Annotated in this window: 48 protein-coding genes (2 of these 48 cut by a window edge); 16 read left to right on the top strand and 32 right to left on the bottom strand. The window is 54.0% G+C overall.

Going from position 1 to position 57671, the window contains the following annotated elements; genetic code table 11:
* A protein-coding gene (locus Q1L85_RS05065) for an ABC transporter ATP-binding protein/permease (protein WP_300428614.1) crosses the window boundary here: on the bottom strand, positions 1–1335 show its 5' portion. 480 nt of this gene lie to the left of the window's left edge; 1335 of the gene's 1815 nt are visible here — the first part of the coding sequence; it begins with the start codon at positions 1333–1335; its stop codon lies beyond the left edge, outside the window.
* A 66-nt stretch (positions 1336–1401) separates the two neighbouring features.
* Here Q1L85_RS05065 and Q1L85_RS05060 point away from each other — a divergent pair, with 66 nt between their 5' ends.
* Genes Q1L85_RS05060 through Q1L85_RS05050 form a run of 3 tightly spaced genes read left to right on the top strand, consistent with a single transcriptional unit; the run spans position 1402 to position 3991 of the window.
* Positions 1402–2472, top strand: coding sequence for a DUF2817 domain-containing protein (locus Q1L85_RS05060; protein WP_300432504.1), 1071 nt, complete (start codon positions 1402–1404; stop codon positions 2470–2472).
* A 59-nt stretch (positions 2473–2531) separates the two neighbouring features.
* Complete coding sequence (locus Q1L85_RS05055) at positions 2532–3239, top strand: TorF family putative porin (RefSeq protein WP_300428664.1); 708 nt, start codon at positions 2532–2534, stop codon at positions 3237–3239.
* Between the two features lie 11 nt (positions 3240–3250).
* The gene (locus Q1L85_RS05050) at positions 3251–3991 is read left to right on the top strand and encodes an alpha/beta fold hydrolase (RefSeq protein ID WP_300428663.1); all 741 of its coding nucleotides are present in this window, start codon (positions 3251–3253) and stop codon (positions 3989–3991) included.
* Here Q1L85_RS05050 and Q1L85_RS05045 read toward each other — a convergent pair.
* Genes Q1L85_RS05045 through Q1L85_RS05035 form a run of 3 tightly spaced genes read right to left on the bottom strand, consistent with a single transcriptional unit; the run spans position 3976 to position 6419 of the window.
* Positions 3976–4446, bottom strand: coding sequence for a hypothetical protein (locus Q1L85_RS05045; RefSeq protein ID WP_300428662.1), 471 nt, complete (start codon positions 4444–4446; stop codon positions 3976–3978). The two genes, Q1L85_RS05050 and Q1L85_RS05045, sit on opposite strands and share 16 nt — an antisense overlap.
* A gap of 7 nt (positions 4447–4453) precedes the next feature.
* Positions 4454–5821, bottom strand: coding sequence for an ATP-dependent RNA helicase RhlB (gene rhlB / locus Q1L85_RS05040; RefSeq protein ID WP_307726797.1), 1368 nt, complete (start codon positions 5819–5821; stop codon positions 4454–4456).
* 13 nt (positions 5822–5834) lie between these two features.
* Positions 5835–6419, bottom strand: a complete 585-nt coding sequence (locus tag Q1L85_RS05035; protein WP_300427668.1) for an elongation factor P hydroxylase — start codon at positions 6417–6419, stop codon at positions 5835–5837.
* An 80-nt stretch (positions 6420–6499) separates the two neighbouring features.
* Between Q1L85_RS05035 and Q1L85_RS05030 the strand changes: the two genes are divergently transcribed.
* Together Q1L85_RS05030 and Q1L85_RS05025 are read left to right on the top strand one after the other, a co-directional pair.
* Positions 6500–7870, top strand: coding sequence for an MATE family efflux transporter (locus tag Q1L85_RS05030; RefSeq protein ID WP_300427667.1), 1371 nt, complete (start codon positions 6500–6502; stop codon positions 7868–7870).
* Positions 7855–9078, top strand: a complete 1224-nt coding sequence (locus tag Q1L85_RS05025) for a TIGR03862 family flavoprotein (RefSeq protein WP_300427666.1) — start codon at positions 7855–7857, stop codon at positions 9076–9078. The genes Q1L85_RS05030 and Q1L85_RS05025 overlap by 16 nt, the downstream gene beginning before the upstream one ends.
* On the opposite strand, the gene Q1L85_RS05020 is transcribed toward Q1L85_RS05025, so the two are convergent.
* Both Q1L85_RS05020 and Q1L85_RS05015 read right to left on the bottom strand, forming a co-directional pair.
* The gene (locus Q1L85_RS05020) at positions 9070–10056 is read right to left on the bottom strand and encodes an HD-GYP domain-containing protein (protein WP_300427665.1); all 987 of its coding nucleotides are present in this window, start codon (positions 10054–10056) and stop codon (positions 9070–9072) included. The two genes, Q1L85_RS05025 and Q1L85_RS05020, sit on opposite strands and share 9 nt — an antisense overlap.
* A gap of 1 nt (position 10057) precedes the next feature.
* Positions 10058–12982 (bottom strand): MHYT domain-containing protein, encoded by a 2925-nt coding sequence (locus tag Q1L85_RS05015; RefSeq protein WP_300427664.1) that lies wholly within the window; start codon positions 12980–12982, stop codon positions 10058–10060.
* A 185-nt stretch (positions 12983–13167) separates the two neighbouring features.
* Between Q1L85_RS05015 and Q1L85_RS05010 the strand changes: the two genes are divergently transcribed.
* Complete coding sequence (locus tag Q1L85_RS05010) at positions 13168–13758, top strand: DUF6436 domain-containing protein (RefSeq protein ID WP_300427663.1); 591 nt, start codon at positions 13168–13170, stop codon at positions 13756–13758.
* 109 nt (positions 13759–13867) lie between these two features.
* Positions 13868–15463 (top strand): aldehyde dehydrogenase family protein, encoded by a 1596-nt coding sequence (locus tag Q1L85_RS05005; protein WP_300427662.1) that lies wholly within the window; start codon positions 13868–13870, stop codon positions 15461–15463.
* A 68-nt stretch (positions 15464–15531) separates the two neighbouring features.
* Here the strand turns inward: Q1L85_RS05005 and Q1L85_RS05000 are convergent, their stop codons facing one another.
* The 3 genes from Q1L85_RS05000 to Q1L85_RS04990 all read right to left on the bottom strand — a co-directional run bounded on the left by Q1L85_RS05000 (position 15532) and on the right by Q1L85_RS04990 (position 19143).
* Positions 15532–16566 (bottom strand): NADP(H)-dependent aldo-keto reductase, encoded by a 1035-nt coding sequence (locus Q1L85_RS05000; protein WP_300427661.1) that lies wholly within the window; start codon positions 16564–16566, stop codon positions 15532–15534.
* 61 nt (positions 16567–16627) lie between these two features.
* Positions 16628–18235: a methyl-accepting chemotaxis protein gene (locus Q1L85_RS04995; protein ID WP_300427659.1), complete on the bottom strand. Its 1608-nt coding sequence runs from the start codon at positions 18233–18235 to the stop codon at positions 16628–16630.
* Between the two features lie 224 nt (positions 18236–18459).
* Positions 18460–19143: a thioredoxin family protein gene (locus Q1L85_RS04990; protein WP_300427658.1), complete on the bottom strand. Its 684-nt coding sequence runs from the start codon at positions 19141–19143 to the stop codon at positions 18460–18462.
* 66 nt (positions 19144–19209) lie between these two features.
* Here Q1L85_RS04990 and Q1L85_RS04985 point away from each other — a divergent pair, with 66 nt between their 5' ends.
* Positions 19210–19881 carry a DUF6436 domain-containing protein gene (locus tag Q1L85_RS04985; RefSeq protein ID WP_300427657.1) on the top strand — a complete coding sequence of 224 codons (672 nt, stop codon included), beginning with the start codon at positions 19210–19212 and terminating at the stop codon, positions 19879–19881.
* On the opposite strand, the gene Q1L85_RS04980 is transcribed toward Q1L85_RS04985, so the two are convergent.
* From Q1L85_RS04980 to Q1L85_RS04970, 3 genes are read right to left on the bottom strand one after another with little or no spacing between them, the layout of a single operon-like run.
* Complete coding sequence (locus tag Q1L85_RS04980) at positions 19789–21801, bottom strand: DUF3488 and transglutaminase-like domain-containing protein (RefSeq protein ID WP_300432498.1); 2013 nt, start codon at positions 21799–21801, stop codon at positions 19789–19791. The genes Q1L85_RS04985 and Q1L85_RS04980 overlap by 93 nt on opposite strands.
* The gene (locus Q1L85_RS04975) at positions 21801–22754 is read right to left on the bottom strand and encodes a DUF58 domain-containing protein (protein WP_300432496.1); all 954 of its coding nucleotides are present in this window, start codon (positions 22752–22754) and stop codon (positions 21801–21803) included. Before Q1L85_RS04975 ends, Q1L85_RS04980 begins: the two co-directional genes overlap by 1 nt.
* Complete coding sequence (locus tag Q1L85_RS04970; RefSeq protein WP_300427177.1) at positions 22751–23656, bottom strand: MoxR family ATPase; 906 nt, start codon at positions 23654–23656, stop codon at positions 22751–22753. The genes Q1L85_RS04975 and Q1L85_RS04970 overlap by 4 nt, the downstream gene beginning before the upstream one ends.
* A gap of 272 nt (positions 23657–23928) precedes the next feature.
* Here Q1L85_RS04970 and Q1L85_RS04965 point away from each other — a divergent pair, with 272 nt between their 5' ends.
* Positions 23929–25065: a putative solute-binding protein gene (locus Q1L85_RS04965; protein WP_300427175.1), complete on the top strand. Its 1137-nt coding sequence runs from the start codon at positions 23929–23931 to the stop codon at positions 25063–25065.
* Positions 25066–25083: 18 nt separating this feature from the next.
* Here the strand turns inward: Q1L85_RS04965 and Q1L85_RS04960 are convergent, their stop codons facing one another.
* The 9 genes from Q1L85_RS04960 to Q1L85_RS04920 all read right to left on the bottom strand — a co-directional run bounded on the left by Q1L85_RS04960 (position 25084) and on the right by Q1L85_RS04920 (position 33703).
* Positions 25084–26298 (bottom strand): O-succinylhomoserine sulfhydrylase, encoded by a 1215-nt coding sequence (locus tag Q1L85_RS04960; protein WP_300427174.1) that lies wholly within the window; start codon positions 26296–26298, stop codon positions 25084–25086.
* Positions 26299–26304: 6 nt separating this feature from the next.
* Positions 26305–27822: an amidophosphoribosyltransferase gene (purF, locus tag Q1L85_RS04955; RefSeq protein ID WP_300427173.1), complete on the bottom strand. Its 1518-nt coding sequence runs from the start codon at positions 27820–27822 to the stop codon at positions 26305–26307.
* A 27-nt stretch (positions 27823–27849) separates the two neighbouring features.
* Positions 27850–28344, bottom strand: a complete 495-nt coding sequence (locus Q1L85_RS04950) for a CvpA family protein (protein WP_300427172.1) — start codon at positions 28342–28344, stop codon at positions 27850–27852.
* 81 nt (positions 28345–28425) lie between these two features.
* On the bottom strand, positions 28426–28980 hold the full coding sequence (locus Q1L85_RS04945) for an SPOR domain-containing protein (RefSeq protein WP_300427171.1): 555 nt from the start codon (positions 28978–28980) through the stop codon (positions 28426–28428).
* The gene (locus Q1L85_RS04940; RefSeq protein ID WP_300427170.1) at positions 28965–30227 is read right to left on the bottom strand and encodes a folylpolyglutamate synthase/dihydrofolate synthase family protein; all 1263 of its coding nucleotides are present in this window, start codon (positions 30225–30227) and stop codon (positions 28965–28967) included. Before Q1L85_RS04940 ends, Q1L85_RS04945 begins: the two co-directional genes overlap by 16 nt.
* 3 nt (positions 30228–30230) lie before the next feature.
* Positions 30231–31034: a tryptophan synthase subunit alpha gene (gene trpA / locus Q1L85_RS04935; protein ID WP_300427168.1), complete on the bottom strand. Its 804-nt coding sequence runs from the start codon at positions 31032–31034 to the stop codon at positions 30231–30233.
* A gap of 413 nt (positions 31035–31447) precedes the next feature.
* Positions 31448–32665: a tryptophan synthase subunit beta gene (trpB, locus tag Q1L85_RS04930; RefSeq protein ID WP_300427167.1), complete on the bottom strand. Its 1218-nt coding sequence runs from the start codon at positions 32663–32665 to the stop codon at positions 31448–31450.
* Positions 32640–33278, bottom strand: a complete 639-nt coding sequence (locus tag Q1L85_RS04925; RefSeq protein ID WP_300427165.1) for a phosphoribosylanthranilate isomerase — start codon at positions 33276–33278, stop codon at positions 32640–32642. The genes trpB and Q1L85_RS04925 overlap by 26 nt, the downstream gene beginning before the upstream one ends.
* Before the next feature lie 77 nt (positions 33279–33355).
* The gene (locus Q1L85_RS04920) at positions 33356–33703 is read right to left on the bottom strand and encodes a helix-turn-helix domain-containing protein (RefSeq protein WP_300427163.1); all 348 of its coding nucleotides are present in this window, start codon (positions 33701–33703) and stop codon (positions 33356–33358) included.
* Between the two features lie 85 nt (positions 33704–33788).
* On the opposite strand from Q1L85_RS04920, the gene Q1L85_RS04915 reads away from it, so the two are divergent.
* Positions 33789–34517 (top strand): MBL fold metallo-hydrolase, encoded by a 729-nt coding sequence (locus Q1L85_RS04915; RefSeq protein WP_300427162.1) that lies wholly within the window; start codon positions 33789–33791, stop codon positions 34515–34517.
* Position 34518: 1 nt separating this feature from the next.
* Here Q1L85_RS04915 and truA read toward each other — a convergent pair whose 3' ends face one another.
* The 6 genes from truA to leuC all read right to left on the bottom strand — a co-directional run bounded on the left by truA (position 34519) and on the right by leuC (position 43547).
* Positions 34519–35334 carry a tRNA pseudouridine(38-40) synthase TruA gene (truA, locus tag Q1L85_RS04910; protein WP_300427161.1) on the bottom strand — a complete coding sequence of 272 codons (816 nt, stop codon included), beginning with the start codon at positions 35332–35334 and terminating at the stop codon, positions 34519–34521.
* Between the two features lie 3 nt (positions 35335–35337).
* Positions 35338–38673 carry a FimV/HubP family polar landmark protein gene (locus Q1L85_RS04905; protein WP_300427159.1) on the bottom strand — a complete coding sequence of 1112 codons (3336 nt, stop codon included), beginning with the start codon at positions 38671–38673 and terminating at the stop codon, positions 35338–35340.
* A gap of 240 nt (positions 38674–38913) precedes the next feature.
* Positions 38914–40035, bottom strand: coding sequence for an aspartate-semialdehyde dehydrogenase (asd, locus tag Q1L85_RS04900; protein WP_373914541.1), 1122 nt, complete (start codon positions 40033–40035; stop codon positions 38914–38916).
* A gap of 4 nt (positions 40036–40039) precedes the next feature.
* The gene (gene leuB, locus Q1L85_RS04895) at positions 40040–41125 is read right to left on the bottom strand and encodes a 3-isopropylmalate dehydrogenase (protein WP_300432471.1); all 1086 of its coding nucleotides are present in this window, start codon (positions 41123–41125) and stop codon (positions 40040–40042) included.
* Between the two features lie 350 nt (positions 41126–41475).
* Positions 41476–42114, bottom strand: coding sequence for a 3-isopropylmalate dehydratase small subunit (leuD, locus tag Q1L85_RS04890; RefSeq protein ID WP_300432469.1), 639 nt, complete (start codon positions 42112–42114; stop codon positions 41476–41478).
* Between the two features lie 14 nt (positions 42115–42128).
* A complete protein-coding gene (gene leuC / locus Q1L85_RS04885; RefSeq protein ID WP_300432467.1) occupies positions 42129–43547 on the bottom strand; it encodes a 3-isopropylmalate dehydratase large subunit in 1419 nt (472 codons plus the stop codon).
* A 108-nt stretch (positions 43548–43655) separates the two neighbouring features.
* Between leuC and Q1L85_RS04880 the strand changes: the two genes are divergently transcribed.
* From Q1L85_RS04880 to Q1L85_RS04855, 6 genes are all read left to right on the top strand, one after another.
* A complete protein-coding gene (locus Q1L85_RS04880) occupies positions 43656–44525 on the top strand; it encodes a LysR family transcriptional regulator (RefSeq protein WP_300432465.1) in 870 nt (289 codons plus the stop codon).
* 139 nt (positions 44526–44664) lie between these two features.
* Positions 44665–47685 (top strand): methyl-accepting chemotaxis protein, encoded by a 3021-nt coding sequence (locus Q1L85_RS04875; RefSeq protein ID WP_300432463.1) that lies wholly within the window; start codon positions 44665–44667, stop codon positions 47683–47685.
* Positions 47686–47805: 120 nt separating this feature from the next.
* The gene (gene uspE, locus Q1L85_RS04870; protein ID WP_300432461.1) at positions 47806–48732 is read left to right on the top strand and encodes a universal stress protein UspE; all 927 of its coding nucleotides are present in this window, start codon (positions 47806–47808) and stop codon (positions 48730–48732) included.
* A 5-nt stretch (positions 48733–48737) separates the two neighbouring features.
* Positions 48738–49694 carry a bifunctional enoyl-CoA hydratase/phosphate acetyltransferase gene (locus Q1L85_RS04865; RefSeq protein ID WP_300428265.1) on the top strand — a complete coding sequence of 319 codons (957 nt, stop codon included), beginning with the start codon at positions 48738–48740 and terminating at the stop codon, positions 49692–49694.
* A 6-nt stretch (positions 49695–49700) separates the two neighbouring features.
* Complete coding sequence (locus Q1L85_RS04860; protein WP_300432459.1) at positions 49701–50165, top strand: flavodoxin family protein; 465 nt, start codon at positions 49701–49703, stop codon at positions 50163–50165.
* A 96-nt stretch (positions 50166–50261) separates the two neighbouring features.
* Positions 50262–51035 (top strand): SDR family oxidoreductase, encoded by a 774-nt coding sequence (locus Q1L85_RS04855; protein ID WP_300428263.1) that lies wholly within the window; start codon positions 50262–50264, stop codon positions 51033–51035.
* A gap of 105 nt (positions 51036–51140) precedes the next feature.
* Here Q1L85_RS04855 and Q1L85_RS04850 read toward each other — a convergent pair whose 3' ends face one another.
* From Q1L85_RS04850 to odhB, 5 genes are all read right to left on the bottom strand, one after another.
* Positions 51141–53030, bottom strand: a complete 1890-nt coding sequence (locus Q1L85_RS04850; RefSeq protein WP_300432457.1) for a propionyl-CoA synthetase — start codon at positions 53028–53030, stop codon at positions 51141–51143.
* A 123-nt stretch (positions 53031–53153) separates the two neighbouring features.
* A complete protein-coding gene (gene sucD, locus Q1L85_RS04845) occupies positions 53154–54026 on the bottom strand; it encodes a succinate--CoA ligase subunit alpha (RefSeq protein WP_300428261.1) in 873 nt (290 codons plus the stop codon).
* Positions 54026–55192 (bottom strand): ADP-forming succinate--CoA ligase subunit beta, encoded by a 1167-nt coding sequence (gene sucC / locus Q1L85_RS04840; protein ID WP_300428260.1) that lies wholly within the window; start codon positions 55190–55192, stop codon positions 54026–54028. Before sucC ends, sucD begins: the two co-directional genes overlap by 1 nt.
* A gap of 242 nt (positions 55193–55434) precedes the next feature.
* The gene (lpdA, locus tag Q1L85_RS04835; RefSeq protein ID WP_300432454.1) at positions 55435–56877 is read right to left on the bottom strand and encodes a dihydrolipoyl dehydrogenase; all 1443 of its coding nucleotides are present in this window, start codon (positions 56875–56877) and stop codon (positions 55435–55437) included.
* A gap of 26 nt (positions 56878–56903) precedes the next feature.
* Positions 56904–57671, bottom strand: partial view of a 2-oxoglutarate dehydrogenase complex dihydrolipoyllysine-residue succinyltransferase gene (odhB, locus tag Q1L85_RS04830; protein ID WP_300432452.1) — the 3' portion only. The gene runs 474 nt beyond the window's last position; 768 of the gene's 1242 nt are visible here — the last part of the coding sequence; its start codon lies off the right edge, out of view — the gene reads right to left on this strand; the stop codon is at positions 56904–56906.

Below are 57671 nucleotides of genomic sequence, written 5' to 3'. Positions count from 1 at the left end.
GTTAAACAGCACTGTATCCTGAGGTACGATGCCTATGTGTTCTCTCAATGAGGTCTGCGTAACATCGGTCAGGGTCTGCCCGTCAATTTCAACCGAGCCAGAGACCGGATCATAAAAGCGGAAAAGCAACCGTGTAATGGTCGATTTACCCGCGCCACTGCCGCCAACGAGCGCCAGCGTACGCCCCGCCTCAAGCGTCAGATTCAGGTGACTCAGGATTGGCCGGCCGTTGCCATAATCGAACGATACGTCTCTGAACTGCACCCAGCCATCGCGTACTTCAAGTGTCTTTCTGCCATCATCAGCGACTGCAGGTTCCTCATCGAGAAGCTCAAACATCCGCTCTATATTCGCTACCGACGCTTTAATCTCGCGATAGATAAATCCGAGAAAGTTCAGCGGCAGGAAAAGCTGAAACATAAACGCGTTCACCAGAGCAAAATCCCCAAGCGTCATCTCCCCCGCTAACACATAGTGCGCGGCCGACATCAGCATGGCCGCCATCGCCACAGAAATAATTAACGCCTGCCCGCTGTTCAGCGTAAACAAGGACAACCGGTTCATCCGGCGTGCAGTCTCCCAACGTGCAAGCGACTCGTCATAGGCAGCGGCTTCGCGCTCTTCTGCCGTAAAGAACTTCACGGTTTCGTAATTGAGGAGGCTGTCCAGCGCACGGGCATGTGTGCTCGAGTCCATCTGATTGGCTTCGCGGACATAGCGGGTTCGCCACTCTGTCACCTTTATGGAATACGCCACATACAGGACGACAGCCAGTGCAGTAATAAGCGCAAAAACAGGTGGGTAGTTCGCCAGCAGCAGACCGATCACCAACACGAGCTCAAGGAGCGTCGGAACAATATTAAAAATCAGAAACCGCATCAGAAAACTGATGCCATTGGTGCCCCGCTCAATATCCCGCTGCAGCGCGCCTGTCTGCCGGTTCAGATGAAAGGCCAGACTCAGGCTGTGTAGATGGCGGAACAAGGTGAGAGACATCCGCCTCATCACACGCTCAGTGACCCGCCCGAACAGAAGATCACGCACCTCGCCTGCAAATACGGTCAGAAATCTTACCAGTCCATAGGCGAGCAACAATGCCAGAGGAAACCCGACCCACCAGTCGGCACTCAGGACGCCTGTCTGATCGAGGTGATCGATCTGGTGCTTAAGCAGAAACGGCATACCGACACTGGCGAGTTTGGCAACCAGAAGGCAGACCATTGCTGCTGCCACCCGCCCACGATATTCAAGCAGAAAAGGCCAGAGCGTCTGCAGCCAGCGCCGGATGCGCAACTGTTCGGGCATCGTTGAGGGGGACGGCTGGAAACTTCTCATGCAGGGTTTACTCTGTTAATAATGGGTCTGTCATTCTCTGGCCCCGAGCATAAGGTCCCACCTACTGTGATTCAACGTATTTCCCGTCTGAAAACAGCCCTCCCGGAACTGACCGAGCTGGAAAACCTGATCAGTGAAGGCAAGCAACACATGCGCATCCGGGTTCCGGCGCACATACAGCGACAAGGCGAACATCTGCCTTTTTATGTCATTGAAATGGGTAGCGTAAAACCTGACGCGCCAGTCCTTGCTGTTGTCGGCGGCGTTCATGGCGTCGAACGCATCGGCACTCAGGTCATACTTTCTTTTATGAAAAGTCTTATCCGCCGCCTGCATTGGGACCCGGTGGTAAAAGAGCAGCTGGAAAACATCCGGCTTCTGATGATCCCGATCGTTAATCCAGGCGGCATGGCCGAAAACAGCCGCTCTAACCTGAACGGTGTCGACCTGATGCGCAATGCGCCGGTCGAAGCCGAAGGGAATACCCCCTGGCTGGTGGGCGGCCACAGAATCAGTCGCTCACTGCCATGGTACCGGGGGCCTGCAGGGGCTCCGATGCAGACCGAAAGCCGCGCGCTCTGCGATGCCGTGCACCACGCCCTGAAAGACCAGAAGTTCTGTATCAGCATCGACTGCCACAGCGGCTTCGGAACCCGCGACCGCCTGTGGTTCCCTTACGCAAAAAGCACGAACCCATGGCCTGGCATCGGTGCAGCTCATACACTGACCGAGCTGTTTGAGCACAGCTATCCGCATCACGACCTCTACCTTTTTGAGCCCCAGGCACATAGCTACACTACCAGTGGCGACCTGTGGGATCACCTCTACGACAGCTACACGGCCGAACAGCCTGACGGGTGTTTTATTCCGATGACGTTGGAAATGGGGTCCTGGCTATGGGTAAAGAAAAATCCGCGGCACCTGTTCCGTTACCACAGTCTTTTTAACCCGATTCTTCCTCACCGGCATCAGAGAATTCTCCGGCGTCACCTGATTCTCTTTGATTTCCTGATGTCAGCCGCCAGGACAATGCCACAGTGGGCTCCACAGGGCGCCGCAGATAAGACGCTCGCGATGAACGCAGCGTTGCAGCGCTGGTACCCGGGGTACAGCGGAAATATTACAACAACCGTATAAAGGTGGTTCTGCTTCCGTTACACTTGCCTGCGTTTGTATCACAGCTAATCCGGTATCTCATGTCAGCTAAGCGTTCCGCTCTGTTTATCCTGCCAGCCCTGTTTTCAGCCACAACCGCCATTGCAGGTGTCACTGCCGACATCGGCGCTACATCTGAATTTGTTCGTGACGGGATCAGTCAGACCCGGGGCAAAGCGGCGTGGCAGGCCGGCATCACTGCGACCCACAATTCCGGCTTGTACCTCGGAACCTGGGGCAGCAATGTCGACCACAACAAAGACGACAGCATCCACTCGGAATGGGACGTGTATGGCGGGGTTAATCTGCCGTTATTCCGCCGCTGGTCAGCCGACCTGAGCCTGACTCGTTTCACCTTTCACGGTGATGCCGAACTGGACTACAGCGCCTACAACGAAGCGGCAGTCCGACTGCTCTGGGCAAGGAACTTTACGGCTGGATTCCGCAAGGCAGACGGATACATGGGCACTGAGTACGATCTCAACACAACTGAACTGGCCTGGACCTTTCAGACCAGTAGTTTTTCCATCGAACTCTACACCGCTAACCACCAGTTATCAGGTTCGGATGAGGACACCAACTTTGGCGGCGAAAACACCGACGATTACTGGCACTTCCGCACCAGCGTCGCCCGCTCATACAACCACTGGGATTACCGTCTGAGCGTTGATCGCACAAACCTGGGGAGCGAGTTTGATGCAGGTACGATCATGCAATTCAGCGTTCATCGTTACTTCAACCTCTGGTAAACACTCCTGAGATGAAGGCACCCGAGCAGCGCACACTGGTATTTCTGCGTGGACTGATACGAAGCCGCTTCCACTGGAACGGCTTCCCACAGCGGTTTTACGACGACTTCCGGGTCATTGAGCCTGAGCTGCCGGGCAATGGTTATCTGAGCCACCAGATTACCCCCACGACCATCCACGACATGATGTTGCAGGTCCGCCAGCAAGTCAGAGATCAGCACCAGGGCCCGGTGACTCTTATCGCCATTTCAATGGGTGCCATGATCGCGACTGAATGGGCCAGAACGTACCCGGATGAAGTCAGCGCCATGCACATGATCAACACCAGTCTGGCGAACATGTCACTCCCCTGGCAACGGATGGATGCCCCTTCTTTTCTGCGTTTATTGAGCTGCCTGGGTAACCGGGAGCGGTTGGAGAAAACCATCTTCAGAATGACCATCAACCGTGTCATTACCGAAGACGAGAAACGCCAGTGGCTGGAGTTTGCTCAGGCGCACCCCCTGCAATGGCGGAATATCTTTGTTCAACTGATCGCAGCCAGCCGCTATAAAGGGCCGGTTCATGCCCCTATCGAGAAAGTGTGGCTGTATAACGCCCGCGGGGACCGACTGGTGAAGGCGTGGTGCACAGAGCGCATTGCGCGCACCTGGAGTAAACCTCTGACCACACACGACAGCGCAGGACACGACCTGCCGGTAGACGACCCTGACTGGCTGGAGCACAGCCTCAGATGTCACCTGTCAGACTGATCAGCCTCTGTCTCGGCCTGCCATCGCCAGTTGCTACAGCCAAACTCACCAAGACAAAGCGGTGGGAATTCATCCTGCTGAATCAGAATAGTGTCACTCACGTCGTAGCCACGCGGAAACTCCAGAACACCAGATTCTGACAACATCAGAGGCATAGTTGCGATATCGGGGTAATAGCCGAGCAGACGCGTATCGTCGAAGACCATCAGATAATAGTGCTGAGTAAAGTCATCACCACGTACCCGTTCTAACCCGATCAGGGTGCGATGCCCGTTGGTACCAAAAAAGTAATACGACATCACATGATCAGTATCACTGCCCTCAAGCAATTCGGAGTCATGGGTTTTCAGCCACAACTCTGCGTCCTGAGGGGTGACGTTGCCGGCATAAGCCGGCAGGATGGCAACACCGAGCAGCGTCAGGTGAAATTTTATTTTTTTTATCAGTAACTGCATTGCAAACTCAGGGCTGTGTTAACTCCAGTTTTGTGCCCAGATATTTCTCAAGATCCGGAAGCACAAAGGCATCATCTTCAGAAACAAAACTTATAGAAACGCCTTTCGCGCCGGCACGCCCGGTCCGGCCGATACGGTGCACATAATCTTCCGGATCATCCGGCAGCGTGTAATTTATGACGTGGCTGACACCATCTACATGGATACCCCGACCAGCAACATCGGTCGCCACCATGATGTTTACACGGCCCTCACGGAAACGCTCCAGCGTGCGTATGCGCTTATCCTGACTGACCTCGCCCGACAGCAGTACTGCCACGTGCCCATTCTTATTCAGCTTGTCACACAGATTGCGTGTCAGGTCACGTCGGTTGGCGAAGATAATCAGGCGTTCAGGTTTCTCTTCTTTCAGCACCTTATCGAGCAGATTGTATTTTTCTGCTTCTGCGACAAGATAGAGCTTCTGATCCACCCGATCCGTTGTGACCTGCTCTGGCTCAATAACGACCTTGTGAGGATCACGAGTCCACTGATCAATGAGAATACGCACATCGTAATTGAAGGTTGCCGAATACAGCAGAGTCTGCCGTTCTTCTTTCGGAGGCGTTGCACGCACGATACGACGAACATCCGGGATAAAGCCCATATCCAGCATACGGTCGGCTTCGTCCAGAACCAGTACTTCAACCTGATCCAGAAAGACATCCTGACTGCGCATGAAGTCGATAAGACGCCCCGGTGTTGCCACCAGAATATCGACAACATGTTCACGCAACATTTTGCGCTGCGAGTCGTAGTTCATACCGCCGACGACGGTGACCACATTCAGGTCAGTAAACTTCGCCAACTCCACGGCATCTTTACCAATCTGCAGAGCCAGTTCACGCGTTGGAGCAACCACCAGGGCACGCGGCTCGCTCGCAAAGCGCTCTTCAGGCGAAGCCGTCAGCAGGCGATTCATGATGGTCAGCAGAAAGGCAGCAGTCTTACCTGTCCCTGTCTGTGCCTGACCGATGGTGTCCCTGCCGGTCAGCGCGGCCGGAAGACTCTCTGCCTGAATCGGCGAACAATACTGAAAGCCCAGAGCGTGGATGCCGCGCATCACTGAATCAGGCAATTGAAGATCATGAAAGCGGGTTTTCCCTTCTGCTACCTCAACCTGAAACTCGCTCAGCGACCAGGGAGTGTCTGCAGGATGTACCTTTTTCGGGGCAGAGTTTTTGTGAGACTGTCGGGGAGCAGCATGGGCCTGTGGCTGTTTCCGGGACTTGTTGCCTTTCTTCTTCTCATGTTGTTGAGCGTTTCTGGCCACTGGGGCCGACTTAGGCTGCGCGCTGGTTTCCGGCTTCCCGCGCTTAAACAGTTTCTTTAACAAACCCTGCTCCGTTTCAGATTCTTTCCGGCACAAACAGATGTGCACCAAATTCGTTATGGCGTTGATAATAATCTAACAGCGCACTTTTTAGTATCTCAGCCCGCTCTGGTAAGCCATTTTGCAGATAAATGTGTGCCTGTGCGTGGACTGCGTCACGAAAGCGCGCTCTGCCAGCCTCGACAGCCAACGGATCGCCATCCAGATTATCGGTGCTGATATGAAACCGTCGCCCACAGGCTTCGGAAAGTATCCATTCCAGCGCCTGAGGCTTCACCTCGACCTGCTCGAACTCACGCTGTCTGGATTCCGAGCGGCCATCGGGCTCGTACCAGTAGCCGAAATCCCGCAACAGCCTGCGCTCCGCGCCGGCGATACACCAGTGTGAAATCTCATGAAGTGCCGATTCGTAAAACCCATGAGCAAAGAGAATCCGATGATAACTGCAGCTATCATCCGCAGGCAGATATTCGGGCTCCGAATCGCCCGCGACCAGGCGAGTATTTTCCGTCGATAAAAACAGGTGATCAAACAGCCTTATCAGGTCCGCCACCTTAAGTGGCGCATCAGTCTGTTGTGTCTTGGCAGCTAATGAAGCCATGGATTTATCTGGTTCTCTCAGTCACTTGCAGGCAGAATGCGCGGTGTTTTATCAAGCATTCCGGCGCAGACACTAACTCCATGTCGTTCAAAGCTCAAGAAGCAAAAGCCATTGGCAGACTTACCTTACCTATCCTAGCGACCCAGCTGGCGCAGGTAGGCATGGGCACCATAGATACCCTGATGTCAGGTTATGTGAGCACTCAGGATCTGGCGGCCGTCGCCATCGGCAGTGCCGTATGGACGCCGATATGGTTGTTTCTTGCGGGCATTCTCGTGGCACTCTCGCCTGCCGTCGCGCGACTCAGCGGCGAGCATCAGACAGAAGCGCGGGAACGTCTGCTCGGTTCTGGGCTGAGCCTGGGCCTGATCTCCGGCTGTGTATTTGGCGCCATAACGGCCGCTATTGCCCTGGCAATACCCACCTTTGTCGACGATCAGCATACCGCCTACGTTGCGAGCCGCTATCTGCTGGCCATCGCACTGGCCATGCCAGTCTCAGGTATCTTTCTGGCACTGCGCTTCTATGCAGAAGCGCTCGGTGACGCCACGCACGTCACCCGCATAATGATTGCGGGGCTGGTTCTCAATGTGCCAGTCAACGCGGTGCTTATCTACGGCTGGTTCGGTCTGCCCGAACTTGGTGGTATCGGCTGCGGCATCGGCAGTGGTCTGGTGGTACTTTTTATGTCACTGGCCCTGTATCTGAATACCAGAAAACATCGCGGCGGGCCCAACTTCAGATTGTTGCGTAGCCTGCGCAGAAGCCGCGTTGGCGAGATTAACACCCTCGCGAAGGTCGGCCTGCCGATTGGCGTGGCGATCTTCTTCGAGGTAAGTCTGTTCACCGTCATTGCGCTATTCCTGACCGACCTGGGGCCAGTCGTTGTCGCCGGCCACCAGGTGGCCCTGAACGTATCGTCAGTCACCTTTATGTTGCCACTCAGCCTGGGCATGGCTTTAACCGTCCGTGTCGGCTATCACCTCGGGCGCGGTGATAATCGCGCTGCGGCCACCACATCGTGGCTGGGAGTGGGCCTTAACCTCGCACTTGCATTGTTCAACGCGACACTGATTCTCTCTGGTGCTGGGTTTATTGCCGGCCTCTATAGCCCGGACCCGGAAGTTGTGGCGATCGGCACCGCATTGCTGATGTACGCGGCTCTGTTTCAGATTTCCGATGCGATACAGATTGCTACGGCGGGCTCTCTGCGCGGTTATGAAGACACTTTTGCCGTCATGGTGATTACCTTTTTCGCGTACTGGGTAATCGGCTTTGGTTCAGGCTGGTATCTTGCTTATGAACACAGCAGTCCCATGGGCGCTGCCGGCTTCTGGATAGGCCTGATTGCCGGCCTCTCTTTTGCCGCTGCCGCTCTTCTCTGGCGCCTCAGGGTAATAAGCCGGCTGCATATACACCGGGAGAAAGAGGCACCATGCGCGCAATCGTAATCGGCGGTGGCCCTGCGGGCCTGATCGCGGCCGAACAGCTCTCTTCGGCCGGTATCAAAACGGATATTTTCGATGCCATGCCCAGCGTCGCGAGAAAGTTTCTGCTGGCAGGCATCGGAGGGATGAACATAACTCATTCCGAGCCTTACGCAGATTTTGTGCTGCGCTACCGCGAAGCCAGTGACTGGCTACGCCCGATTCTCGACGATTTCACGCCGGATATGCTCAGAAGCTGGATTCACGACCTTGGCGTTGAAACCTTTGTCGGTACCTCCGGCCGCGTATTCCCGAAAGAAATGAAAGCCGCCCCCTTGTTGCGCGCCTGGAAGCACCGCCTGACCCGCGCAGGTGTGACCTTCCATCCCCGTCATCGCTGGCAGGGATGGAACAGCAAAGGCGAGCTGGTTATCGCCGGACCAGACGGTGAGCAGTGTCTGAAAGCAGAAGCAACCGCCTTTGCACTCGGCGGGGCGAGCTGGTCCAAACTGGGCTCGGATGGCGCCTGGACAAAGGCCTTCATTCAACGGGGGATTGCAGTCAATCCATTACGCCCAAGTAACTGTGGGTTCACCGCGCACTGGAGTGAATTTCTTCAGGCCAACCACGGGGGCACCCCACTTAAGCAGGTAGCAATTTCGGTGACAGGGGCAGATGGCACTCCCTTCCGCCGGACAGGCGAATGTATTGTCAGCAGCTACGGACTGGAAGGCAGCCTGGTCTACGCCTGCAGTGCCCTTCTGCGCGATCTCCTGCTACAGAACAAATCTGGGCCACACCTGCATATCGACTGGCTGCCCAACCTCAATGGCGAGGCTGTCCTGAGTACTTTGCAAGCCGCTCGCAAGGGGGAAACCTTCAGCAACCTGCTGCGCAAAAAATTCCGCCTGCCAGGCATCACTAACGCCCTGTTGCGGGAATGCCTGCCCGATCTTGATCGCACGGATAAAGTCGCTGTCACCCGCGCGCTGAAGAACATGCCGGTGACCCTGACGGGGACGCGCCCGATGGATGAAGCCATCAGCTGTTCGGGTGGCATTGACCGTGACGAAATAAACGGTGATCTGATGCTGACAAAGATGCCGGGAGTATTTGTCGCGGGCGAAATGCTGGATTGGGAGGCGCCAACCGGTGGCTACCTCCTGACCGCCTGCTTCGCTACCGGGAAGCGCGCAGGAATGGGGGCCGTCAGGTATCTTGAGTCACTCTGACTCTTCCGGTTCCTGCCAACGCTCTTTAATTTTCAGAATGTCAGGAAGACACTGATCGAAGGCCTCTACCACCTCCGGGTCGAAATGCTCACCACGGCTGTCATGAATGTATTCGCAGGCCTCTTCGACCGACCAGGCGCGCTTGTATGGCCGCTCACTGGTCAAAGCATCAAATACATCGGCAAGCGCGACAATGCGTGCTTCGAGTGGAATGTCTTTTCCTGAAAGACGCTCAGGGTAACCACTGCCGTTCCACTTTTCGTGATGATACAGGGCGACGTTCTTTGCCATCACCATCAGTTCTGCAGTGCTGTTGCCCAGAATTTCCGCACCGATACGGGGGTGAGTTTTCATCACGTCAAACTCATCGTCCGTCAACTTACCCGGCTTCAGCATAATGGCATCAGGAATGCCAATTTTTCCGATGTCGTGCATCGGCGCGGCGTGAAGCAACTTTTCACACCACCGTTCGTTTTTTCCCATAGCCTGTGCGATCAATTGCGAATAATGACTCATGCGCATGACATGGTGGCCAGTTTCATTATCTTTGTACTCAGCAGCACGACCAAGACGTTGAATAATCTCTAAGCGGGTACGCTGAAGCTCGTCCACCCGGACCAGAGAAAGATGATTTTTTACGCGGGCTTTTACGATGGCCGTACTGATGGGTTTGGTAATGTAGTCAACGGCACCACATTCCAGCCCGACTTCTTCATCAGCTTCGTCCTGTAAGGCGGTCACAAAGATCACCGGTACAGCGGCCAGCTGAGCGTCCTGTTTCAGACGCCGGCATACTTCGAAACCATCCATTTCTGGCATCATGACATCAAGAAGAATCAGATCAGGCTGGCGTTCACTGGCAAGAGCAAGTGCCTCTTTGCCGCTTTTGGCAAACAACAGGTCATAAGTTCCCTGCAATGCAACCCTCAGCACTTTCAGGTTATTGACCTCATCATCCACACAGAGAATCAATGCCATATCAGGCCTCCGCTGTTGTTACTTCAAGTACAGAAACCAACGCACTGACCTTGCCAGCGGCATCATCGAATTCAAAATCATTCACTGCCGTCACTATGTCCAACACCTCTTTTCCGTGTTTACCGGTGTACGCCTGAAGCTGGTCGAGTACGTCATCGTCGTAATCATGATCCGACAAGGTGCCTGCCAGCTTTTTCAGCAGACCAAGAAGATCTCCGGAGGACTCCGTACATACGGACTCACGGTTCTGCCCAACGTGCGATTTGCACACACTCATAATCATAGGCCAGCGGTCACGTAGCTGCTCTGCAGCCTTCATTGCTGCGTCGCCGTCCTGCCGACGGCAGGCCTGCTCAATCTCACCACAACTGTGCCTTACCGGATTGACGGCGAGATTCGCAGCCACCCCTTTAACGGCATGAGCGAGATGCTGAACTTCCTGAAGGTTGTTTAACTGAAGCAGCACACCCATACGCGAAGGCAGGTCACCATAGCGCTGAATAAAGTCCTGTAACTGAGTCGCGTAAAGTCCCATCTGCCCCCAGATTTTCAGTCCCTTCGCAACATCCAGCACCTGATCATCCGTCACATGTTCATCAGCAACTGGCGACGGCGCACTGACCCGGATGTTGAGTACTCTTGCCATTTCCGAGACAAGCAGAGCGAAATCCACTGGTTTTGTTGCGAAACCCTGCATGCCTGCAGCGGCGGCATCGCGCTTATCCTCTTCCATCACGCTGGCAGTCAGGGCGACCACCGGACAAGGGTTCATTCCTTCCCGCTCTTCCCAGGCACGAATTTCGCGGCAGGCTGACAAGCCGTCCATCTCAGGCATATGAACATCCATCAGGACAATATCTGGCTTGAGGGTTTTGTAGATTTCGAGCGCTTCCCGTCCGTTGGTCGCGATAGTGACCTGATGCCCGGTAGCACCCAGACGTACCTTCAGGAGATCGGTATTCTGTGGAATATCGTCTGCCACAAGCACATTAAGCGGCGGAAGTGTAGGTATGTCATGGCGGTTTTTCGATTCAGTGAACTTGCCCTCTTTAAGCGGCAGGGTAAACCAGAAACAACTGCCCTTCCCAGGCTCACTGGTCACACCGATCTCGCCCCCCATAAGCTCGACCAGCTGCTGGCTGATTGTCGTCCCCAGACCGGTACCACCGTAACGACGACTGATCGAATCGTCTTCCTGGGTGAATGCATCGAAAATCAGCGGCAGACGTTCTGGTGAGATACCTATCCCGGTATCCATCACTTCAAATCTGAGAAGACCATCAAAGGTTTGGGAGACGCTGGTGGTCACCCCGCCTTTTTCAGTGAATTTAATCGCATTGCCGACCAGATTTGTCAGCACCTGCCCCAGTCGACTGGGATCACCCACAAAAAACTCTGGCAGGTCAGGGTCCAGATTTACCGCCAGAGACAACTCCTTCTTGCGCGCCTGCACCCAGAGAGTCGACGTCACCAGATCCAGTGTTTCTGGCAGAGAGAAGTCGACACTTTCCAGGCCCACTTTGCCCTTCTCAAGCTTGGCACTGTCGAGAATATCGTTAAGAAGGTGAAGCAGAGAGACCGCGGAAGAGTGAATCGTGTTTACATGCCTGCGCTGGTCCGAAGACATTTCTGAGTCCAGCAGGTGATCACTGAACCCGATAATGGCATTCATCGGAGTACGGATTTCGTGACTCATATTGGCCAGGAATGCTGTGCGCGCTGCTGCGGCGGCTTCGGCTTTATCCTTAGCTTCGATCAAGGCAGTTTCGAGGGCTTTCCGCTCTGAAACATCCGTCAGAAAACCGATAAACATATCACCGTCAGGCAGTTCTGCATGTCCAATTGCCAGTCTGACGTGCACCACCTGACCGTCCTTACGTACGACCGTAGTGTCGTGCCCCTGACCCACAAACTTTGAATGACGGGATGACAGATACTCAGCCAGCGAAATATCCCTGTCTCCGACATCAAACTTGTCCGGCATCAGGCGTAATGCCTGCTCGCCGATCAGCTCTGCAGCCGGGTAACCAAACATGTTTTCTATCGCTGAATTCACACTGACAATCGTGCCTGAGGCATTAATAATCACGATGCCGTCTACGGCAGTGTCCATCAGGGCAACCATACGCTGAGCATTCACAGTCGCCCGCCGATGGGCGTCACGGTATTTGAGCAGCAGATTAATCACGATCACGGATGCCGTGACAGCAAAGGTGATGACGACAATAATCCCTGTCATCAACAACGAGATCAGCCCATCATCTGCATGCGGTACAAAATCTTCCGGCGGGATAAACCGTGCGGCCGACATGCCCATATAGTGCATACCGGATATGGCAGCCCCCATGACCATGGAGGCAATAAAAGTTCGGCGCGTATCGGAAATATCATAACGGCGCAGACTGAAACGTACCCACAAAGCCAGCATCGCAAGTAACACAGCAACCACGATGGAACCCAGGAACATCAGTGGGTCATAGCGCAGGGTGGCTTCCATTTTCATGGCGAGCATACCGGTGTAGTGCATACTGCCTATACCAGCGCCAACCAATACACCACCGCCGATCAGCTGTGAGCGTCGGACACTTCTCCGCCCGATCAGATCCAGCGCAACCCAGGACGCAGCGACGCTGGGGATCATAGACATGGCGGTAACTACCGGATCGTAAGACACCCGGGTCCCGATGGAGAAGGCCAGCATACCGATGAAATGCATAGACCAGATCCCACACCCCAGTGCCAGACTGCCACTGAACAGCATCGCCCGCTTGAGTGCAGACTGACGAATCCCTGTCGCAAGTGCCGTCACCTGCAGTGCCATTGCCGAGGAGAATACCGCGATAAGGAAAGACACAGCGACCAAGGCGGGGTCATACACTCCATGAATGACATCTACCGCATCAGTGAAAACAAAAAAAGACGTCATAAATGGCCCGGTGAGACTACTGAAAGAGGCCAGCGCCAACAAAGCGGCTAAACTGACATACAACTAAATAACAGATTAGTAGAGATGACAGTTTCCGCCACCGAACCCTCACTAGCGACAAACGCCTGGCAGTGCATTAGTGACATTTTATCGTCGGCACACCTGTGCCCAGGGTGGCAGCTGCCATGAGTAATGCCCGTGCACTTCTTCTCATCGTCGTTGTCTGTGTTGTCTCTGTGGGCATGGTCTTCAGTCTTCTGTCTAACTTCGGGCGCGTCGCAATCCCTTTTATTCCGGAGCATGCAGACGCCACAGCGGACACCTCCATCCTTCGTCTGTACAGCCCGTTCGACAATGGCACCGGTAAAATAGAGGTCATCCACTTTTATCTTCCCGATTGCGACTGCAACCAGCAAAGCGCCCGCCACATCGATTCATTAATAACCCAGGCAGAACAGGATGTTTCACACAGAATTGCTATTCCAGCGGGAGCTGGCGACATTGCTTTCAGCTGGGTACGCGCCCGTTATCCTGACACTGACATCAGAGAGACACTGTTGAATCCAGTCTCAGCTCCTTCACTGGCGATTTATGACAAGCAGGGGCAACTGCGGTACTTCGGCCCCTATGGCACAGGTCCGGCCTGCATCCAACCGTCGCCAGACTATTTCCCTCAGATCATCGAAGCGATTCGCAATGGCACTTTCAACGGTCGCCTGATTAACACCGGCGTGAGTGGCTGTTTCTGTCGCTGGCCTCCTGCAAAGCGCCCCTGAAAGCAGAGCCAGCCTTGGCCGATTAGCACGTTATCCTGCCGCAGGCCCTGTGTTACCATGTCGCGCAATTAACGCGGTACGCTCCACTAAATAACAACAGGTACTCAGCATGAACGTTGCCAACACTGAAGTTGCATACGAGGTCAGCACCAACCCAGCGACCCTGGAAGAAATTGGTCGCCTGCCCCTGACAACTGAAGCCGAATTCGAACGCATCTTTGAGGCCGCCCGCAAGGCACAGAAGGCCTGGGCCCAGGTTTCCTACAAAGAACGCGCCAGCTACATCCTCAAAATGGCTGATTACATTCGTGATCATGCCGATGAACTCGCAGACATCATCAGTCAGGACAACGGCAAACTTAAGATTGATGCACTGAACACTGAGATCATCCCCTCAATCATGAGCTGCACCTGGTACGCTAAAAACGCGCCTAAGGTACTCAAAGACGAGCTGCTGCCTCCGCCTTCACTGTTATTTTTCAACAAGTGGTCGAAGCGGATCTATCAACCCATCGGCACCCTCGGCATTATCAGCCCATGGAACTACCCTTTCAGCATTCCCTTCGGCGAGCTGGTGATGGGCCTGATGGCGGGTAATGCCGTCGTCCTGAAAGTAGCAGCGCAGACACCTATGGTCGGCGCAGCGATTGAGCGCGTTGTAAAATCATCTGGCCTGCCAGACGGCCTGTTCGCGCACATTGTTGGTTCCGGGTCGAAAGTACTGGAAGGCATGTTGTCTAACGGTGCAAACAAGATCTTCTTCACTGGTTCTACCTACGCCGGTAAACAGGTAATGAAGTCCTGTGCAGAATACCTGGTGCCCTGCAGTCTTGAACTGGGTGGGAATGATGCCATGGTTGTTCTGGATGATGCGCCGATTGAACGTGCAGTCAATGGTGGCATGTGGGCCGCTTATCAGAATGCCGGTCAGTCCTGTGGTGGTGTGAAGCGCGTGTATGTCCACGAAAAGGTCTACGACGAATTCGTCGCGATGGCCATCGCTAAAACCCGCGCCCTGCGCCATGGTGTGAACGGCTACGATACCGACCTGGGCTCAGTCACCACTGAGAAACAGTTCCAGACACTGGAAAAGGAACTTCAGACCGCGCTGGATAACGGTGCAACCATCGCTGCGCAGTCGACACCGGTTGGCGAACAGAAAGGCTACTTCTTCCCGGCCACTCTGCTGACAGACGTCACAGCTGACATGGAATTCATCAAAGAAGAGATCTTCGGTCCTCTGATGCCAATCGTGAAAGTGTCTTCTGAAGAAGAAGCGATCGAGCTGGCGAACCAGTCACAGTATGGACTTTCCGCATCTGTGTGGACCCGCAACAACGCCCGTGGTGAACGCGTTGCCCGCCGCCTCGAGGCGGGCGCAGTGACCGTAAACGATCATCTTTATTCGCACGGCATCTGCAACACCGAATGGGGTGGCCCGAAAGAATCTGGTATCGGCCGCACCCACGGTGCTCTTGGCCTCAAAGAAGTGGCCGAATCCAAGATCATCAACTGGGACCTACTGCCTGGGCTGAGCAAGAATAACGCCTGGTGGTTCCCGTTCGACGAGGGCATCTATAACAACATGCTGAAACTGACTGCGTACGCCAAACCGAAGTCAGCATTTCAGTGGCTGATGCTCAACACGTTCGTGGTACCGAAAGTTGTTGCCCGGATGCTGAGCAGCTGGAAAGTGAAAGACTGATCCGCGCTGAAGTACCTTGATAGAAAGAGCCCCGCACTGCGGGGCTTTTCTTTTTCTGCGGTGTTACGTCAAGGGCACGGGTTAGAAATTGCCCGATGAACCTTCTCAACGGCTTCCATAATATCACTGCTTAGCCGGACATCGACGGAGCTGAGGTTTTCCTGGAGCTGAGCTTCCGTTGTCGCTCCAATGATATTTGAGGTGACAAAGGATCTCTGATTCACAAATGCGAGAGCCAGCTGTGCCGGACTGATACCCGCCGACTCTGCAATTCCGGCATACGCGGCAGTTGCCTGCTCTGCCAGGTCACCCGTATATCGACTGAAGCGCGAAAACAGAGTCAATCGCGCCTTCTCAGGTCTGCGGTTCTGCAAATACTTGCCACTGAGAACACCGAATGCGAGTGGAGAGTAGGCAAGAAGCCCACATTGCTCTCTGTGAGACACCTCAGCCAGCCCGACTTCGTAAGACCGGTTAAGCAGATTATAGGGATTCTGAATACTGACGGGGCGCGGCATTCCAAGCTGGTCCGCCAGCGCTATCACCTTCATCGTTCCCCAGGCGGTTTCGTTGGACAACCCATAGTGTCTGATCGTCCCGGCCTGTAGATGTTTGTTGAGTGCCAGCAGGGTTTCCTCCAGAGGTACGCCCTCTCTTGTCTCGTGTTCATAACCAAGTCGGCCGAAGAAGTTAGTCGGCCGGGATGGCCAGTGCAGCTGGTAGAGATCAATGTAATCGGTTCTGAGGCGTTCGAGGCTTCCAGCCAGAGCCTGATCAATATGACCGGCAGAGAGATCAGGGCCGTTGCGGATATGTGTCATCCAGTCACCGGGACCCGTAACTTTGGTGGCGATGATCAGCTTATCCCGCCGTCCACCCGCACTCAGCCAGCTACCAAGACAGGATTCTGTGCGCCCCTGAGTTTCAGCTTTCGGTGGCACCGGGTACATTTCTGCGGTATCGATAAAGTTAATACCGGCGTCCACGGCCATGTCGAGCTGCCGATGAGCTTCGGCTTCGCTGTTCTGCTCCCCCCAGGTCATAGTGCCCAGACACAGCTCACTGACCTGAATATCTGTATTACCTAACTGATTCTTGCGCATAACGACTCCTGATAACGTGGAGAAAACATTATCAGGAGTGGAATCCTGCGACCAGATTCGATTAGCGACTCACGCGGAACACACTGAGCTGACGGGTCAGATCGTCTGCCAGCTGATTCATCCGTGCGTTGACCGATTGCAGCTGATCAGAGGCAGTTTTATTTCCATCCGCAGACTGAGCAACGCCAGCCAGATTCTGATTCATTTCTCCGGCGACCTGCTCCTGCTGCGTCACACTGGCGGCAACCTGCAGATTCAGATCCTTCACCTCCGACATGCGCTGAGAGATATCGGCCAATTGCGTTTTCGCGGTATCGACTTCCTCCGCACATCCCTTCGTTTCTTCGGCGCTCGTTTTCATGGCAATCACCGACTGCGAAGCGACCTGAGTAATCGTATCGATCACCTCTTTAATCTCATTGGTAGCCACCCCGGTACGCTGCGCGAGCGTTCGCACTTCATCCGCCACGACGGCAAAGCCACGACCAGACTCACCGGCGCGTGCCGCTTCGATGGCAGCATTAAGAGCAAGCAGATTCGTCTGCTCTGAAATACTGGCGATAACTTCCGCAACGCTCGAAATCTGCTCTGCGGAAGCGTTCATCTGAGTAATAGACACCGCCGCACTTTCCAGTTGTTCGAGAACGCGGTGAACCCGGTTACGTACACTGCCAACCGACTGTTCGCCATACGATGCTGACTCTGTCACATCCGACATTTTCTGTGCAGCTTCCCTGGCGATTTGCGCCATCACCTGGCTGGTCTGAACCATTTCTGTCATTGCGACAGACAACTGATCCAGTTCAGCATACTGCGACTTTGAACCTGCCCGAACCACAGTAACAGCCTGATCCAGCTCGCCGGCCGCATGGTCTAACTCTTCGCCATCCCGGTGAATACTGCCGAGAAGAGCCGCGATCTTTTCACGCATGCTGTTCATTTCAGAAGCCAGGTGATCGAACTCCAACGTACTGGACCCCACACATTCAACCGACAGATCACCCTCAGCCAGGCGTCCCATTGCCTGCTCCAGCCGCTTAATCGGTCGATGAACTGAATTCACAAAATACATAGTGCAGAGGACCATCAGTCCGAGCCAGATTGCCAGAATGACCGCCATTCGGCCGGCCCGGGCCATCACCGCCGCGGCAACATCATCAAGGTACACCCCTGTGCCGATAATCAGGTCAGTACCGGGCACAGCACTTACCGCCGAGACTTTCGGAACGGGGTCACTCATACCGGGGCGAGGCCATTGATAATCGACAAAGCCGGTCGCCCCCTGCTCCGCCACCTTCTTCATTTCTCTGAACAGATATAAACCGTCGGGGTCCTGAGAGCCTGACACCGACTGGCCATTCAGTTCGGGTTTAAAGGGGTGCATGACCATATAGAGGTCAGTATCAAGAACGAAATAGTACTCCTGCCCCTGATAGCGGGTCTCAGACAAAGCATGCAGAAAATCATCACGCGAGCCACCAGCGGAGGACCATGACGCCATCTGGGTCGCCATAGACTCCACAAGATTACTCAGCTGCTCACGCTTCTCGGTGATCAGCTGACTGCGATAACTGAACAGGTCGGCGACAAGAAAGAGAACACCTGTCAGAAAAATAATGGACATTACCACCGCCATTCGCTGACGGACACTCATCTGATACCCCGACATTTCCCCCTCCAGGAATTAGAGAATACTCAACTGAAATGCGCCACATCCGAAAACCAGGGCAGGTTTCGCCTAACGCGCAGATCCCTGAAGAATGAGAATAGACGGCAATTTCTGACTGAGAATCACTCTTATCCCAACAGGCCTAAATAGACAGAGTGAGTGCCGCTTTGTCGGAATTGAAGGGGCTTTTTCAAAGTAAAATCTGAAAATAGATAACGGTATAATTAATTGGATTTCAAAGCCCTGCGCCACAAGTGAGCAATCCGGCGATCCGGGAACAGATCAATCAGGGTAATCAGAAATGGTCGTCTGCCAGACAGGTCTGCAGACATCGGGAGTTCACTCAGAGCATCATCGACCAGAGTCTGGGCGCGCACCAGATCTGCCGACAAAAGAGCCGAGAGGTAGCTGTCGCGGAGGTCACACAAAGCCTCGGGGCATTCCAGCAGATGCAGGTTCAGCATCCCCTTCAGACGCTGATATTCAGGTGCCCTCGCCGCTTCGTCACTCAGAGAGTCCAGCATGTTCCGCGCATCATCCCAACGGCCCATCTCCATCATCTGCCTGATGGATTCGCCCGCAGCTGGCTCCCCCGAGTCGAGTTGGCGCAACAGTGTATTGAGTGCGTCGCGTGTGATAAGCCCCCGAACCTCACTGACCAGAGAGCCTTTGAGGTAGAAGCGTGATACGGGAGCACTGTGTATCCCCTCCTGCCCGGCCCATTCAGGGGCACCCTCCACCGCCAGCGTGTAAAGCGCCCAACGATTCAGCAACCCGGTGCTTTCATTGTCATAGAGCTGCCTCACTGCCTTACATGGAGCGCAATGGGCAGATGTCACCAACAACAGCAGCCCCTCCGGGGAGTCACTGACCGCACTGGATAACAATGCTGGAGTTATTTCTTTCATGCTGGAGAGCTTACATCCGTGGCGTAGGTCGCTATCATACTCTTTTTGATTTATGACGCCGGAATAATGCAGAGCGAATCCCATTCAAACACACGGGTTTACCTGGTCTCACTACTGATTATTGTCTGGATTGGGGCTTCTCTGGGTGGATTATGGTGGTTCCAGCAGCAGGCGACACGTCCATTTGCGGACACAACAGATCATCCTGATTCGCGCAACGGCAAGGTGATTAAAGCCGCTTTCGAAGATTTCGCAACGCGGTATCCTCCCTCCACTGCAATGGGGCAGCAGCAAGCGGTCACCCTTTATCACCTGTGGAATCCCGACTGCCTCTGCAACAATGTCAGCCAACGTCACATCAACCGGATTCTGAGTGAGATTCCTGAGGACAAACTGCGTTTTATTATGCTCGCACCCGCCGATACTACCGATGAGGTGCTGAATAAGGCGCGGGAAGCAACTCCCCGGGCTGAAGTCATCCGACTACCCGCTGATACTATTCCATTGTCAGCGAGTCCGGGGCTGGCCATTCTCGGACCAGACAATCATCTTGCTTACTATGGAGCGTATGGATTCGGCGCCTTATGCAGCCTGTCGGACGACAAGTTGTTTACAAATATGATCTCCACTCTGCTTTCCGGAGAGTCATATGGGCCGTTTATTAATATTGCCGGCAGCGGTTGCTTCTGCGCCTGGCCGGATCCGCAGCGCAAACCGCCTGAGCTTACGGGCAAGTAGTTTTTCATCCCCTGCCCCGGCATAGAGAGTCTGGTCTACCGCATGACGGAGTTCCATGGCCTCAGAATGCAGCGCGGGCAGACGGGTAGCAATCAGAGCCAGCAGCTGCCCCAGCGCCAGTCCCTCAGGCGCTTCTACTCCAAGGCTCTCACACCGCTCACGTAACAGTTTCCAGGCAGACACCAGCGGGCGATCAGCTTCCTCACGCTGGCGCCACCAGAGCACAAGCATGGCGAGACCGAACATAACAGCAATTGAACCCGCCAGGACATAAAGCCCCTCAGCGAAGTCTTTTAACCCGAGCCAGTTTCGCAGAAACTCATTCTGCCGGCGCCCGTCGTAGGACAATACCCAGCGGTTCCAGTAATAGTTCAGGCTCTCCATTTCCAGGCGTAACCGGTTCAGCCAATCAATACCGCGAAATCTCAGTGGCGACAGAGGCTGATCCGTAAGAAACGTCCCCTCTTCTTCAACCGCGCGTTCCAGACCGTGCTCTATTCTGAGTGGAGACACGGCGGCCGTCGGGTCAAAGACCAGCCATCGCTCACCATCCCACAACTCTACCCAGGCGTGGGCATCGTATTGCCTGACCGTCAGGTAACCATCAGGATGCCACTCGCCTCCCTGATAGCCGGTAACAACCCGCGCAGGAATGCCGACAGCTCTGGCAACGAATGCGGTGGCAGATGCATAGTGAGCGCAGAACCCTCTTCGCCCTTCAAACAGAAATTCGTCAATATCGTTACGGCCATAACGCGAGGGTTTGAGCGTGTAGAAATAGGCGTTACTGCTGAAATGCAGCGCCAGTTTTTCCGCAAACTCCCGCACAGACAAATCCTGAGTGAACTCTGAAGCCCACTCAACCGAGCGTGGATTCATTCCTTCCGGCAGATGAAGATAACGTTGCAATGCCTCATCATCGAGATCCGCCATGACTGCCATCCCGGTCGACCTGACAACGTAGCGTAACTTCTGATAAACCGGCGAACGGTGCCGCAGCAAGCCAGCGTCCGTCCTCCTTATCCGCCCCTCATCCGACCCGGCACCAACAAGTGACGGCAGGTATCGCTGACCGGTCGGCTCGAGAATCACTTCGTACTGGAACCGCGCATCACCGGCTGGTCTGGCAGGCGATGACTCACGCTCCTTGCCGGAATCCCGCCACGTCCGCCCGTCATAGTGATCAAGAATCATCGCCCGCCAATACAGCTCACTGCGTTGCGGCTGCCCTCGTTCAAATGTCACGCGAAACGCCAGCCCGGAAGACTGACTGAGACTCGCGATATCTCCGGGGGCCATCTGTTCCGCCAGTGCCGTCAGGGTTTTCTCAGACTGAAGCGCGACACTCCATAACGGGGCAAACCGGGGAAACAGAAAATACAGAACCAGCATAAAGGGAATCGAGACCAGCATTACCGAGAGTGCAGGTTTCAGAACAGGCAGGCCGGAGGGCAACCCCTTAGCACCGGACGCCTGAACGGCAACCATGGCTGCGACAGCGAGAAATATAGTGACCAGCCCGATTGCCGCATCTCCAATCCCCTGGTGAAAGAGAAAGCCAGCGGTCTGAAGAAAAAAGACCAGATAGATAAGCACCACAGCATCCCGTCGACGAGAGACCTCAAGCACTTTCAGTAACGCGGCAGCGACAAGAAACGCCCCTGCCGCCTCAAGACTCATCTGCCGGCCGCTGGATTCAACAATCGCAATCGTCGCCAGCACCACAGCAGTCCCACGCACTATTTTACCGGGAAACCGCACCCGCCCCAGCCAGACGAGGGTGCGCCAACCGACAACCAGCAGAGACAAGGCGTATAGCCAGGCCGGCAGATAACTGATATGAGGAATCAAGGCGCCGGTAAGTGCCAGCGCTAATAACAGCAGGCCACGCGGTGGAACGGAGGGCGAAAGTTCAGCCATCAGCGCCCCTCCCATAAAGCCAGTGTACGCAGACACCGGGTCTGATGCTGTTCGCCACGCGACGGCTCAAGAACAACGTCAGGCAAGGACAACCCGTAGCGGATCCCGGCCTCCTCTGCCTGCAGAACCCAGGAAGTTAACACCGACAGGCGATACTCGGTGGTCTCTCCAGTGAGCGCCTCCCAGTCCAGCCAGCAGGTTCCACCCTCTTCGGTTTCGTATTCTTTGCTTTTGAGGCTATCGCTCGCGGCGCTGTGTTTCCACGCGATGAGTTTCATGCTGTCACCGGGGCGGTAATCGCGAATTCCTGAGAATTCAGGATCGGAGCCCACTCCCCGAGCAGACTCTCCCTCCGGATCCTCTGCTCCACTGCTCAGCCGTAATGGCAAATGCTCCGGGCGAGGATAGATCACTACAGGGTACTCCAGCGCCACCCAGCTCCACGCAGTAAACAGGCCAAATGGATACCGGGTCGTCAGTTTTATACGCCGGGGGCGGAGTACCCCCCGCTCCCGGGTGGTCAGTGGAATACGAATGTCCTGGCTGACACCTGGCACGACCGTGGTCTGCTCAACAGGATCGCCCGGGAAGCCTGCAAGCAGACCCGCGCGCCAACCAGTTTTTACAGACAGACGGAGTGGAAGAAACACCGTTTCTCCGGCAAAACAGGATTCTGCATGACCAGCCCGGAGGTGCAGCCCGGCCAGATTACGGAAGGTCAGCCACATGGATGCCAGCGACATACTCACCAGCCAGAAGGTCAAGGCGTACACGAGGCTGTTCTGATAGTTGATGGCAGTGAGCAACATAGCGATTAACAACAAGGCAAACACCCACCCGGCAGCCGACGGCAGAATGAATACATTACGGTGACTCAACGCCAGTGCCGCTGCAGGAGGTACCCGCCGGTCCAGCCATCGGCGGAACCTTTCAGATCGCCAGCGCCGCTTCACGCCAGGGCCCGGACCCTGGTGAGAATATCCTGAGAAGCAGCCCCGCTGCTCTGCAGCCTGTGATCCGCCACCGCTGGCAGTACCGCCTGAACATCCTCGGGAGTGATATAGCTCCGCCCGTCGATAAATGCCCACGCCCGGGTCGCCGTGAGCAAAGCAAGACCCGCTCGTGGAGACAGACCATAAGGGTAGCCGGCGTCATAACGGGTAAAGGCCAGAATCCGCTGTATATAATCCAGTACAGCGGGGGCCGCTCTTACAGAAGCCACCTGCTGACGCAGCGCCCGCAAACCATCTGCGTCGAGTACCGCAGGCAACGCATCCGCCAGTGCCCGGCGCCCATTCCCCTCAAGAAGTTCCCGCTCCGCTTTCTCATCCGGGTACCCCAGACGGATACACATCAGAAAACGATCAAGCTGAGACTCTGGCAAAGGGAAGGTGCCAGCCTGGGAGGCCGGGTTCTGAGTGCCAATGACGAAGAAAGGATCCGGCAGCGGATAGGTCTGACCATCGACGCTGACCTGGCGCTCTTCCATGGCTTCGAGCAGAGCGCTCTGCGAGCGGGCGGTTGCCCGGTTGATTTCATCAGCAAGCAGCAATTGCGAAAATACAGGCCCCGGATGGAACCGGAACCGACCTTGTCCTGTTTCAGGGTCTTTCTCAAAGATATTCACGCCCAGCACATCCGCCGGTAACAGGTCACTGGTAAACTGAACACGGCTGTACTTGAGGCCAAATACTCTCGCCAACGCATGCGACAAGGTGGTTTTCCCCATCCCCGGAAGATCCTCAATAAGAAGATGCCCATCCGACAGAAGACAACAGACCGCCAGGCGGATCTGATCCGCCTTGCCCAGAACAACTGAATTGAGATGATTCAGAACCTGATTTATTTCAGACATTTATGTTTTTCCTGACAGTGCCGTTAACAGGATATAGACAGATAACTGTCTGTTGAAGGTTGTCATGACGGAAATATGCAATGCATCCGCAAACGAAGGCTGTCAGCCATCGTAGCGCCACGATGTAGTGATCTACGCCAACATGACCTGACCGGCGTACACAGCGCGTCTGGACGGATATAATCGCCGCCCCGGACCGGTAAACGCTATACATCGACAGAGACCGGTAACAAAATAGCGCCCACTGGATGAAGTACTCTGAAGGACAGACAATGAGACCCCTTTTCAGCCTGATCACTCTGATCAGCCTGCTTTTCTGCCAGACGCATAGTGCAGCGGCAGACGAAGCTGCCAGACAGTCGCAGGACCGTTCAGCCAAACGACTCGAAGAGACCGTTCTTAATCAGAACCTCACGCTGGAAAAGCGGGTCAAAGCCCTGAAAGTGCTGATGGCCGATGAAATGCAGGACGGCTTTCTGAATCGTACGTTCTGCATCTGGGATCCACTGGGCAAAGCTGGCCCGATCGCCGGCGCCGCAAATGATCAGATTCTCAGATCAATGCACTACGGCATGAAACTCAGCATTGAAGTATTTCAGGATGAAACTGCGATTAAGCAGGCGTTCCTGGATACCACCGAGTGCGATGCCATTCTGATCCGAGGCGCCGCAGCCCGCCCGTTCAATTCGTTTCTGTCGACTCTGGAAGCACCAGGCGCACTGCCTGACCGCGACCACCTGCAGCTACTGGCTCAGGTGCTTGCCAAGCCTGCGATTGCGCCCAAGCTGACCAACGACAAGTATACTGCCCTTGGGGTTATCACCATTGGCAGTCAGCATCTGTTTGCGAGCTCGGCTGCACTGGCATCAACGTCAGCGCTGCAGAACAGCAGCCTGGCGGTGTCCGACGCCGACCAGGGCTACGTGCGTCTTATTGAGAAGTTCGGTGGTTCCGCCCGCAGTAACGCTCTGAACGCCAGCGTGCTGGCTTTCTCTGCCGGGCTGAGTCAGCAGTTGATCGCCCCGGACATCGGCTACCTGATGGCGGGCGTCGGATTAACGGACACAACAAATGTGGCGCTGGATATTCCCCTGGGCCAGTCAACCCTGCAACTGGTCGGTCACGCTGACCGTTTTCCGGCGGGGCTGGCACAAATTCTGAGAGAAGACTTTCTGTTCCGCTTCCACCACTATGCTCGCCTGCTGGACAAGGAGCTGGGCAATCTTCCGGCGTCTTTCTGGCTGACACCGACACAGGCGGACACTGAGCGCCTTACCGGACTGTCACGAAGCGTGAGAATTGAATTGCGGAATAAAGGGTATTACGACGCCGACATGCTGAAACTGGCGAGAAAAATACGCTGCCGCTTCACACCCGACGAAGATGAGTGCAAAAACCCGGTGGAGTAACCACCGGGCTTTCCTGCCTCAAAGCAGATCAAGCCCGCGGACAAGATCTTTCTTGATGTCCTCGATATCCTCAAGGCCGACGGAAATCCGCACAAGCGCCTGAGAAATACCGGCTTCAGCACGTTGCTCATCTGTAAGACGACCATGAGTGGTCGTGCCGGGGTGAGTAATCGTGGTTTTCGTATCCCCCAGGTTGGCCGTGATAGAAATCATGCGGGTCGCATCAACCACTTTCCATGCTTCCTCGCGACCACCGGCTACTTCGAATGACAGCACACCGCCAGACAGGCTCTGCTGTGATCTGGCCAGCTCGTACTGAGGGTGAGTCGGCAGCCCGCAGTAGTTAACCTTCGTCACTTTAGGGTGCGCCTCGAGCCACTCAGCAAGAAGTTGGGCGTTCTCGCTGTGTGCTTTCATACGTAGCGACAGGGTTTCAAGCCCCTTAAGGAAGACCCAGGCATTAAACGGGCTCATGGTCGGGCCCGCCGAACGCAGCACACCGATCACAGGATCGATCAGCTCAGCTGAGCCGACTACGGCACCGCCAAGGCAACGCCCCTGCCCGTCTATGTATTTAGTTGCCGCATGCACGACAAGGTCAGCACCGAGCGCCAGTGGCTTCTGAGCCGCCGGTGTACAGAAGCAGTTATCAACGACAAGCATGGCACCTGCATCACGGGACAACGCAGCAATGGCGCGGATATCTGCGACTTCGATCAGAGGGTTGGAAGGCGACTCAAGAAACAGCATGCGCGTGTTTTCACGCACAGCGCCCTTCCAGGCATCCATATCGAGTGGATTCACATACGTGATATCAACATTAAACTTGCGCAGATACTTCTCGAGCAGAACATTGGTGGACCCAAAGACTGCACGGGAGCAGATCAGATGATCCCCGGCTTCGAGATGAGCGACGCATACCGCATAGATAGCAGCCATGCCTGACGCCGTCGCTGCACACAATTCACCACCTTCAAGGGCCGCCAGACGTTCTTCGAACGCACGCACCGTCGGATTGGTGTATCGGGAGTAGACGTTGCCACGACGCTCACCGCCAAAGGTCGCTGCAGCCTCTGCAGCCGACGAGAAGACGTAGCTGCTCGTTGGGAAGATAGCTTCGCTGTGCTCACCTTCCGGAGTGCGCAACTGACCGGCCCTTACAGCCAGCGTATCAAAGCCGGCATCGCTCAGGTCAGACTGGTATCGCTCTGGCCATTCTGGATGGTCCGCCATAACAAATCAGCTCTCGGTTTCGTTATGCAGGTCGATCGCTTCGTTATCAATCACCTGCAGGGTCTTGGAAGCATCCGCACGCAACTCGTAGAGTCGGCGGAAGTACTCGTCGTTGATATCTTTAGTGACATATTCGCCGTTAAAGACGGAACAGTCAAAGCTGCGTGCATCTGTCGTTGCACCTTCAAGACAGGCTTCCACCAGATCTTCGATATCCTGGTAAACCAGCCAGTCAGCACCGATTTCTTTGGCGATTTCTTCGGTGCTGCGGTTATGAGCGATAAACTCTTCCTTCGCCGGCATATCAATGCCGTAGACGTTAGGGAAACGCACAGCAGGTGCCGCCGAAGCGAAGTAAACGTTGCGGGCTCCCGCTTCCCGGGCCATCTCAATGATCTGCTCACAGGTGGTGCCACGAACGATCGAGTCATCCACTAACAGAACATTCTTTCCGCGGAATTCAAGATCCAGGGCGTTCAGCTTCTGCTTCACGGATTTCTTACGCAGCTGCTGACCCGGCATGATGAATGTCCGGCCGATGTAGCGGTTCTTCATAAAGCCTTCGCGATACTTCACGCCCAGATGGTTCGCAAGCTCAAGTGCAGAAGAACGACTGGTATCAGGAATCGGAATAACAACGTCGATGTCATGATCCGGGTGCTCGCGCATAATCTTCTCGGCGAGCTTTTCGCCCATCCGCAAACGCGCTTTGTACACCGCAATACCATCGATAATGGAATCAGGACGAGCGAAGTAAACATGTTCGAAAATACAGGGAGTAAGCTCTGTGTTTTCGGCACACTGCTCGGTAAAAATCTGGCCGTCCTCTGTCAGGACGACACATTCACCCGGCGCGATATCGCGATCAAGGCGGAAGCCCAGTGCGTCGAGCGCAACCGACTCGGAGGCCACCATGTACTCAGGCCCCTGAGCCGTATCGCGATGACCGAACACAGCAGGACGGATACCATGCGGGTCACGGAAAGCCACGATACCGTAACCTGTGATCATGGCTACCACAGCGTAACCACCGCGAATCCGTTTATGTACTTCACGAACAGCTTTAAAAATCACTTCCGGTGACGGCTTCAGCTGACGCTGTTCCTGCAATTCGTGCGCAAAGATGTTCAGCAGGACTTCAGAATCTGACGTTGTATTCACATGGCGCAGATCTTCACGATAGATATCCTCAGCCAACTGCTCTGTGTTTGTCAGGTTGCCGTTGTGTGCCAGCGTGATGCCATAAGGCGAGTTCACATAGAAAGGCTGAGCTTCTGCGGAACTTGAGCTGCCTGCGGTCGGATAGCGCACATGGCCAATACCCATGTTACCGAGCAGACGCTTCATGTGGCGGGTGCGGAAGACGTCGCGCACCAGGCCGTTGTCTTTGCGCAGGCAAAGCTTGTTTCCGTAGCTGGTGACAATACCGGCGGCGTCCTGGCCACGGTGCTGGAGCACAGTCAAAGCGTCATAAATCGACTGATTGACATGGGATTTACCAACAATACCCACAATTCCGCACATGCGCGTTATACCTCAAACAAGCTTTTATTAACTGGAAGCGGCCATCACCTGAGATACTGCAGCAGGCAGGGTCTTACGCGCCCATTCTGCCAGCACCTCGAGATGAGGAATCATACTGGACTCCTGCCACCAGGCATCACCCGGTAGCATAGTCATCTGTCCAAGGTAGACCAGAACGACCACAATGAGCAGCCCCCTGACCATACCAAAGACCATCCCCAGAACCCGGTCAGTACCGGTCAGGCCAGTGGCCTTCACTATCTGGGAAATCAGGTAATTGATGAGCGCCATTACAAACAGCGTAGCAACAAAAAGAATGACGAAGGCAACGACCCAGCGAAGACTGTTGGTTTCAATCTGCCCTTCCAGCAGCGTCGCCAGATTGCCACTGAAGAAACGGGCAACAAAAAGAGCGACAACCCAGGACACCAGCGACAGCGCTTCTTTCACGAAGCCACGCATCAGGCTGATCAGCCCTGAAACCACGATGACACCCAGTATCACCCAATCAATGACGGTCATTCACTGCCCCGGCAGTCATTAAGAAAGCGCGCAGTATACCAGAGAGAGTGCGCTATAAAAGGATTGACGGAAGGGAAACTCTCAGCTTTCCGCGGCGTAGCGGCGGATATAGATATCCTGCTGCTTCAGCTCGCTGCGCAGCCGCTCGCGCAGTTGCTCTGCATCGTCTCGTCGTAGCTCTGGTCCGACATAAACCCGGACAATGCCCTGTGACGGAAATTCCTGAACGTAGGCCTTATACCCCTTCGCTCTGAGGCGATCACGCAGGCGGTGCGCATTCTCGCGCTGACTGAACGCTCCGAGCTGAAGCGTCCAGGCATAAGGCACACCGGACTCATCCAGCACCCCCCGGTCGGCAGGGGCTTCCTGAGAAACTGGCTCGTCCCGGGTCACTACCTCAGGCTCTGGTATGGCGATGGCCGCCGTTGCTTCCCCAGCAACGACTTCCTCAATTTCTTCCCGCACCTGCCGCTCATATTCAGGCGTCGACCACTGAGGTGCCTCAGGACGGACTGGCGCTGTTGTCTCCAGCAGCTCGTGCGTCCGCGAACCATCAAGAATAATAGGCAGTACAATCAGCATCGCCGTGACAGTCACCACCGCGCCAAGAATGCGCTTTTTCAGATGGAGTTCCATGTGCCCTCTCTGGCAGTAATCAGTTCACCCGCGGCCTCTACCGTATAGAAGGACCCGGCGATGAGGATGACACCCTCTTCTGGCACTGCAGTCAAGGCATCTTCCATATTATCGAACCTGTCGGCGACAACCCGCCCTGTCAGTTCAATACGCTCCGCCAATGCATCCGCACTGAGGCCGCGCCAGGTATCAAGAGTGACAGTAATAATACGATCTGGTTCTGGCAGTGCCTCAATCACACCCGCGACGTCTTTATCACTCAACATTCCGAGCACCAGACAATCCACGCGGTCGACATGATGGCGAAGGTAAGCCGCCGCCTGAGGGTTGTGAGCTACATCCAGAACGTAAGTGCGCTCGTTCTGCCCGACGACCTGCCAGCGCCCCGGTACCCTGAGCGCTGCAACCGTCTGAACAATAACGTCATCCTGCGGCAGCCACCCCATCAGGCCAAGCGCCTGAACAGCGGTGGCAACGTTGTGGTGCGGTATAGAGTACTCTGGAAACTTCAGGGTTTTATCAACACCGGACACCCGATAACTGACTTCTAAACCCTCATCGCGCAGATCGGCGGTGAAATCTGAATCCCGGCAACACCAGAGACCGCCGATTGCAGACACTGTTTCAGCAGCAGTCGCTGGCGGCGTTTGCTGGCCACACACCAGCCAACGCCCCGGACGCGCGATCGAACACTTCTCGTAAGCGATCTGCTCAGTCGTATCACCCAGCCAGGCCTGATGATCCAATCCTATGCTGGTCACCACCGACAGATCAGCATCGACAATATTCACGGCATCCAGGCGCCCGCCGAGCCCGATCTCAAGCACTACCGCATCTGGTGCGGTCTGCGAGAAATGCCATAACGCGGCCAATGTACCGAACTCAAAATACGTCAGGGAAGTGTCACCGCGTGCATCCTCCACCGCCTGAAAAGACCGGCACAGATCGCTATCGGAGATAAACTTGCCATCGAGCGTTACGCGCTCGTTGTAGCGGTGAATATGGGGAGAATTATAGATTCCGACGCTCATACCCTGAGCCCGGAGCAGAGCGGCCAGCAATGCCGACGTGGTGCCTTTGCCGTTGGTTCCACCAACCAGAATCACCCGACCCGCCGGACGCAGACAGCCAAGTTTCTCGGCCACTGACGACACGCGGGCGAGGCCCAACTCTATTTCAACGGGATGGATGGCTTCCAGATAGGCAAGCCATTCATCCACAGACCAGTCGAGTGTGTTTCCGGTCATTTATCAGGCGTCCATCGCCTCACGCATGCTGTGAGCAAGGCCTGAAACATCCGTGATCGCCTGCGGTGGGTTATTAACCTGATCTGCAATACGACTCACCAGAGCACTGCCCACGATCACACCATCGCATACCGCCGCCACCCGGGCTGCAGCTTCGGCATTCTGAATCCCGAAGCCGACACACAGAGGGGCAACCACGTGCTCACGGATACGATCAAGGTTGCGCGAAACATCATCAACGTCGATCGCCGCTGATCCAGTAACACCACGCAGCGATACGTAGTACACGTACCCACGCCCCACCTTACCGATTGTCTTGATGCGTTCTTCAGTACTGGTTGGTGCGAGGAGGTAAATAAAATCGATTCCAGCCGCTTCAAACATGCTGTCGACTTCTGCCGTTTCTTCCGGCGGCATATCAACGATCAGAACGCCATCCACCCCGGATTCAGAGGCCAGACTGACGAAGGTCTCGTAGCCCATGGCCTCGACCGGGTTGAGGTAGCCCATCAGAACAACAGCTGTCTTCTGATCGGTTTTGCGGAATTCGGCGACCATCGCCAGAACATCGCGAAGAGAGGTACCGTGCGCCAGAGCGCGCTCACACGCGAGCTGGATCGTGGGACCATCAGCCATAGGGTCTGAAAACGGGACTCCAAGTTCAATAACATCTGCACCGGCTTCCACCAGAGCATGCATCATAGGAACAGTCGTTTCTTTGTCCGGATCACCGGCTGTAATGTAGGGAATCAGGGCTTTCTTCCCCTGGCTCGCCAGGGTGTCAAATACTTTACTTATGCGGGTCATATCAGCAACTCTAAATCTTCGTCTGCTTCCGGCATAACCGTTGGCAGTATTCCTTTGGTGAACTGAAACAACCATGTACGTTTTTCAAAACGCAATGCCTGCTTCCGCCTACGCAAACATCCCGCAACCGGAGGTGCTCTCTTCCCATAACATCGAAAACGGACCGGGTCATAACACTGAACCGCAGGCCACAAACGCACAGGAGCAAATACTCAAAAGTATTGCAGGCCACCCCGACTGCCAATTTTCTGCATTCAGAAAACCGTCGCGCAACCAGAGTCCTGCAAAAATTGAGCACAACACTGGCCGGATAAGTCTGCTCAGAAACAAAGAGAACAAATCTGATCCGTTTCACGCGGTTTCTGTCGATCTTTCTGACTTTCAGCACCCCGCTAAACGGGGTACTGAAGCGATCAGGCCGTCACACCATCCAAAGATGCGATGGTGTGTATATCTTTATCACCACGACCTGACAGATTTACGACGATGACCTTATCTTTATCCATCGTCGCCGCCAATTTCATGGCATACGCAACCGCATGAGAACTCTCAAGTGCTGGCATAATGCCTTCGAGGCGGGTCAGCTTATGGAAAGCATCCAGAGCTTCATCATCCGTAGCAGCCACATAGTTAGCGCGGCCAACATCCTTCAACCAGCTGTGCTCGGGCCCAACACCCGGGTAATCAAGACCGGCAGAGATAGAATGCGTACCCATGATCTGGCCGTTTTCGTCTTCCATCAGATACGTGCGGTTCCCGTGAAGAACCCCTGGGCGTCCCTTGCTGAGCGGCGCTGCATGATCATCACCATCCAGACCCAGACCGCCCGCTTCAACGCCATACATGGCAACTTCCGGGTACTTGATGTACGGGTAGAACATACCGATCGCGTTAGAGCCACCACCAACACAGGCGACTACCGCATCGGGCTGACGCCCGATCTGCTCATCACACTGGCGCTGAGTTTCGCGACCAATGATGCTCTGAAAATCACGCACCAGCATAGGGTATGGGTGGGGCCCAGCTGCCGTACCGATAATGTAGAAAGTATCTTCTACATTTGTGACCCAGTAGCGCATGGCTTCATTCATCGCATCTTTGAGTGTTTTGGTGCCACAGGTAACAGATTCGACTTCTGCGCCCAGAAGCTTCATCCGGTAAACGTTCAGCTTCTGACGCTCAACATCCGTCGAGCCCATAAACACCTTACACTCGAGACCAAACTTGGCCGCGACCGTTGCCGAGGCCACACCGTGCTGACCAGCACCTGTCTCAGCAATCACTTTCTTTTTGCCCATGAACTTCGCAAGCAGTGCCTGCCCGATCGTATTGTTCACCTTGTGGGCGCCCGTGTGGTTAAGATCTTCCCGCTTGAGGTAGATCTTTGCACCACCACACAGTTCGGTCAGACGCTCCGCAAAATAGAGCGGCGATGGACGACCGACGTAGTGAGCGAGCTCTTTATCAAACTCTGCCTGAAAATCAGGATCATTGCGCAGTCTGGCATAGGTCTGCTGCAGTTCATCCAGAGCGGCGGTCAGGGTTTCGGAAACGAAACGCCCACCAAAAATACCGAAATGGCCACGCTCATCCGGCAGTTCAACATTAAAATCTGTAGTGTTCGTCGACACGATTCACCTCTTTCACAAAATCAGCGATTTTGCCGTGATCTTTTATCCCTTTAGCTGCCTCCACACCGCCGCTGATATCTACAGCGTACGGTTTCACCACGGATATCGCTTCAGCGACATTTCCGGGCTCGAGACCACCGGCAAGTATTAAGGGTTTAGGCGGATTATCGGGTACCAGAGTCCAGTCAAAGGTCTCTCCGGTCCCACCTGGCACGCCAGGTTTATAACTGTCTAGGAGAATTGCCAGTGCGCCAGGGAAGCGCAGGCACGACGCCACCACATCCGACGCTTGCCGGACACGGAGGGCTTTGATGTAGGGGCGTTTGAACTGTCGACAAAAGTCGTCATCTTCATCACCATGGAATTGGATAAGGTCAATTCTAACGCTATCCAGAACGCTTTGCACCTCTACGACTGAGGGATTTACGAACAATGCCGTAACAGTCACAAACGCCGGGACAGCAGCAACGATATCAATCGCCTGAGTCGCGGTTACCCCTCGCGGGCTGGGCGGATAGAAAACCAGCCCAATGGCATCAGCACCCGACTCAACAACGGCCTTTGCATCTTCAGCGCGTGTAATACCGCAGATTTTGATACGCGTTCGTAACATGTCGCTCTACTCTGAAATCTCTTTGCAGAAATGATAACAGATGCGGCGTTCAGCTTTCAGCGGACATGTCGGAGCTTTTACACGGTGGAATCAGCTTCAGCCAGAAAAACGTCTGCCCAGGCAAACATCGAATCAAGCACCGGGCGAAGCGCCTGCCCTGACTCAGTCAACTGGTAGGTCACTGTCACTACCCGCTCTTCACCAACGTCACGGGCAACCAACCCTGCATTTTCAAGCTCCCGCAGCTGCTCAGTCAACACTTTATGACTGATAGGACTCAGACGGCGCTGCAACTGGCCGAACTGCTGCGGCGCCTCAAGCAACTGATGAATCAGCATGGGCTTCCATTTCCCCCCGAGCAATCGCAGGGTTTCGACAACCGGACAACAAAGCGGATTGTCACTGTGCACAGCTGAATGACCCATAGCAGTTACCTGAAAGTGCGTAATTGATGTTCCCGAACGGCTCTTTAGAGTGTCAAAGAACGCCCTCGACCACAAGGAGACCGGAATGCCACTCACGCCACCCTCAATCGTCAGAATCCCTATTGCACCTGCCGGAATGATCAACGCGTTTCTGATCTGCCAGGACCCCTGTTACATACTGGTCGACAGCGGTCTGCCCGGCACAGAAGACAAAGTCGCACGCGCACTGGAGCGTCTTGGCAAATCATACTCGGACATCAGCCTGATCATCATCACCCACGCACACATAGATCACGCTGGAAATGCCGCCCTTCTGAGCCAGCATTCAGGGGCTCCGATACTTGCTCACGAAGCCGATCTGCCCTTCTATCTGGGCGAAAAGAAAATGACCTTCTGTGCGACCGGCTGGTTCGGCCATGCATTCAAACTCACTGGCGCCATACAGAAACCCTATCAACCCTTTACACCGGACATTCTGCTCACAGGCGACCAGAGCTACTGTCTTAAAGAATACGGCATAGAGGGTTACGTCAGACCGACAACAGGCCACACCTGCGGCTCTATCTCCGTGATCATTGAAGACAAGGTAGCGCTTGTCGGCGACCTTATCTCGTCAGGAATTCTGCTGGGTGGAATACTGTTTAAGGGCAAAGCTAAGCGCCCACCGTTTGAAGAGAACCCTCAGGCTGTCGGAATGGCACTTGAGGCACTGACAGATACAGGAGTAACTGAATTTCATATGGGACATGGTGGCCCGCTTCAGCGGCGCGAAGTCAGGCGACATGCCCGTATGCTCAGATCATTGAAACAATAATTCAGCGACCGATCAGAGGCTCAAGCAGCGCCGGCCCCCAGGGTGAACAGGGAATATCAAATTCTTCAGGAAACCGCACCCCAACGAAGTAGAGCCCACCACCCGGGGCCGTGACACCTGCCTGATTGCGGTCCCGGGCCTCAAGCACCTGGGTCATCCACTCAACAGGTTGGCGCCCCTGCCCGATAGGAAGCAGAACACCGACAATGTTGCGGACCATATGATAGAGAAATGCGCTGCACTCCAGCTCCACCATAATCAGACGATCAAACCTCTCAACCCTGATGTGGTGCATTTCTTTCACCGGGCTTTTCGCCTGACAGTCCTTCGCCCGGAAAGACGTGAAATCGTGCGTTCCGATGAGACGCTGAGCAGCCTCGTGCATCAGCTTTTCATCCAGAGGATACTTCCACCAGGTTAACTGATCATGCATCAGCGCCTGACGCGCGGGATGGTTATATATCAGGTAACGATAACGCCGGGCCTGTGCTTTGTATCTTGCATGGAATTCCCCCGACACCTCGCTGATCCATTGAACAGAGACACCGTCGGGCAGATGGGTATTAATTCCCATCATCCAACCATAATCACTGCGGATCGAAGGGCTATCAAAATGGATAACCTGCTGAGTTGCATGAACACCGGCGTCGGTTCTTCCGGCGCAGGCGACCTCTACGGGATGATTGGCAACCATTGAAATGGCCGCCTCAAGGGCGGCCTGTACGGTCGGTTCGTCGTGATGCTTCTGGCGTTGCCAGCCGTGGAAGCAGGCGCCGTTGTATTCAACAACGGCGGCATAGCGTTTTACGTCAGACATGAATCAGGAGAGGTTACCCAGAAGATCCTGCGCGTCCTGCTTCTGCTGATCATTGCCTTCGGATACTACCTCAGACAGCAACTCCTTAGCGCCATCGTAGTCTTCCATATCGATGTATGCACGAGCCAGATCCAGCTTGGTAGCGCACTCATCAGTACCCGAGAGGAAATCAAACTCATCATCGGCTGCTGCCAGCTCATCAAGATCGATACCTCCAATAAGATCACTCTCATCAGAATCTGCAGCAAACGCACCCAGGTTCAGGTCATCGTCCAGTGAAGACCCGGAAGCTTCCGCCAGAACGTCTTCAGACTCAGACTCAACTACCGATTCATCTGCGACTACAGGAGCCTCTGGTTGATCATCCACCGCGACAGGCGACGGCGCTTCAAACTCTTCGATCTCGGAATCTATCGCAACATCGGGGGCTGAAACCTCAGGAAGATCATCATCCTCAGCAGCAAGATCCAGGTCCGCATCCAGCTCATCAAGGCTATCGGCGATATCAGTTGCATCCAGCTCCAGATCGAAATCCAGATCACTGCCCGCTTCCGGAGCTTCGATTACCGCTTCGTCGTTTGTCGCCAGATCAGACAGCTCTGCATCAAGGTCTGCAAGATCAGCAATGTCGGAATCAGCTTCAACAGACACTTCAGCCGCAACCGGAGTTTCCCCAAGGTCGCCCTCTTCATCCAGAGTCAGCTCAGCGTCATCATCGAGAGACAACTCCCCGGCATCAAATGCTACCAGGTCGTCCAGCTCAGAATTATCCGTGCTGCTGACTGGAGCATCTTCGGCAAACTCAAGATCGAACTCAGAATCTGCCACCGTTGGTTCTTCCGTGGCCGCAGCGAATTCGAGCGGAGTCTCTACTGAATCGGCAACGTCCAGATCATCGGAGTCCAGCTCCATCTGATTAGCGCTATCTTCGAGTCCGGTGCTTTCAGCAACGGATTCGTCCGCATCATCGAGAGAGAAGTCGAGAAGGTCATCGTCAACGTCAAGGGAGTCTTCTTCCAGTGACATATCAACGCCTTCCTGATCGGCATTGAAGTCTGACGTTTCACCCAGCTCAAGCTCAGGCACTTCCTCAAGCGAGGCGCCAATGCCGTCGTCCTCAGGGGCGACGTCATCACCGAAATCGAGAGCTTCGCCAAAGTCCATTCCACCCGCAAATTCTTCATCTGCGCCTTCATCAAGTGAAGGAATTTCTCCATCAAGCGACAAATCAGCAGAAACATTGCCAGGCTCGACCGGCGACGTAAGCTGAGCCCGGAGAGCACGAGCCTTATCGTTTGCATCGACATCTCCGATCGCAATCAGGCCAGCTTCAACGGCTGCAAACTTATCCGCTTCATCAAGTGAACTGTGAACTTCAAGTAACTTAAGACGCAGATCAACACGTTCAGGCTCTGCCAGAATGGCCTTATTCAGCAGATCGGCTGCCTGATCAAACTTGCCGTAAGCGATGTAGATGTCGGACTCACTGATCGCATCTTCAGTCTGCCCAACCGTTTCATACTGCTCGCCATCGGCGTCATCGAATGAACCAATATCCAGTTCATCCATGTCATCGGTCACAGGCATTTCGCCGAGGTCATCCTGATGCAGTTCAAAATCATCCAGACCACCGGACACCAGCTCTTCATTCTCCGTTGAGTTTTCCTCGAAGGTAGGAAGATCGGCTACTTCTTTGTCATCGAACAACGGCATTGCAGCGTTGTCGAATGAGACATCAATCTGACTGTCGGCGAGCTCGTTTGATTCAGCCGCCTCTTCTTCGGTCTTCTTACCTTTAAACAAGCGGATCAGACCGAAAATCAGCAGGAGAATACCTGCAGCGATCGCGCCGAGAATGTGAGTTGGCAGAGAAGTTACGGTACCGATGATATCGTCCAGAGGGGACTTCGGCTGCGCAGCTGCTTCCATAGCTTTGCGGCGCTCTTCTGCCATACGGGCTTTCAGCTCCGCCGCTTTCTGCTCAGAAGACTGGACCTCAGAAGGCTGGCTCTCAGCAACCTGAGGCTTCTCCGCGCCTTCACTGTAATTGAAGTCAGTCGCACCTTCGGCAGGCGCTGTTTCTGCTGCAGACTTAGCTGCTTCCGGCGTTTCAGCTGGCGTTGGAGCAACCGCCGCGATATCAGTACCGCCCGCTGTTTTCTCCACCGGCTTACTTTCTGCTACAGGCGCAGGTGTTTCCGTGGCTACTGCGGCTTTCTCGGCATTGGACTCTGCCGAGTTCAGCTGAATATTTGCCAACTGATCATTCTGCAGCGAAATCAGACGTTCCATTTTAGCCAGCTGCTCTTCAAGAGAAGACAGACGGTCAACAAGTTCCTGATTTTCGCGACGGCTTTTATCGAGATTCTCCAGCGCAATAGCGAGGTCGTTTTCAAGCGCTGAAGCTTTGACTCCCGCCCCACCAGATACTGCGCCACTGGCAGCCCCAGCTTTGCCGTCACCAGAGGCAGACACCAGGCGAACTTCACCACCTGCAGAATTACCACGTGATGCACCCGCCGATGCCTTGCGCCCTGTTGCATCAATCTGAGCAACAGCGGCCTTCAGCTCACGGTTCTGTCGGTTAACTTCGGTTACCGCTTCACGCTGAGCGATTGTGCGAACAATCGACTCGTCCGGGATATCCAGAACGGTGTGTGTTTTCAGACGGTTAATATTGCCATTAATAAAGGCATCAGGATTCACGTCCTGCAGTGCGATCATCATCTGCTGGGGAGTCACGGAAGCGTTAGGACGCGTTTCCAGTGCGATCTGCCAGAGAGTATCGTTCGGCTGTACTTTATAGGTTCCTGGCTGCGCAGGCTGAGACCAGGTATTACCAGACGCAGGTCGTGCCTGGGTCGGTGCCGCTGGCTGCGGAGCCGTTGCAGTAGTCCGGCTGGTCACCACCGATGCCGCAGGAACTGCAACCAGAGGTTGGATTGTTTCTTCCTGGAATACCGGTGGGTCCAGCAGCACAGTGTACTCACGCAGCACACGACCGGCTGGCCAGTTAAGCTCTACCAGAAAGTTAAGAAACGGTTCGTTAATAGGATCACGGGTGGTGACGATAATACGGTCACCGTTGATCGAGAACTTCATCTGGCGCAGGAACTGATAACGCTCAACACCGGCACGTTCAAAATCTTCGGTGCTCGCCAGACGGGGTTTAATCTCAGCAGAGGTCAGGCCTGCGGAGTCAATCATCTGAATCTCGGCCTTGAGCGGCTGGTTCAGTGCTGAATCCAGATCAAGCTCTCCAAGACCCAGCGCCAGCAGTTGGGATGACGCGGTCATGCCACCAGCCAGCAGAATACTCTTCGCAAGTAGGCGTTTCATTATTGCTTCCTTGTTATCGTTGTGACGGCCACTTTCCGCCAATACTACTTTTTTATAGATAATCCTGACCCAGCTTACTTATAGATTCCGTTCATAAGCGCTGGTAAGTATCAAATATAAAACCAGCTAACGCAATATTTTGCCCGGAGCAGCAGGGATAAAAGCGTGACGTAAGAAACACTTAGAGCATTTTTCTCTCAGCCACCATGAAAAAAGCGGGGTAAATACCCCGCTTCTTCATCACTTATTCAACAAAATGCGCAACATTCTGCGAAGTGGCTCAGCTGCGCCCCACAGGAGTTGATCCCCTACCGTAAACGCAGAAATGTACTCAGGCCCCATGTTGAGCTTACGGATACGCCCAACTGGAATACTCAGAGTGCCGGTGACTTTCGCTGGCGTAAGCTCTTTCATGCTCGCGTCGCGATCGTTTGGAATGACTTTAACCCAGTCATTGTGACCCGCCAGAATGCTTTCAATTTCACTGACTGGCAGATCTTTTTTCAGCTTAATGGTCATTGCCTGGCTGTGACAACGCATCGCACCGACACGAACACACAGACCATCCACAGGCACCTGGTTATCGCTGCGACCCATAATCTTGTTGGCTTCAACCTGTGCTTTCCATTCTTCGCGGCTCTGGCCGGATTCCAGCTGAGAATCGATGTATGGAATCAGGCTTCCCGCCAGAGGCACACCAAACTGGTCAGTCGGCAGCGCATCGCTACGAATGAAATCAGCGACCTGACGGTCGATTTCCAGAATGGCACTGGCAGGATCATCCAGCTTGTCTTTCACTTCGTCACGAATAGCACCCATCTGAGAGATCAGTTCGCGCATGTGACGCGCACCGGAGCCAGAAGCTGCTTGATAGGTCTGCGGAGCAACCCACTCAACCAGATCTTTCTCGAACAGACCGCCCAGTGCCAGCAGCATCAGGCTGACGGTACAGTTACCGCCAACGTAGGTTTTTACACCTGACTCAATGCCCTTTTCGATCACGTCTTTGTTTACCGGGTCGAGCACGATGATGGCATCGTCCTTCATGCGCAGTGACGATGCTGCATCAATCCAGTAACCGTTCCATCCCGCTTCACGCAGTTTGCCGTACACTTCTTTGGTGTAATCGCCGCCCTGACAGGTAATGATGGCATCCTGTGCTTTCAGTGCATCGATATCGAATGCGTCTTCCAGAGTGCCGCAGTCTTTACCCGCAAAGTCAGGTGCCGGTAGCCCCTTCTGAGACGTGGTGAAAAACACCGGATTAATCAGGTCGAAATCTTTCTCGTCCTGCATACGCTGCATCAGGACAGAACCGACCATTCCGCGCCAGCCTACCAGGCCAACATTCATCTGTGACATGTAATTAAACCTCCTGCAGAGCAGCTACTACTGCTTCGCCCATCTCGGCGGTTGAAACTTTCTGCATACCTTCAGAGAAGATGTCGCCAGTACGCAGACCTTTATCCAGTACATTGCTGACCGCCTGCTCAATCGCATCAGCTGCAGCAACTTCACCCAGTGAATAACGCAACATCATCGCAGCTGACAGGATGGTTGCCAATGGGTTAGCGATGCCCTGGCCTGCAATATCCGGCGCAGAACCATGACATGGCTCGTACATACCTTTGTTGTCTTTATCCAGAGAGGCAGACGGCAACATACCGATAGAACCGGTCAGCATCGCAGCAGCGTCAGACAGGATGTCACCGAACATGTTCCCGGTAACCATAACGTCGAACTGCTTAGGTGCGCGCACCAGCTGCATTGCCGCGTTATCAACGTACATGTGAGAAACTTCGACTTCAGGGTATTCCTTCGCTACCTCGTTAACCACTTCACGCCACAGAACAGTCACTTCCAGAACGTTGGCTTTATCAACAGAGCACAGTTTTTTATTGCGCTTCATCGCGGAGTCAAACGCAACACGGGCAATACGCTTAATTTCAGACTCGCTGTACACGTAGGTGTTGTAGCCTTCGCGCTCGCCATTTTCGAGAGTGCGGATACCACGTGGTTTACCGAAGTAAATACCACCAGTCAGTTCACGCACGATCAGGATATCCAGACCAGATACCACTTCAGGCTTCAGAGAAGACGCATCCGCCAATTGTGGATACAGAATGGCTGGACGCAGGTTACCAAACAGCTCCAGACCGGAGCGCAGACCCAGCAGACCTTTTTCAGGACGCAGTTCGCGATCTTCAAGGTTGTCCCACTTAGGACCACCTACCGCACCCAGCAAAATTGCGTCGGCTGCGCGTGCTTTTTCCATGGTTTCTTCTGGCAGTGGCGTGCCGTGTACGTCGTAGGCAGAGCCACCTACCAGACCGTCCACCAGCTCCAGACCGAGATTGAATTTTTCGTTCGCTACGTTCAGAACCTTAACGGCTTCTGCAACGATTTCCGGGCCAATACCATCGCCCGGCAGAATCAGTACGTTTTTGCTCATTTCTATTCCCTATATGCACGCCGACCTTCTGGCCTGACGTGAAAATTTTGTTAACCCGGGTTGTCACTAGGGCTTTTAATCCAGCTCGCCGTAAACCCATCCATGGGGGCTCCCTTGTGCCATCCATGGCACAAAGGGCTGGCTCAAAAGCCCTAGCAACACCCCTTAAATATTCCTTGCCGCAAGAGCAGTTGTTTCGATGCACATACTCGTCGGCCTGTACAGCTAGAGTGGGTCGCATATCCGCTCGGGGACCGTGTGCCGTAAGGACACGGCACCCGAGCCTACAGGGACGTATTTACGGCGTGTCCCGGAGTGGAAATCGAATCACTCTTTTAGCGGCAGCTCCCCTACGAAAAGAGCCACGGAGAAGACGCACGACGCTTCTCTTCGTACGCTTTAATCTCGTCAGCGTCCTGCAGTGTCAGACCGATATCGTCCAGACCATTCAGCAGACAGTGACGACGGAAATCGTCCACCTCAAAGGCGATCTCTTCACCAGAAGGCGTCACCACCTTCTTGTTCTCGAGATCAACAGTCAGCTGATAACCTTCGCTTGCCTCAGTCTCTTTAAACAGACGATCAACCGTCTCTTCATCCAGAACAATCGGCAGCAGGCCATTTTTAAAGCTGTTGTTGTAGAAAATATCCGCGTAGCTTGGCGCGATGATCGCACGGAAGCCAAAGTCTTCCAGTGCCCATGGGGCGTGCTCACGGCTTGAACCGCAACCGAAGTTTTCACGGGCCAGCAGTACAGAAGCACCGCTGTAACGTGGCTGGTTCAGTACAAAGTCTGGATTCAGCGGACGACCACTGTTATCCGCATCCGGCTGACCTTCGTCCAGATAACGCAGTTCATCGAACAGGTTCGGGCCAAAACCAGAACGCTTGATCGACTTCAGGAACTGCTTAGGAATGATCATATCAGTGTCAATGTTGGCGCGATCCATAGGAGCGACAACACCCTGATGTACAGTAAATGCTTTCATCTTATGTTCTCCTATTAAAGTTCACGCACGTCAACGAAGTGACCCGCAATCGCAGCCGCTGCCGCCATCGCCGGGCTCACCAGATGCGTACGACCGCCGTAGCCCTGGCGACCTTCAAAGTTACGGTTTGAAGTAGACGCACAGTGCTCACCATTACCCAGCTTGTCGGCGTTCATCGCCAGACACATAGAGCAACCAGGCTCACGCCATTCGAAACCGGCTTCTACGAAAATCTTATCCAGACCTTCTTCTTCGGCCTGCGCTTTCACCAGACCAGAGCCAGGAACCACAAGTGCCTGCTTCACGCTACCAGACACCTTACGACCTTTTGCTACCTCGGCCGCAGCACGCAGATCTTCGATACGGGAGTTAGTGCACGAACCAATAAATACGCGGTCGAGTTTGATGTCGGTAATTTTCTGGCCAGCCGTCAGACCCATGTATTCGTAAGCACGCTTAAAGCCTGAGCGTTCAACGTCGTCCGCAGCCTCTTCCAGAGTCGGTACGGTACCGTCGATGGTGGTGACCATCTCAGGTGAAGTACCCCAGGTAACCTGTGGCTTGATGTCTTCGGCGCGGATCTCAACGACTTTGTCGAATACCGCATCATCATCAGACTTCAGGTCGGACCATGCTTCCATAGCCATTTCCCACTGATCGGCTTTCGGCGCGTACGGACGGCCCTTCACGTATTCAGCGGTGATCTCATCGAACGCTACCATGCCGACACGGGCACCGGCTTCGATCGCCATGTTACACATGGTCATACGGCCTTCCATACTCATAGTACGGATGGCAGAGCCACCGAATTCCATGGCGCAACCGTTACCACCCGCGGTACCAATCACACCAATCACATGCAGAACCACGTCTTTACCAGTGATGCCTTTGCCCAGTTCACCGTCAACCTTGATCAGCAGATTTTTCATCTTGCGCTGAATCAGACACTGAGTCGCCAGAACGTGCTCAACCTCAGACGTACCGATGCCGTGCGCAAGTGCAGCAAACGCACCGTGAGTCGCGGTGTGAGAATCACCACACACCACGGTCATACCCGGCAGCGTTGCGCCCTGCTCTGGACCAACCACGTGCACGATGCCCTGACGTTTGTCGGCCATTTTGAATTCGGTGATACCGAAATGATCACAGTTGTCGTCCAGGGTTTTCACCTGAATGCGCGAGACCGGGTCCTGAATACCATCGATACCGGATTCACGCTCAACCGGCGTGGTCGGCACGTTATGATCAGGAGTCGCCAGGTTTGCATCTAAACGCCATGGCTGGCGGCCTGCAATGCGCAGACCTTCAAACGCCTGTGGCGACGTTACTTCGTGCAGAAGCTGACGGTCGATGTAAATCAGTGCGGTGCCATCTTCACGGGTTTTCACCACGTGCTGGTCCCAAAGTTTGTCATACAGAGTCTTGCCGGCCATGCCTGCGCTCCTGTTCTCTCTCATTAATCACTTGAGGAATAGTAAACGAAGTGATAAACAACTGAAATTCATATTTTTTCTAGTTTGAATTCCAAAAAGGAATACCAAATGGATACGCAGGCGCTCAAGGCGTTTATGGCCGTCGCACATCATCAATCTTTCTCGACGGCGGCAGATAACCTTTACCTGACTCAGTCTGCTGTCAGCAAACGGGTAAAACAACTTGAGGAGCAGCTTGGCAGTGCGTTATTCGACCGACACAACCGGACCATCAGCCTGACCGAGGCCGGTCAGGCTCTCCTGCCCCGGGCAAGAGAGATTCTCGACCTCGTTGCTGATACCGAGCTCCAGATTGAGAACATGAGCAACACGGTGGGAGGTCACCTGTCACTGGCCACTAGCCATCACATTGGCCTCCACCGCTTACCGCCAGTACTGCAGGAATATGTCCGTGCATTCCCGGCTGTTGACCTGAATCTGGAGTTTATGGGATCAGAACGGGCATACCATGCAATTCGCCTGCGCCAGGTAGAGCTTGCGCTCACGACACTCGATGAAGCAGATAAACTGGCAGACGATATTGAAGCAACGCCCCTGTGGGAAGACCGGATGATCTGCGTCTGTGCTCCGCATCATCGTCTGGCATCACTCCAGCACATCACCTTCGATGACCTGGCTGACGAATCGGCCATCCTGCCTGAACCAGATACCATTACCTACCGCGTCGTCGCTGAGGCATTTGCCCAAAGAAATCTGATGCTTAAAGCGCCTATGCCAACGAACTTCCTCGAAACGATTAAAATGATGGTCTCCGTGGGTATGGGCTGGAGCCTGCTACCAGAATCCATGGTCGACAGAACCCTGTATCAGTTGCGCTGGCCGGGACATCCCCCAGCCCGCCAACTGGGACTGATTCAGTTACGTCACCGTACGCTGTCCAATGCCGCACACGCGATGATCAACCTGTTGAATCGTTAGACAGTCGCGCCCCTGCCAGCTGCTGATAAAAACATCAGAAAAGGTTCAAAAGCGGACAATTCCCGCCTTCGTCGCCTGCAAATTACCGCGGGGCGACTAGGCTTTTGATTCATTGAAGTCAAAAGCCACAGGAACCCCGATGACCTTCTTCTATAATCTGCCTGTCTGGAAAAAACTGGTCAGTGTTTTACTGATCGCAGGTTTACTCCCGATGATTATTATTGGTGTCGAGTCTTTAAGTACCGCAGAGAGGACCATCTCTGAACAGATTACAGACAAACTGGAAGCCGTCAGAACAATCAAGGCCAGAGAAGTAGAGCGCTACTTTGAACGGGTCCGAAATCAGGCAAAAACACTTGCGGCCACAGAGCTGGTAATTTCTTCAGCATCAGCGCTTCCCGACGCATTTAATAGTTATGCTGCTGAAACAGGTTTCACCAGCCCACGACACAGAAGCCACGTACAGGGTTACTATACGGGTGATTTTGCAGGCCAGTTCAGGGAGCTTCACGGAATAACCCCGGCAACATCGCCCATGCATTCGCCACTCGACACCGACTCAATCGCACTTCAATACGCGTTTATCAGCAACAACCCCAATCCCCTGGGTGAAAAAGATCAACTCACGACCTCCGGGAACAGGACGCGCTATGACCAGTTACACGAAAAGCTGCATCCGACGTTGCGTCATTTTCTGCAGGAATTCGGCTACTACGATATTTTCATTGCCGATCCTGAGAGTGGAGACATCGTCTACTCAGTCTACAAAGAACTGGATTTCAGCACGTCTCTCAAGGACGGGCCTTATGCCGACACCAGTATTGGCAAAGCATTTCGCGGTGCGATGCAACTGAATAAACCTGGCGAAACTTATCTGGCAGATTTTGAAATTTACCCCCCGTCCTACGATGCGCCGGCAAGTTTTATTGCGACACCGATTTTTAATAACGGGATTAAAGCAGGCATTCTCATTTTTCAGATGCCTATCGAAGACATGAACGCCATTATGACGGAGCGTTCTGGCATGGGAGACACAGGAGAATCCTATCTGGTTGGCCCGGACTTACTCATGCGGTCGGACTCTTATCTTGACCCGGTAAATCACAATGTTGCGGCATCGTTCCGCTACCCGGACAAAGGACGTGTTGATACCGAAGCAGCCCGCGCAGCGCTCGCCGGAGAAAACAGCAGTCGTATTATCATTGATTACAACGGTAACCCGGTGGTATCCGCCTTTATGCCCGTTGATATTGGCGGGATTACATGGGCGCTTCTGGCAGAGCAGGATGTTGCCGAAGCTTACGCACCCGTTTACCAGCTGCGAACCACAATTATTATTGCATCGGTGTTGTGTGCCCTGCTCGTCTGCGCGCTCGCGTGGTGGTTCGCAAAACTGCTGTCTAAACCCATTACCCAGATGCGTGATGCAATTATTGCTGCCGAAAAAACCGGGGCGTTTTCTCATAAGGTTGAATACAACAGCAGAGACGAATTTGGGGAAATGGCACGCGCCTTTAATTCATTCCTGATGACGCTCGCCCGTATGTTCACCGATACCAATCAGACATTACGAGAGGTCTCGCAACAGAACTACACAAGCCGTATTTCTGCGATGTATAACGGCGATATGCAAAGGCTCTGCGACGGCGTCAACACTACAATTTCCGCGATTGAAACCGCTCAACACGAACAGGCGAGCCAGGCAAGAGTTATCCAGGCGGCATCGGTACAGGCAGAACAACAAGCTGAAGAGGCTAAGCAATCGGCCCTGCTCGCTCAGACTTCAGCAGACGAAGCCAACAAGATCCGACAGGCACTGGATGTTGCCGGCACGCCGGTGACAATGAGCGATGAGCAGAACCAGATCATCTACGCAAATCAGGCATTTATTGAGCTGTCCGGACTTCTCGGGTTCGCCATGACTAATGATATGCAGGCGATCTCCCTGAACCGGTTTATTGATGCCTGTTCGGGTCGCCCGGTGTCCGAACTGATCACCGGCCAGCCGACAACAGCAACACAGATTAATGACCGGAATATTCTGCTGAATGCCGTGCCATTGCGTTCAGAAAACGGAGTTCAGGGGCTGGTAATAGAGTGGCGGGACCGCACGCAGGAAGTTATTTCTGAGCAGGAAATAGCGAGTATGGTTAAACGTGCCTCATCCGGAGATTTCAGCACCGAAATTCCAGTCGCTGGGAAGCACGGTTTCTTTCTGGCTCTGGCCGAAGGGCTTAACTCTCTGAACAGCCAGACCCGCGCCGTGATCGCAGATGTCGCCAATGTTCTCGACAGCATGGCTCAGGGTGACCTGACGAAAAAAGTCGTCACCGACTATTCAGGCACTTTCGGACAACTGAAACAGAGCCTGAACCAGACCATGAACAGAATGGAAGAAATACTCGGCGGACTTCGTGAGTCTGCGTTTCAGGTCAGTACGGGGGCACGTGAGATAGAAGCCGGCATCATCGACTTAGCCGCCCGAACCGAACAACAGGCCGCATCGCTCGAAGAAACGGCCTCATCAATGAATGAGATGACGTCCAACCTGGCCCAGAGCTCAGAGAGTGCAAGTCAGGCGGAACGCATGGCGAAAGACGCCGAAAGCAAAGCCAGTGAAGGCGGCAAAGTGGTAGAAAGCGCAATCGCTGCGATGCGGTCTATTAATGATGCCAGTGCCCGGATTGCTGACATCATCGGTGTCATCGATGAAATTGCTTTTCAGACAAATCTCCTGGCGTTAAATGCTGCGGTCGAGGCAGCGCGTGCAGGCGAACAGGGTCGCGGTTTCGCGGTCGTCGCTTCAGAGGTACGCCAGCTTGCGCAACGCTCGTCACACGCTGCTAAGGAAATCAAAGAACTGATTATCGACAGTGTCGATAAAGTCGAGATGGGCACACGTCTGGTGAATCACTCTGGCGACACTCTGAAGGATATCGTCCGCTCTGTCGAAGACGTCAGCAGGATTATTTCTGGTCTCTCCGGCGTGACACAGGATCAGGCTAATGGCATCAGTCAGGTAAACGCAGCCATCACCCGGATGGATGAAATGACCCAACAGAACTCAGCACTGGTTGAAGAAGCCACCGCTGCCGGTGAAAACATGGCGTCGCAAGCCCAGAGCATGGCAAACGCAGTGTCCTTTTTCCGCACGCATTAACTGAACGACCACCATTTACCAGCGCCAGGCTGGTAAATGGTCAAAAACTGCTCCAGAACAAGACATGACGACCTTTTCGGCGATATGCTGGACATAACCTCAGTTGATAAGGAGTCGGACATGCTGGACATCAATCACATCCTCGTTGTTCTTGATCAGTCAGATACCGAGCAGCCAGGCCTCGACCGGGCACTGTGGCTGGCGCGTCTCCTCAATGCGGACATTACTCTGCTGACCAATGCCTGGGACACTTATGGCGATCACTCCTCCCAGCTTGCCGGTGAGACCAGGGACAGCATCCGCGCCGCCCTGACATCGAGAGCAGAACAATGGTTATCTTCGTTCACAGAATCAGACGACTGCAATGGCCTGCGGCTCGCTACTGAAGTGCACTGGCAGAAGCACCTTCATGACGCAGCCATAGAGTCGATGCGCAACAACGATTTTGATCTGGTCATCAAGAGCACCCACAAGCACGGTATTCTTGACCGGATTTTTTCGCACACCGACTGGAACCTCATGCGCCACTGCCCCGCTCCCGTACTGATGGTGAAGTCTGCAGCACCATGGCGTCACAGCAGAATTCTGGCATCCATCGATGCCACCAGTGCCGATCGCGGACATCAGCTGATTAACGATAATATTCTGTCATTCGCCGAACACCTTGCAGACCACTTTTCTACCGACCTGCATATTGCCAATGCCTACCCGCTTGTCGCTCTGGCTTTTTCGATGGTTCCCGAGGTTACCGCGCCTGACAATATTCAGGAATTTGTGACTGAGCAGCATCAGGAGGCAACTCAGCAGTGGGCGGATAAGTTTAATGTGCACAAAGATCACATTCACATTGCTGAAGGCGATACAGATGAAGTAATTTCTGACATCGCACACAGAATTGAAGCCGACCTGGTCGTCGTCGGCACAGTCGGACGCGAAGGTCTGAGTGGGGTATTAATCGGAAATACAGCCGAAGCCCTGGTCGACAAGGTTCACTGTGATGTTCTGGTGATAAAGCCACTGGACGGTGTCCGTCCCGATATAGAGTAACGCACATGGATATGCAGCAGCTGCGCGATCAGATATTCACTGAGCTGGAAGGCCATCCTCATATGTCCACCCTGCTCACCAGAGCCTTCGAGCGTCCGGCTCTGCCAACAGCAATCGTCCACCCGGTTACAGACGAATCTCTGGCCGGCGCAGTGGCGGCCCACCGTCTCGGCTTAATTACCGCTACCCTGGTTGGTCCTGAACAACGTATCCGTCAGTGCGCCGAAGACTACGACATTGACCTGTCCGGCCTCACCATTGTTTCGACAGAACACTCGCATCAATCCGCTGCAGAAGCTGTCGCACTCGTTCATAAAGGCGAAGTGCGTGCACTGATGAAGGGAGGGTTAAGCACAGATGAAATGCTGTCAGCCATCCTGAACAGTGACACAGGAATACGCACCGGCCGCCGTATCAGTCACGTGTTCTATCTGGACATACCGCTGTATCACAAACCCCTGCTGATGACAGACGCCGCCATCAACATTCAGCCAGATCTGAAAACTAAGCGGGATATTGTCATCAACGCAATAGAGCTTGCTCAGGCCCTGGGTACTTCAACCCCTAAAGTTGCCCTGCTCAGTGCCGTCGAAAAAGTAAAACCCGAAATTCCCGGAACCATCGACGCAGCGGCACTCTGTAAAATGGCTGATCGTGGTCAGATTAAAGGGGGCCTGCTCGATGGTCCGCTTGCTTTTGACAATGCCATCAGTCGGGAAGCGGCTGACACCAAGGGCATCGAATCTGACGTCGCAGGTGATGCTGACATTATGGTGGCGCCAGACCTCGAAGCCGGAAATATTCTGGCGAAACAGCTTATCTATCTGGGCAACGCCGTTTCTGCCGGACTGTTACTTGGTGCCCGGGTGCCAGTCATGCTTACCAGCAGGGCTGAAAAAGTTCAGGGGCGACTGCTCTCCTGCGCGCTGGCTCAGGCAGCGGCCAGTGGAGGCAATGACTGATCCACCATGCCTGACCGCTCGCTACTGATCGTTTCTCACCTGCCATCCGATAACCTGAAACGCCTGGGTGCTGCTCTTGAAGCAGGTGCCGGGCGTTGCCGTTCCTCCATCGAAGTCCTGCATAAGCCAGCCTTTGGATCGACCGCGGAAGACGTACTGAAAGCGGATGCCATTGTACTGATCACCCCTGAAAACCTCGGCTATATGTCTGGCGCCCTGAAAGACTGGTTCGACCGGATATATTACCCGGTGTTGGAAAAGAAACAGGGGCTGCCGTTAGTGAGCATTATCCGCGCCGGACACGATGGAACGGGGACTGAGCGGGCGATCCGTACGATAGCCACAGGTCTGCGCTGGCGCTGGGTTCAGGAGGCCATCGTCCTGCGGGGAGACTGGCAGGAATCCTGGTTACAGGACGTCGGGGATCTGGGAGAGGCTCTGGTAACAGCCCTTGATGGCGGAATGATCTGATTCTGCCATTGCACTGCTGCGCTTCCCCTGCCCGTTTCGGACCTTGATCGTAACCCTGACTGGCGCCACGATATACCGCGTTGACGGAGAATAATAATGCATAAAAAAGCAGTGTTTATTACCGGTGCCGCTGCTGGCATCGGGCGAGCCATAGCGACCATCTTTGCTCACAACGGCTGGTACGTTGGCGCGGCGGATATCGACGAGGTCGGCCTGAAAACTCTTCAGGCGAGCCTGGGCAAAGACCAGTGTTTCACCTGTCGACTGGATGTCACTTCGGAGGACGACTGGGCCGGAGCCCTGGAACGATTTACACAATCCGCCGGACGCCTCGACACTCTGGTGAATAACGCGGGTATTCTTGCATCGGGTAACTTCACCGATATCCCACTGGCGAAACAGCATGCAATTATCGACATCAATGTTAAAGCCGTTATGACAGGTTGTTATCAGGCTTTCCCTTATCTGAAAGAACAACCCGGCGCTTGCGTCGTTAATCTCGCGTCTGCGTCGGCCATTTACGGGCAGCCATCGCTGGCGACTTACTCTGCCTCGAAATTTGCTGTCAAAGGCCTGACCGAAGCGCTGAATCTTGAGTGGGAAGAGTATGGTATCCGCGTGCTTGATGTCCTACCGTTGTTCGTTCAGACCGCGATGGTGACCGATATGGATGCCCGGTCAATTCAACGACTGGGGGTTCATCTGACGGCAGACGATGTCGCCCGGAAGATTTTCAGTGCAGCGTCCCATCGCCACTCCCCGGCGAAAGTTCACTGGACCGTTGGCTGGATGACAGCGCTCATGTACACAGCCGCCAACCTGTCACCGGACTTTATCAATCGCTGGGTCAATCGCAGAATCAGCAGATAAAAAAACGCCGGCCAATGGCCGGCGTGAGAGGGGGAGCAATCATAAAGGCTGTTTTGCAACAACCGGGGTTATGACTCGCCCTCTGATATACAGTTCCAGCGAGTTTCAGTTTCTCAGACCTTTTTTAAGTAAAGTAGCCTCAATTTCGACAAGACACGCCGGATCGTCAATGGTTGACGGAGTTTGATACTCCTCGCCGTTAGCGATGCTACGCAATACCTTCCTTAAAATTTTTCCAGAACGTGTTTTAGGTAAGCGCTGAACCACCACCGCATGTTTAAAACTGGCAACGGCGCCAATACGGGCCCGGACCTCCTGAATCAGTTCTGACTCAAGGGAGTTTTCGTCAACCGACACACCATCTTTGAGCAAGACCAGCCCCAGGGGCTCTTCACCCTTCAGCTCACAACGTCGTCCGATCACTGCGCACTCCGCAACAGCCGGATGTGACGCCACGACTTCTTCCATCTCTCCTGTCGATAACCGGTGTCCCGCAACATTAATGATGTCATCGGTGCGTCCCTGCACGAAGAGGTACCCCTCAGTATCAATAAATCCACCGTCACCCGAGACGTAATAGCCTGCAAACTTACTCAGATATCCATCAACGAAGCGCGAATGATTACCCCAGATGGTAGGCAGACTGCCGGGCGGCATTGGCAGGCGCAAAGCAATATTACCCTGCTCTCCCGGTTCAACCGGAGCACCGTCATCATCAAGAATTTCAACGACAAAACCCGGCGTGGCGCGGGTCACCGAACCGGGTTTCGTTGGCGCGATACCGTAACCAACATGATTCCCCGCGATCGCCCAGCCCGTTTCAGTCTGCCACCAATGATCAACGACTGGACGCTCCAGGTGTTCAACAACCCAATCATAAGTGGGTGGGTCCAGTCGCTCTCCTGCCATAAAAATGGTTTTTAACGAACTGAGATCATAAGCAGCTGCCATCCGGCATTCCGGGTCTTCCTTACGTACGGCACGAAACGCTGTGGGTGCCGCAAAAAGAGCCTTCACCCGATGCTCAGAACAGACACGCCAGAACGCACCGGCATCGGGAGTCCGCACAGGCTTGCCTTCATAAAATACCGTGGTGCATCCAGTAATTAACGGTGCATAAACGATATACGAATGCCCCACCACCCAACCGACATCAGAGGCTGCCCAGAAAACGTCGCCCGGATGAATGTCGTAAACCGACGCCATGGAATAACGCATGGCAACGGCATGTCCGCCATTATCCCTGACGACCCCTTTAGGCTTGCCAGTGGTGCCCGAGGTATACAGAACATACAGCGGGTCCGTCGCTTTAACCGCGACACAATCGGCGGGTTCCGCGGCGGAGGTCAGAGATTTCCAATCAAAATCAGTACCCGGGGTCAGTTCACACGGGCATTGATCGCGTTGAAAAACGATACAGGCTTCCGGGGGGCTCTCAGCCATAGCAAGGGCATCGTTCACGATGGGCTTGTATGGAATGATACGGTCAACTTCGATACCACAGGATGCAGTGACCAGGACTTTTGGCGCAGCATCATCTATCCGCACCGCAAGCTCGTGGGGGGCGAACCCTCCAAACACCACAGAATGCACGGCACCCAGACGGGCGCAGGCAAGCATAGCGATCGCAGCTTCCGGAATCATGGGCATGTAAATGACTACCCTATCACCTTTGCTGACGCCCTTACTTTTCAGAGCTCCAGCGAAGCGGGCAACCTCTTCAGTAAGCTCGTAGTAGGAGTAGGTACGCGTAACTCCCGTGACGGGAGAATCATAGATCAGAGCGGCCTGCTCACCACGACCGTTCAACACATGATAATCGAGCGCAAGAAACGCGGTATTCAGTTCGCCATCGGCAAACCAGCGATCAATACCCTGATCGTCTTTACTGAGTATGGTTTCCGGGCGGCGGAACCAGTGTATATTCGCCGCCTGAGCTTTCCAGAAGGTCTCAGGATGTTCCTGAGCTTCACGATAATCTTTGTCATACTTCATAGCAGCCTCCTGACGTATAGCTAAAACCATACGAGACAGGCACAAGCAGGGCTATTCGACTTAGGGATAGCGCACAAAAAAGCCCGCCGTCTTTGCAGAGGGCGGGCTTTCGTCCGGATCAGATTACCAACCGGTTACCTGCTTCAGAGTCTTACCGATGTCAGCCAGGCTCTTACAGGTTGCAACACCTGCGGCTTCCAGAGCTGCAAACTTATCTGCGGCAGTACCTTTACCACCGGCAATGATCGCACCTGCGTGACCCATACGTTTACCCGGAGGCGCGGTAACACCAGCGATGTAAGACACCACAGGCTTAGTCACATGTTCCTTGATATAGGCAGCTGCTTCTTCTTCAGCGGTGCCACCAATCTCACCGATCATCACGATCGCTTCGGTTGCCGGGTCTTCCTGGAACATTTTCAGGATATCGATGAAGTTAGAGCCCGGAATCGGGTCACCACCAATACCTACACAGGTAGACTGGCCGAAACCTTCGTCGGTCGTCTGTTTAACCGCTTCATAGGTCAGCGTGCCTGAGCGGGACACAATTCCGACTTTGCCCGGCAGATGAATATGACCCGGCATAATACCGATCTTACACTCTCCCGGAGTGATCACACCCGGACAGTTCGGTCCGATCAGCTGAACTCCCAGCTCGTCGCACTTAACTTTTGCATCCAGCATATCCAACGTAGGAATACCTTCAGTGATACAGACGATCAGTCTGATCCCTGCATTGGCCGCTTCGAGAATCGAGTCTTTACAGAAAGGCGCAGGAACATAAATAACAGAGGCCTCAGCACCTGTTTTCTCAACTGCTTCTGCAACGGTATTAAACACGGGAAGCCCCAGGTGCTCAGTACCCCCTTTGCCCGGCGTGACACCACCGACCATTTTCGTACCGTAAGCAATCGCCTGTTCTGAGTGGAATGTCCCCTGAGAACCGGTAAAACCCTGACAAATAACCTTGGTATCCTTGTTAATTAAAATACTCATTATTTGCCCTCCGCGGCTTTAACTGCCTGTTCCGCCGCATCCGTCAGACTGGTTGCTGCAATGATATTCAGGCCACTGTCAGCCAGGACCTTGGCGCCTAACTCAGCGTTGTTGCCCTCAAGGCGTACAACCACCGGTACTTTCACGCCGACTTCTTTAACAGCCCCGATCACCCCTTCGGCAATCATGTCGCAGCGGACAATACCACCGAAGATGTTGATCAGTACGGCTTTTACATTTTCATCAGAGAGAATAATTTTAAACGCCTCGACCACCCGCTCTTTGGTCGCGCCGCCCCCTACATCCAGGAAGTTTGCCGGCTGGCCGCCATGAAGCTTAACGATATCCATCGTACCCATTGCCAGGCCAGCACCATTAACCATACAGCCGATGTTGCCATCGAGTGCAACATAGTTGAGTTCGAATTTGGCGGCGTGCGCTTCGCGCTCGTCTTCCTGAGAAGGATCATGCATTTCCTGCAGATCTTTGTGACGATAAACGGCGTTGCTGTCGATATTAATCTTGGCGTCCAGACAGTGAAGATCACCGTCATTAGTAATCACCAGAGGATTAATTTCGAGCAGGGCCAGATCTTTCTCGTGGAAGAGCTTAGACAGGCCCAGAAAAATCTTAACAAACTGCTGAACCTGCTTACCTTCCAGGCCGAGCTTAAATGCCAGTTCGCGTCCCTGATAAGGTTGCGCGCCGACTAAAGGATCAATCACGGCCTTCAGAATTTTCTCCGGAGTTTCTTCCGCAACTTTCTCAATTTCCACGCCACCTTCGGTCGACGCCATAAACACTACGCGACGGGTAGAACGGTCAACGACAGCACCCAGATAGAGCTCCTGAGCGATATCAGTACAGGACTCAACAAGAATACGCGATACCGGCTGACCGTTTTCATCAGTCTGATACGTCACCAGGTTTTTGCCCAACCACTGATTAGCAAAAGCGGCGATCTCATCTTTCGACGACACCAGTTTCACGCCCCCGGCCTTACCCCGGCCACCGGCATGCACCTGTGCTTTCACAACCCAACGGTCACCGCCGATAGTATCGGCTGCAGCCGCAGCTTCATCCGCAGTTTTCGCCGCCACCCCTTTCGAGACTGGCAGACCATACTGTGCGAACAACTGCTTACCCTGATATTCGTGTAGGTTCATCGCTTTGTCCTGTTATTACAAATTAGCTTTCAGAAAACTCTGAGTGTTTTCAGAGGATTCTGTTCCGCGTTGAAAAAATCATTCTGACTGGGCCTGTGCGGTATTCCGTTTTGTCGAAAATCCATACAGTCAGGCCCTGACTGTTGATTCAGTTTAGACAGTTATTAATAAAGCCACAAAAAAAAGACCCGGTAAACCGGGCCTTAGTCTTAGAGTTGGTTCTGGAAAGCCAGAATTTCCTCTTATTTCGCCTTAGGACGACGATTAGCTTTGTGAATTGCAGCATTATTTACTGCAAGAGCCGCTTCGTGAACCGCCTCAGAAATTGTAGGATGCGCAAATACCATCATACCTACATCTTCAGCACTGGAACCGAACTCCATCGCCACGACCAGTTGCTGACAAAGATCGCCAGCATTAGGACCAATTACGCTCGCACCTAAGATACGGTCTGTTTCAGCGTCAGCAATAATCTTGACGAAGCCATCAGTATCCGCAGCCGCCATCGCACGACCATTGGCAGCGAATGGGAACATGCCCACATTGTACTTATCGCCTGCCGCTTTCAGCTGATCTTCCGTTTTACCGACCCAGGCAATCTCCGGATGCGTGTAAATAACAGAAGGAATACAGTCGTAGTTCACCTGTGCTTTGTGACCAGCAATTCGCTCCGCGACCATCACGCCTTCTTCAGACGCTTTGTGCGCCAGCATTGGGCCACGAACCACGTCGCCGATTGCCCAGACACCAGGGGCATCTGTTGAGCAGGTTTCATCAACGTGAATAAAGCCGCGCTCGTCGAGGTTCACACCACAGTCACCAGACAGCAGACCCTCGGTGTATGGACGACGTCCAACAGCAACGATCAGCTTGTCGAATTCCTGAGTCTGTTCACCTTCAGAATCCTGATAAGTGACAGTCACTTTTCCGCGCTTAACGTCGGATCCGGTAACACGGGCACCGACGCGGATGTCCATACCCTGCTTGCTGAACAGTTTCTTCGCTTCTTTTGCAACAGCCTGATCAACAAGGTGCAGGAAATTATCCTGAGCTTCCAGAACCGTGACTTCTGAGCCAAGACGACCCCAGACGCTGCCCAGTTCCAGACCAATAACACCCGCACCAATGACGCCCAGGCGCTTCGGTACTTTAGTGAATTCCAGAGCACCGGTTGAATCGACGATCACATCGTCCGTCAGGGGTGCAGGTGGAATGTTTACCGGCACCGACCCGGTCGCAATGATCACATTGTCGGCTTCAAATACTTCTGTGTTGCCATTGTGATCAGTAAATTCTACCTGCTTGTTAGCCAGCAGCTTACCGGTACCTTCAAATGAGGTGACACCGTTCGCTTTGAAAAGCGTAGCAACGCCCATGGTCAGGTTTTTCACAATCTGCTCTTTCCGGCCAAGCATTTTCTCGATATCAATCGAGACTTTACCGGTGGAAATACCGTGAAGATCAAATTTTTCTTTGGCTTCTTCGTATTTGTGCGAGCTGTCCAGCAACGCTTTTGATGGGATACAACCCACGTTCAGACAGGTACCACCCAGTACAGGCTTACCTTCTTTGTTGACCCATTTTTCAATACACGCCGTTTTCAGGCCAAGCTGCGCACTGCGGATTGCAGCAACGTATCCACCAGGACCGCCACCAATCACCACAACATCAAATTTCTTGCTCATATAATTTTCCTTAGTCCTGAATCCGATCAGATATCCAGCAGCAGACGAGCAGGATCTTCCAGGAGCTCTTTAATAGTCACCAGGAACTGTACCGCTTCTTTACCATCGATCATACGGTGATCGTAGGACAGCGCCAGATACATCATAGGCTGAATAACAACCTGACCGTTAACTGCCATTGGACGCTCCTGAATTTTGTGCATTCCAAGGATAGCAGTCTGTGGTGGATTCAGGATCGGAGTCGACATCAGCGAACCGAAAATACCACCGTTGGTAATCGTAAAGGTACCGCCCTGCATATCATTGATACCCAGTTTGCCTTCACGTCCACGCTTACCGAAGTCACCAATGGTGCTTTCGATTTCGGCCAGACCCATGCTGTCAGTATCACGCAGAACCGGCACAACCAGTCCGCGATCGGTTGACACTGCCACACCGATATCCTGATAACCGTGGTAGACCATGTCGTTGCCATCGATCGACGCGTTAACGGCAGGGAAGCGTTTCAGTGCTTCCGTCGCTGCTTTTACGAAGAACGACATAAAGCCCAGTTTCACACCGTGTGTTTTTTCAAACTGGTCTTTGTACTTCTTACGCAGTTCCATTACTGGACCCATGTTCACTTCGTTGTACGTAGTGAGCATGGCTGCATTCTGCTGTGCTTCTACCAGACGACGTGCGATGGTTGCACGCAGACGAGTCATAGGAACACGTTTCTCTATGCGATCACCCTGATCAACCATCGGAGACGAGCCCGCAGATGGAGAAGCGACTGGCGCTTTTGGTGCTTCAGC

Origin of the sequence: uncultured Thalassolituus sp., assembly GCF_950066645.1 — a bacterium.
In the GTDB taxonomy this organism is placed as follows: domain Bacteria; phylum Pseudomonadota; class Gammaproteobacteria; order Pseudomonadales; family Oceanobacteraceae; genus Thalassolituus.
This window is presented reverse-complemented; position numbering and strand designations above follow the sequence as displayed.

What these genes read in the sequence shown, in the direction of transcription:
- Q1L85_RS05055 (WP_300428664.1), top strand. Translation starts at nt 2,532, where the DNA reads ATGTCAGCTAAGCGTTCCGCTCTGTTTATCCTGCCAGCCCTGTTTTCA.
- Q1L85_RS05050 (WP_300428663.1), top strand. Translation starts at nt 3,251, where the DNA reads ATGAAGGCACCCGAGCAGCGCACACTGGTATTTCTGCGTGGACTGATA.
- Q1L85_RS05045 (WP_300428662.1), bottom strand. Translation starts at nt 4,446, where the DNA reads ATGCAGTTACTGATAAAAAAAATAAAATTTCACCTGACGCTGCTCGGT.
- Q1L85_RS05035 (WP_300427668.1), bottom strand. Translation starts at nt 6,419, where the DNA reads ATGGCTTCATTAGCTGCCAAGACACAACAGACTGATGCGCCACTTAAG.
- Q1L85_RS05030 (WP_300427667.1), top strand. Translation starts at nt 6,500, where the DNA reads ATGTCGTTCAAAGCTCAAGAAGCAAAAGCCATTGGCAGACTTACCTTA.
- Q1L85_RS05025 (WP_300427666.1), top strand. Translation starts at nt 7,855, where the DNA reads ATGCGCGCAATCGTAATCGGCGGTGGCCCTGCGGGCCTGATCGCGGCC.
- Q1L85_RS05020 (WP_300427665.1), bottom strand. Translation starts at nt 10,056, where the DNA reads ATGGCATTGATTCTCTGTGTGGATGATGAGGTCAATAACCTGAAAGTG.
- Q1L85_RS05015 (WP_300427664.1), bottom strand. Translation starts at nt 12,982, where the DNA reads ATGACGTCTTTTTTTGTTTTCACTGATGCGGTAGATGTCATTCATGGA.
- Q1L85_RS05010 (WP_300427663.1), top strand. Translation starts at nt 13,168, where the DNA reads ATGAGTAATGCCCGTGCACTTCTTCTCATCGTCGTTGTCTGTGTTGTC.
- Q1L85_RS05005 (WP_300427662.1), top strand. Translation starts at nt 13,868, where the DNA reads ATGAACGTTGCCAACACTGAAGTTGCATACGAGGTCAGCACCAACCCA.
- Q1L85_RS05000 (WP_300427661.1), bottom strand. Translation starts at nt 16,566, where the DNA reads ATGCGCAAGAATCAGTTAGGTAATACAGATATTCAGGTCAGTGAGCTG.
- Q1L85_RS04995 (WP_300427659.1), bottom strand. Translation starts at nt 18,235, where the DNA reads ATGTCGGGGTATCAGATGAGTGTCCGTCAGCGAATGGCGGTGGTAATG.
- Q1L85_RS04990 (WP_300427658.1), bottom strand. Translation starts at nt 19,143, where the DNA reads ATGAAAGAAATAACTCCAGCATTGTTATCCAGTGCGGTCAGTGACTCC.
- Q1L85_RS04985 (WP_300427657.1), top strand. Translation starts at nt 19,210, where the DNA reads ATGCAGAGCGAATCCCATTCAAACACACGGGTTTACCTGGTCTCACTA.
- Q1L85_RS04980 (WP_300432498.1), bottom strand. Translation starts at nt 21,801, where the DNA reads ATGGCTGAACTTTCGCCCTCCGTTCCACCGCGTGGCCTGCTGTTATTA.
- Q1L85_RS04970 (WP_300427177.1), bottom strand. Translation starts at nt 23,656, where the DNA reads ATGTCTGAAATAAATCAGGTTCTGAATCATCTCAATTCAGTTGTTCTG.
- Q1L85_RS04965 (WP_300427175.1), top strand. Translation starts at nt 23,929, where the DNA reads ATGAGACCCCTTTTCAGCCTGATCACTCTGATCAGCCTGCTTTTCTGC.
- Q1L85_RS04960 (WP_300427174.1), bottom strand. Translation starts at nt 26,298, where the DNA reads ATGGCGGACCATCCAGAATGGCCAGAGCGATACCAGTCTGACCTGAGC.
- purF (WP_300427173.1), bottom strand. Translation starts at nt 27,822, where the DNA reads ATGTGCGGAATTGTGGGTATTGTTGGTAAATCCCATGTCAATCAGTCG.
- Q1L85_RS04950 (WP_300427172.1), bottom strand. Translation starts at nt 28,344, where the DNA reads ATGACCGTCATTGATTGGGTGATACTGGGTGTCATCGTGGTTTCAGGG.
- Q1L85_RS04945 (WP_300427171.1), bottom strand. Translation starts at nt 28,980, where the DNA reads ATGGAACTCCATCTGAAAAAGCGCATTCTTGGCGCGGTGGTGACTGTC.
- Q1L85_RS04940 (WP_300427170.1), bottom strand. Translation starts at nt 30,227, where the DNA reads ATGACCGGAAACACACTCGACTGGTCTGTGGATGAATGGCTTGCCTAT.
- trpA (WP_300427168.1), bottom strand. Translation starts at nt 31,034, where the DNA reads ATGACCCGCATAAGTAAAGTATTTGACACCCTGGCGAGCCAGGGGAAG.
- Q1L85_RS04925 (WP_300427165.1), bottom strand. Translation starts at nt 33,278, where the DNA reads ATGTTACGAACGCGTATCAAAATCTGCGGTATTACACGCGCTGAAGAT.
- Q1L85_RS04920 (WP_300427163.1), bottom strand. Translation starts at nt 33,703, where the DNA reads ATGGGTCATTCAGCTGTGCACAGTGACAATCCGCTTTGTTGTCCGGTT.
- Q1L85_RS04915 (WP_300427162.1), top strand. Translation starts at nt 33,789, where the DNA reads ATGCCACTCACGCCACCCTCAATCGTCAGAATCCCTATTGCACCTGCC.
- truA (WP_300427161.1), bottom strand. Translation starts at nt 35,334, where the DNA reads ATGTCTGACGTAAAACGCTATGCCGCCGTTGTTGAATACAACGGCGCC.
- Q1L85_RS04905 (WP_300427159.1), bottom strand. Translation starts at nt 38,673, where the DNA reads ATGAAACGCCTACTTGCGAAGAGTATTCTGCTGGCTGGTGGCATGACC.
- asd (WP_373914541.1), bottom strand. Translation starts at nt 40,035, where the DNA reads ATGTCACAGATGAATGTTGGCCTGGTAGGCTGGCGCGGAATGGTCGGT.
- leuB (WP_300432471.1), bottom strand. Translation starts at nt 41,125, where the DNA reads ATGAGCAAAAACGTACTGATTCTGCCGGGCGATGGTATTGGCCCGGAA.
- leuD (WP_300432469.1), bottom strand. Translation starts at nt 42,114, where the DNA reads ATGAAAGCATTTACTGTACATCAGGGTGTTGTCGCTCCTATGGATCGC.
- leuC (WP_300432467.1), bottom strand. Translation starts at nt 43,547, where the DNA reads ATGGCCGGCAAGACTCTGTATGACAAACTTTGGGACCAGCACGTGGTG.
- Q1L85_RS04880 (WP_300432465.1), top strand. Translation starts at nt 43,656, where the DNA reads ATGGATACGCAGGCGCTCAAGGCGTTTATGGCCGTCGCACATCATCAA.
- Q1L85_RS04875 (WP_300432463.1), top strand. Translation starts at nt 44,665, where the DNA reads ATGACCTTCTTCTATAATCTGCCTGTCTGGAAAAAACTGGTCAGTGTT.
- uspE (WP_300432461.1), top strand. Translation starts at nt 47,806, where the DNA reads ATGCTGGACATCAATCACATCCTCGTTGTTCTTGATCAGTCAGATACC.
- Q1L85_RS04865 (WP_300428265.1), top strand. Translation starts at nt 48,738, where the DNA reads ATGGATATGCAGCAGCTGCGCGATCAGATATTCACTGAGCTGGAAGGC.
- Q1L85_RS04860 (WP_300432459.1), top strand. Translation starts at nt 49,701, where the DNA reads ATGCCTGACCGCTCGCTACTGATCGTTTCTCACCTGCCATCCGATAAC.
- Q1L85_RS04855 (WP_300428263.1), top strand. Translation starts at nt 50,262, where the DNA reads ATGCATAAAAAAGCAGTGTTTATTACCGGTGCCGCTGCTGGCATCGGG.
- Q1L85_RS04850 (WP_300432457.1), bottom strand. Translation starts at nt 53,030, where the DNA reads ATGAAGTATGACAAAGATTATCGTGAAGCTCAGGAACATCCTGAGACC.
- sucD (WP_300428261.1), bottom strand. Translation starts at nt 54,026, where the DNA reads ATGAGTATTTTAATTAACAAGGATACCAAGGTTATTTGTCAGGGTTTT.
- sucC (WP_300428260.1), bottom strand. Translation starts at nt 55,192, where the DNA reads ATGAACCTACACGAATATCAGGGTAAGCAGTTGTTCGCACAGTATGGT.
- lpdA (WP_300432454.1), bottom strand. Translation starts at nt 56,877, where the DNA reads ATGAGCAAGAAATTTGATGTTGTGGTGATTGGTGGCGGTCCTGGTGGA.